42 protein-coding genes and 1 pseudogene are annotated in these 45,419 nt (G+C 40.6%); 24 read left to right on the forward strand and 19 right to left on the reverse strand.

Translation table 11 applies throughout. From position 1 onward, the window contains the following. From VB620_RS18130 to VB620_RS18140, 3 genes and pseudogenes are all read right to left on the reverse strand, one after another. A pseudogene (locus tag VB620_RS18130) lies at positions 1–160 on the reverse strand (photosystem II q(b) protein); the annotation flags it as partial. 172 nt (positions 161–332) lie between these two features. After that, positions 333–683, reverse strand: a complete 351-nt coding sequence (locus tag VB620_RS18135) for a histidine triad nucleotide-binding protein (protein ID WP_323197550.1) — start codon at positions 681–683, stop codon at positions 333–335. A 79-nt stretch (positions 684–762) separates the two neighbouring features. Beyond that, on the reverse strand, positions 763–1,368 hold the full coding sequence (locus tag VB620_RS18140; protein ID WP_323197551.1) for a Uma2 family endonuclease: 606 nt from the start codon (positions 1,366–1,368) through the stop codon (positions 763–765). Between the two features lie 234 nt (positions 1,369–1,602). Between VB620_RS18140 and VB620_RS18145 the strand changes: the two genes are divergently transcribed. From VB620_RS18145 to VB620_RS18155, 3 genes are all read left to right on the forward strand, one after another. Further along, a complete protein-coding gene (locus tag VB620_RS18145; protein WP_323197552.1) occupies positions 1,603–3,132 on the forward strand; it encodes a YifB family Mg chelatase-like AAA ATPase in 1,530 nt (509 codons plus the stop codon). A 90-nt stretch (positions 3,133–3,222) separates the two neighbouring features. Next, positions 3,223–4,518, forward strand: a complete 1,296-nt coding sequence (purB, locus tag VB620_RS18150) for an adenylosuccinate lyase (protein ID WP_323197553.1) — start codon at positions 3,223–3,225, stop codon at positions 4,516–4,518. 244 nt (positions 4,519–4,762) lie between these two features. After that, entirely contained in the window at positions 4,763–6,127 is a 1,365-nt protein-coding gene (locus VB620_RS18155) for an NAD(P)/FAD-dependent oxidoreductase (protein ID WP_323197554.1), read from the forward strand. A gap of 73 nt (positions 6,128–6,200) precedes the next feature. On the opposite strand, the gene hemH is transcribed toward VB620_RS18155, so the two are convergent. From hemH to VB620_RS18170, 3 genes are all read right to left on the reverse strand, one after another. Next, positions 6,201–7,367, reverse strand: a complete 1,167-nt coding sequence (gene hemH / locus VB620_RS18160) for a ferrochelatase (protein WP_323197555.1) — start codon at positions 7,365–7,367, stop codon at positions 6,201–6,203. 344 nt (positions 7,368–7,711) lie between these two features. Then, positions 7,712–8,623, reverse strand: a complete 912-nt coding sequence (locus VB620_RS18165; RefSeq protein WP_323197556.1) for an alpha/beta fold hydrolase — start codon at positions 8,621–8,623, stop codon at positions 7,712–7,714. Positions 8,624–8,738: 115 nt separating this feature from the next. Beyond that, a complete protein-coding gene (locus VB620_RS18170; protein WP_323197557.1) occupies positions 8,739–9,233 on the reverse strand; it encodes a HugZ family pyridoxamine 5'-phosphate oxidase in 495 nt (164 codons plus the stop codon). Between the two features lie 379 nt (positions 9,234–9,612). On the opposite strand from VB620_RS18170, the gene VB620_RS18175 reads away from it, so the two are divergent. Beyond that, positions 9,613–11,094: a CIA30 family protein gene (locus tag VB620_RS18175; protein ID WP_323197558.1), complete on the forward strand. Its 1,482-nt coding sequence runs from the start codon at positions 9,613–9,615 to the stop codon at positions 11,092–11,094. A gap of 6 nt (positions 11,095–11,100) precedes the next feature. Then, a complete protein-coding gene (locus VB620_RS18180) occupies positions 11,101–11,631 on the forward strand; it encodes a hypothetical protein (RefSeq protein ID WP_323197559.1) in 531 nt (176 codons plus the stop codon). 230 nt (positions 11,632–11,861) lie between these two features. Here VB620_RS18180 and petE read toward each other — a convergent pair whose 3' ends face one another. From petE to VB620_RS18220, 8 genes are all read right to left on the reverse strand, one after another. Then, positions 11,862–12,281: a plastocyanin gene (petE, locus tag VB620_RS18185; protein WP_323197560.1), complete on the reverse strand. Its 420-nt coding sequence runs from the start codon at positions 12,279–12,281 to the stop codon at positions 11,862–11,864. Positions 12,282–12,615: 334 nt separating this feature from the next. Then, the gene (psbV, locus tag VB620_RS18190; RefSeq protein ID WP_323197561.1) at positions 12,616–13,107 is read right to left on the reverse strand and encodes a photosystem II cytochrome c-550; all 492 of its coding nucleotides are present in this window, start codon (positions 13,105–13,107) and stop codon (positions 12,616–12,618) included. 797 nt (positions 13,108–13,904) lie between these two features. Then, on the reverse strand, positions 13,905–14,855 hold the full coding sequence (gene accD / locus VB620_RS18195) for an acetyl-CoA carboxylase, carboxyltransferase subunit beta (protein ID WP_323197562.1): 951 nt from the start codon (positions 14,853–14,855) through the stop codon (positions 13,905–13,907). Positions 14,856–15,526: 671 nt separating this feature from the next. Beyond that, the gene (locus VB620_RS18200) at positions 15,527–16,336 is read right to left on the reverse strand and encodes a prepilin peptidase (RefSeq protein ID WP_323197563.1); all 810 of its coding nucleotides are present in this window, start codon (positions 16,334–16,336) and stop codon (positions 15,527–15,529) included. A 174-nt stretch (positions 16,337–16,510) separates the two neighbouring features. Then, on the reverse strand, positions 16,511–16,771 hold the full coding sequence (locus VB620_RS18205) for a hypothetical protein (protein WP_323197564.1): 261 nt from the start codon (positions 16,769–16,771) through the stop codon (positions 16,511–16,513). Positions 16,772–16,857: 86 nt separating this feature from the next. After that, complete coding sequence (leuB, locus tag VB620_RS18210) at positions 16,858–17,946, reverse strand: 3-isopropylmalate dehydrogenase (RefSeq protein ID WP_323197565.1); 1,089 nt, start codon at positions 17,944–17,946, stop codon at positions 16,858–16,860. Positions 17,947–18,176: 230 nt separating this feature from the next. Next, positions 18,177–19,136 carry an aldo/keto reductase gene (locus VB620_RS18215; RefSeq protein ID WP_323197589.1) on the reverse strand — a complete coding sequence of 320 codons (960 nt, stop codon included), beginning with the start codon at positions 19,134–19,136 and terminating at the stop codon, positions 18,177–18,179. Then, positions 19,136–19,309 carry a hypothetical protein gene (locus VB620_RS18220; protein WP_323197566.1) on the reverse strand — a complete coding sequence of 58 codons (174 nt, stop codon included), beginning with the start codon at positions 19,307–19,309 and terminating at the stop codon, positions 19,136–19,138. Before VB620_RS18220 ends, VB620_RS18215 begins: the two co-directional genes overlap by 1 nt. Positions 19,310–19,933: 624 nt before the next feature. Here VB620_RS18220 and VB620_RS18225 point away from each other — a divergent pair. After that, the gene (locus tag VB620_RS18225; protein WP_323197567.1) at positions 19,934–20,200 is read left to right on the forward strand and encodes a hypothetical protein; all 267 of its coding nucleotides are present in this window, start codon (positions 19,934–19,936) and stop codon (positions 20,198–20,200) included. Here the strand turns inward: VB620_RS18225 and ggt are convergent. The 4 genes from ggt to VB620_RS18245 form a co-directional block, all read right to left on the reverse strand. Then, a complete protein-coding gene (ggt, locus tag VB620_RS18230) occupies positions 20,197–21,927 on the reverse strand; it encodes a gamma-glutamyltransferase (RefSeq protein WP_323197568.1) in 1,731 nt (576 codons plus the stop codon). The two genes, VB620_RS18225 and ggt, sit on opposite strands and share 4 nt — an antisense overlap. 34 nt (positions 21,928–21,961) lie before the next feature. Then, positions 21,962–22,864: a glycine betaine ABC transporter substrate-binding protein gene (locus tag VB620_RS18235; RefSeq protein WP_323197569.1), complete on the reverse strand. Its 903-nt coding sequence runs from the start codon at positions 22,862–22,864 to the stop codon at positions 21,962–21,964. A gap of 61 nt (positions 22,865–22,925) precedes the next feature. Then, entirely contained in the window at positions 22,926–23,558 is a 633-nt protein-coding gene (locus VB620_RS18240; RefSeq protein ID WP_323197570.1) for an ABC transporter permease, read from the reverse strand. Next, entirely contained in the window at positions 23,555–24,313 is a 759-nt protein-coding gene (locus tag VB620_RS18245) for an ATP-binding cassette domain-containing protein (RefSeq protein ID WP_323197571.1), read from the reverse strand. The genes VB620_RS18240 and VB620_RS18245 overlap by 4 nt, the downstream gene beginning before the upstream one ends. Positions 24,314–24,652: 339 nt before the next feature. Between VB620_RS18245 and VB620_RS18250 the strand changes: the two genes are divergently transcribed. From VB620_RS18250 to bioD, 13 genes are all read left to right on the forward strand, one after another. Further along, a complete protein-coding gene (locus VB620_RS18250; RefSeq protein WP_323197572.1) occupies positions 24,653–25,447 on the forward strand; it encodes an alpha/beta fold hydrolase in 795 nt (264 codons plus the stop codon). Between the two features lie 290 nt (positions 25,448–25,737). Beyond that, positions 25,738–26,103: a four helix bundle protein gene (locus VB620_RS18255; RefSeq protein WP_323197573.1), complete on the forward strand. Its 366-nt coding sequence runs from the start codon at positions 25,738–25,740 to the stop codon at positions 26,101–26,103. After that, the gene (locus tag VB620_RS18260) at positions 26,096–26,563 is read left to right on the forward strand and encodes a M67 family metallopeptidase (protein ID WP_323197590.1); all 468 of its coding nucleotides are present in this window, start codon (positions 26,096–26,098) and stop codon (positions 26,561–26,563) included. Before VB620_RS18255 ends, VB620_RS18260 begins: the two co-directional genes overlap by 8 nt. A 52-nt stretch (positions 26,564–26,615) precedes the next feature. Continuing rightward, entirely contained in the window at positions 26,616–27,788 is a 1,173-nt protein-coding gene (gene moeB / locus VB620_RS18265) for a molybdopterin-synthase adenylyltransferase MoeB (RefSeq protein WP_323197574.1), read from the forward strand. A 242-nt stretch (positions 27,789–28,030) separates the two neighbouring features. Beyond that, positions 28,031–29,338: a glutamate-5-semialdehyde dehydrogenase gene (locus VB620_RS18270; RefSeq protein ID WP_323197575.1), complete on the forward strand. Its 1,308-nt coding sequence runs from the start codon at positions 28,031–28,033 to the stop codon at positions 29,336–29,338. A 104-nt stretch (positions 29,339–29,442) separates the two neighbouring features. Beyond that, a complete protein-coding gene (locus VB620_RS18275; protein ID WP_323197576.1) occupies positions 29,443–30,339 on the forward strand; it encodes a bestrophin family protein in 897 nt (298 codons plus the stop codon). 131 nt (positions 30,340–30,470) lie between these two features. Beyond that, entirely contained in the window at positions 30,471–31,559 is a 1,089-nt protein-coding gene (gene aroC, locus VB620_RS18280) for a chorismate synthase (protein WP_323197577.1), read from the forward strand. Between the two features lie 88 nt (positions 31,560–31,647). Next, a complete protein-coding gene (locus VB620_RS18285) occupies positions 31,648–32,403 on the forward strand; it encodes an FkbM family methyltransferase (protein ID WP_323197578.1) in 756 nt (251 codons plus the stop codon). Between the two features lie 72 nt (positions 32,404–32,475). Continuing rightward, the gene (locus VB620_RS18290) at positions 32,476–32,730 is read left to right on the forward strand and encodes a SemiSWEET transporter (RefSeq protein ID WP_323197579.1); all 255 of its coding nucleotides are present in this window, start codon (positions 32,476–32,478) and stop codon (positions 32,728–32,730) included. An 81-nt stretch (positions 32,731–32,811) separates the two neighbouring features. Then, entirely contained in the window at positions 32,812–34,461 is a 1,650-nt protein-coding gene (locus VB620_RS18295) for a B12-binding domain-containing radical SAM protein (protein ID WP_407674263.1), read from the forward strand. Next, a complete protein-coding gene (locus tag VB620_RS18300) occupies positions 34,445–34,633 on the forward strand; it encodes a CPXCG motif-containing cysteine-rich protein (protein ID WP_323197580.1) in 189 nt (62 codons plus the stop codon). Before VB620_RS18295 ends, VB620_RS18300 begins: the two co-directional genes overlap by 17 nt. A gap of 19 nt (positions 34,634–34,652) precedes the next feature. Further along, positions 34,653–35,102, forward strand: a complete 450-nt coding sequence (locus tag VB620_RS18305; protein ID WP_323197581.1) for an SRPBCC family protein — start codon at positions 34,653–34,655, stop codon at positions 35,100–35,102. 173 nt (positions 35,103–35,275) lie between these two features. Continuing rightward, positions 35,276–35,953, forward strand: a complete 678-nt coding sequence (bioD, locus tag VB620_RS18310) for a dethiobiotin synthase (RefSeq protein WP_323197582.1) — start codon at positions 35,276–35,278, stop codon at positions 35,951–35,953. Positions 35,954–36,106: 153 nt separating this feature from the next. On the opposite strand, the gene VB620_RS18315 is transcribed toward bioD, so the two are convergent. Continuing rightward, the gene (locus VB620_RS18315; RefSeq protein WP_323197583.1) at positions 36,107–37,501 is read right to left on the reverse strand and encodes a hypothetical protein; all 1,395 of its coding nucleotides are present in this window, start codon (positions 37,499–37,501) and stop codon (positions 36,107–36,109) included. 182 nt (positions 37,502–37,683) lie between these two features. On the opposite strand from VB620_RS18315, the gene VB620_RS18320 reads away from it, so the two are divergent. From VB620_RS18320 to VB620_RS18340, 5 genes are all read left to right on the forward strand, one after another. Further along, positions 37,684–38,100 carry a hypothetical protein gene (locus VB620_RS18320; RefSeq protein ID WP_323197584.1) on the forward strand — a complete coding sequence of 139 codons (417 nt, stop codon included), beginning with the start codon at positions 37,684–37,686 and terminating at the stop codon, positions 38,098–38,100. Positions 38,101–38,103: 3 nt separating this feature from the next. Next, on the forward strand, positions 38,104–39,615 hold the full coding sequence (locus tag VB620_RS18325) for a tubulin-like doman-containing protein (protein WP_323197585.1): 1,512 nt from the start codon (positions 38,104–38,106) through the stop codon (positions 39,613–39,615). 14 nt (positions 39,616–39,629) lie between these two features. Beyond that, the gene (locus VB620_RS18330; protein ID WP_323197586.1) at positions 39,630–42,908 is read left to right on the forward strand and encodes a hypothetical protein; all 3,279 of its coding nucleotides are present in this window, start codon (positions 39,630–39,632) and stop codon (positions 42,906–42,908) included. Positions 42,909–43,013: 105 nt separating this feature from the next. Further along, a complete protein-coding gene (locus VB620_RS18335) occupies positions 43,014–43,901 on the forward strand; it encodes a hypothetical protein (protein ID WP_323197587.1) in 888 nt (295 codons plus the stop codon). 27 nt (positions 43,902–43,928) lie between these two features. Continuing rightward, entirely contained in the window at positions 43,929–45,347 is a 1,419-nt protein-coding gene (locus VB620_RS18340) for a hypothetical protein (protein WP_323197588.1), read from the forward strand. Positions 45,348–45,419: the final 72 nt, after the last annotated feature.

Raw genomic sequence — 45,419 nt, forward strand, 5'->3', positions numbered from 1 at the left:
CGATGAATGCGATGATGAAGCAAGTGGTAGCAGCTAGTAGGGTGGGGATCATGAGAACGCCGAACCAACCGATGTAAATCCGGTTGTTGGTGCTGGTGATCCACTCGCAGAAGCGATCCCATACGTTAGCGCTTTGGCGCTGTTGTAAGGTTGTGGTCATATTTTTATAATTGCTTTCGTGTTTACGAATTAAGTAGGTAAACTTGCCTACTTGAATACTACCTTAGAGGATAAGTTGTGTTTTGTAAAGCAATTTTAATAATTTTTTACTTATAAATGTAATTAGTTTTGCTAATGAATCGCATCTTCAGACACGATTCATTGAGGTTTGATTAACCTGGGGGCCAGTCCATCTGCCGTCCTCCCAGAATATGTAAATGTAAATGGTGGACAGTTTGACCGCCATCAGCACCGTTATTGATGACAACGCGATAACCGTTGTTTAATCCAGCTGCTGCGGCTACTTGTTTGACAGTTAATAGCAGATGTCCTAAAAGGGCTTGGTCTTGAGATTCTGCATCAGCTAATTTAACTATGGGTTTTTTGGGAATGACGAGGATATGAACTGGGGCTTGGGGGTTAACATCTGTGAATGCTAAGGCTAAGTCATCCTCATAAACTATGTTTGCGGGGATTTCTCGGCGGATAATTTTGCTGAAAATCGTCTCTGTGGTTTCACTCATGCAGATTTACCTAAGTCATCTGTTAGAGATTTTAGGCGATCGCCTGGTGTTTTTTCTTCATGGGCGTGCGATCGCTGTTTTATCGCGGCCTAACATCATCGAGACGTAGTTGAAGTGAGGGCAAAAGAGGAGATTTAATAAATTGACCTAAACGATATTTTTGCTGACTATAATCTTCATCAATAAGTTGACAAACTGTAAATGTGGGTTGCTTCGGTTTACCAATAAAAATAACTCCACCCAATCCCCGATAATCAACAATCCAATATTCAGGAATTCCTAACAAAGCGTATTCTTCAACCTTACGAGCATAATCTGTTTCCCAATTGGTGCTAACAACTTCAACTACTAATTTAATTGATTGCCCTAAAGTAATGACTGGTTCATTTTGCCAAAAAGGTTCATGGTTAAGCACAGTTTCATCTAATACCACAATATCCGGACGGCGGGCTGTGGCGATTTCTGCAAAAGGACGAATAAGACAGGTCCGAGGAATAAACCAGGGAAGTTGGGCAGTAGTGATGGCAATACCCAGTTGAGTTGCTAGTTTACCTCCAACGGTTTCATGGGGTCCAGTTGGTTCCATGTCAATCAATTCTCCGTCTGCCAGTTCATAGCGGGGATTGTTACCATATTGGATCAGAAATTCTTCAAAGGTTAATGGTTTTGTTAATGCTTGAACCATAAGTCACCTACATCTTTAGCTACTATTATTTTAACTTGATCAGGACTTACGCAAAAACTCTTTGAAATCCTTATTCCTCTGCGTCTCTGTGGTTAGTTATTCCGTAATTTCTGCGTAAGTCCTATTGACGTTTTCTTTGTTTTCTGGTTATTAATAATCCTCTTGAGTGTTTTCACCCATGCAGTTGTACCCAATCATCTGGTAAAGATTTTAAAGGGTTAGTGGTAAAAATAAATGCTGGCTAGAGTCTGGAGTGCATCTATTGTAGGCATCGATGCCGTGAAAGTCGGTGTTGAAGTCGATATTTCAGGGGGTTTACCAGGAATTGTGGTGTTGGGACTACCAGATTCGGCGGTACAAGAATCTAAGGAGAGAGTTAAAGCCACGTTAAAAAATGCTGGTTTTGCTTTCCCGATGCGAAAAATTGTAATTAACCTGACTCCCGCAGATTTACGCAAGGAAGGGCCATGTTTCGATTTACCGATTAGTATAGGAATTTTGGCGGCTTCTGAGCAAGTTAGCCCTGATTTGTTGGGAGATTACCTGTTTCTTGGTGAAGTTTCTCTGGATGGGAGTTTACGTCCTGTGGCTGGGGTGCTTCCCATTGCGGCTACAGCCCAAAAAATGGGAATTGCAGGTTTAGTAGTTCCAGCCGATAATGCTCAAGAGGCTTCAGTTGTAGAAGGATTGGCGGTTTACGGCTGTAAAAATATCGCTGATGTGGTGGATTTGTTGAATAATCCAGGGCGTTATAAACCTGTAGAGCCAGATATTGCCCAACCGTTACCCAAAACAGCTTATCCTGGTGCAGATTTAAAAGATGTCAAAGGTCAGGCTCATGCGCGTCGGGCTTTGGAAATTGCGGCTGCTGGGGGACACAATTTAATTTTTGTGGGGCCGCCTGGGAGTGGGAAAACGATGTTAGCTAGACGTTTACCGGGTATTTTACCTTCTTTGGAGTTTGCGGAAGCTTTAGAAGTAACTCGGATTTACTCGGTGGCTGGGTTGTTGAAAAATCGCGGTTCCTTAGTACGCGATCGCCCGTTCCGCAGTCCCCACCATTCCGCCTCTGGCCCCTCTCTCGTTGGCGGTGGTAGCTTTCCTCGTCCTGGAGAAATTTCTTTATCTCACCAAGGTATTTTATTTTTGGATGAATTAACAGAGTTTAAACGCGATGTTTTAGAATTTCTCCGCCAACCTTTAGAAGATGGCTATGTGACGATTTCCCGCACTAGACAATCTGTGATGTTTCCGGCGCAATTTACTTTAGTCGCCAGTACAAATCCCTGTCCTTGCGGTTACTATGGCGATACGATTCAACCATGCACTTGTTCACCGAGACAACGGGAGAATTATTGGGCGAAACTTTCTGGTCCTTTAATGGATCGCATTGATTTACAAGTGGCGGTGAATCGCTTAAAACCAGAGGAAATTACCCAACAACCCACGGGAGAAGCTTCTACTTCAGTTTTAGAGAGAGTGAAAAAAGCCCGCGATCGCGCCGTTAACCGTTTCCAAGGAGAACCAAATCTGCGTTGTAATGCTCAAATCCAAAGTCATCATCTGCAAAAATGGTGCAAGTTAGATGATGCTAGCCGCAGTTTATTAGAAGCAGCAATTAGAAAATTAGGGTTATCTGCAAGGGCGAGCGATCGCATTCTCAAAGTAGCACGGACTATTGCAGATTTGGCAGGAGAAGATGAATTAAAAGCTAATCATATCGCCGAAGCAATTCAGTATCGGACTATCGATAGGATGCAATAAAATAGCAAGCTGAGAATTTTTTAGCTGGCTGATAGTTATGGTTGGGTTAATTAAACTGTAGAATATGACAGTTGTATTCTGCCGCGAACGTTGATTGAGCGTTATACTCTGCCCGAAATGGGCAACCTGTGGACTGAGACTTACAAATTACAAACCTGGCTTCAGGTAGAGATTGCAGTTTGTGAAGCCCAAGCTGAACTGGGTTATATTCCTTCTCAGGCAGTTGAAGAAATTAAAGCTAAGGCGAATTTTGACCCGAAGCGAGTTTTAGAAATTGAGGCGGAAGTCCGTCATGATATGATTGCCTTCTTAACCAATGTCAATGAATATGTGGGTGATGCTGGACGTTACATTCATCTGGGCTTAACTAGTTCTGATGTCCTAGACACAGCTTTAGGACTACAATTAGTTGCTAGTTTAGATGTCTTGTCTCCACACCTGGAAAATCTGATTCAGGCGATTCGCCAGAAGGCGCGAGAACACCGTAATACAGTGATGATTGGTCGTTCTCATGGTATCCACGCCGAACCAATGACTTTTGGTTTCAAGTTAGCCGGATGGTTAGCGGAAGTGTTGCGCCATCAAGAACGGCTAAAAATTCTCCGGGAAACCATCGCTGTGGGTAAAATCTCCGGTGCGGTGGGAACCTATGCCAATATTGAACCACGAGTGGAAGCGATCGCCTGTGAGAAACTGGGACTGAAAGCTGATACAGCCTCAACTCAAGTGATTTCGCGCGATCGCCATGCCGACTACGTGCAACAATTAGCCTTAATCGCAGCATCCATTGAACGCTTTGCTGTGGAAATTCGCAATTTACAAAAAACAGATGTTTTAGAAGTTGAAGAATTTTTCGCCAAAGGTCAAAAAGGTTCCTCAGCCATGCCTCACAAGCGTAACCCCATCCGTTCGGAACGGTTAACGGGAATGGCTCGCCTAGTCAGAAGTCATGCGGGTGCAGCCCTAGAAAACGTCGCTTTGTGGCATGAACGGGATATTTCCCATAGTTCTGTAGAACGGGTAATTTTCCCAGATGCTTGCATCTTGACACATTTTATGCTGGTAGAAATCACCGAATTAGTGAAAAATCTCCTGGTGTACCCGGAAAATATGGCACGGAACCTAAATTGCTACGGCGGTGTAGTGTTTAGCCAAAAAGTCCTCCTCGCTTTGATAGATAAAGGACTGAACCGAGAAGAAGCTTATGCTATTGTCCAAAAAAGCGCCCATGCTGCTTGGAATCAGCCAGAAGGCAACTTCCACGACTTAATTAGTCAAGACCCCGGTGTTACCCAAAAGTTGTCACCAGCAGAAATTGCCACCTGTTTTGACCCACAGCAACACCTCCGCCATTTAGAGCAGGTTTACCAACGACTAGATATTTAGAAAAGGGAAGATTCATTCGTTTATATCCCCCGGATCAATGACGGGGGCTTTACGCCTATTAAGACTGATAAATGTGGTGGGATAAGCAGTTTGGTACGGTCAGCCTCTTCTGTCTCTAGTTAGTAACTTTGACTACTTTCATTATTTGTTCAAGTGTTCTGAATAAACCGCAACATATACCATGTTTTTGTTACATTTCTGTTAAGAATAGTTACAACTCTCTTAACACAAGGAAATAGTTCTTATGCCAGCTTCACTTGAGAATAATGCAGGACGACATAAAGTTGTAATCATTGGTGGTGGCTTTGGTGGACTGTATACAGCAAAGACTCTTGCTAAAGCGAATGTAGATATTACTCTGATTGATAAACGTAACTTTCACCTATTTCAGCCACTTTTATATCAAGTTGCTACTGGTACGCTGTCACCTGCTGATATTTCCTCACCATTGCGATCTGTACTCAGGAAAAGCAAGAATACACGAGTATTGTTGGGAGAAGTAAATAATATTGACCCCAAAACACAAGAAGTCGTTTTGGATGATAAGGTAATTCCTTACGATACATTAGTTGTCGCCACTGGTGCTAACCATTCCTATTTTGGTAAGGATGAATGGAAAGAATATGCTCCTGGTTTGAAAACGGTGGAAGATGCGATAGAAATACGTCGCCGGATATTTTCGGCATTTGAAGCCGCAGAAAAAGAAAATGATCCGGAAAAACGCCGAGCTTTGTTAACTTTTGTGATTGTGGGGGCTGGTCCCACAGGTGTAGAATTAGCAGGTGCGATCGCAGAGTTAGCATACAAAACTCTCCACGAAGATTTCCGCAATATCAGCACCTCAGAAACGAGAATTTTAATATTGCAAGGGCGCGATCGCATTCTCCCATACATTTCGCCAGACTTATCGGAAGCAGCAGCAGAAGCTTTGAAATCCTTGGGTGTGGAGGTTCACACTAAAGCCAGAGTCACAAATATTGACAATAACATCGTTACTTTCAAAGAAAACGGTGAATTTGAAGACATTGCCTCAAAAACTATATTATGGGCAGCAGGTGTAAAAGCTTCAACAATGGGTCAAGTTCTACAACACACTACAGATGTAGAATGTGACCACGCCGGACGTGTGATGGTAGAACCGGACTTGACTATCAAGGGTTATAAAAACATTTTCGTAGTGGGAGATTTAGCCAACTTTTCCCATCAAAATGATAAACCCTTACCTGGTGTTGCACCTGTAGCCAAGCAACAAGGAGAGTATGTCGCCAAACTGATTCAAAGACGGCTTCACGGTCGGAATTTGCAACCATTTAAGTACAACGACGTGGGTAGTTTGGCGATGATTGGTCAAAATTTAGCTGTTGTAGATTTAGGCTTAATCAAACTCAAAGGTTTCATTGCTTGGGTATTTTGGTTAGTAATTCACATCTACTTCTTAATCGAGTTTGATACTAAATTAGTAGTAGTAATTCAGTGGGCGTGGAATTATATTACTCGTAACCGTCGTTCTCGATTGATTACAGGTCGAGAAGCTTTTGTAGAAGCACAAAGTGTTAACAATACGAGTGCTTACCAGACCCCTGAAAAGAAGCAGCCAGTGAATCTCTAGGATGTTTAATAGTCGTGATGCACAAAACCCCCGTGATTAATACGGGGGATCTCAAGAAATCACTGATGTGAATTTACTGCAAAAGCCCAATGAAATGTAACAAACCATGACCAGTAACTAGCTCAATAATTAAAGCAATAAAGCCCAGCATAGCAATCCGACCATTCCAGACTTCGGCGCTAGTAGTCATACCCCATTCCCAGTTTTCTTGGGGATACATTTTCACTCTTTTTTTCATTTGTGCAGCTTGGGAAAGCTGGAAATCTGGTTTTTCCAGAGCATCAATTACCAGGTCTGCTAGTGCTTGAATAAAGATTGGGTGAGTATTGGGAGCAGCAGCGCGGCGGAAGTTGTGAATTCCTGACTCTTCGGCGATTTCCCGATATTCAATGTCAATTTCTTGTAGAGTCTCAATGTGTTCTGAAACAAAACTAATCGGTACAACCACTAAATCGTTTACACCTTTTGCGCCTAGTTCTTGCAGCGCATCTTCAGTATACGGTTGCAGCCACTCTACTGGACCCACACGACTTTGGTAAGCCAAGGTGTAAAGATTAGGTCGGTTGAGAGTCTGCATAATTAAAGCAGTACATTCTTCAATTTCTTGTTCATAGGGGTCTCCGGCTTCCTCCACATAGCTTTTAGGAACGCCATGAGCGCTGAAAAAGATGTGCGCTGCATCGGGATTGGGAAGTTGGTCGAGTTCCTGGGCGATGAGTTCTGCCATGACTTGGAGATAACTTGGTTGTTTGTACCAAGAAGGAATCACAGTATAGTTAGTGGGCTGAAGTTCTGGCTGTTCTCGCCACAGTTTATCTAACAGCCGAAAACTAGAACCACTAGTACTAATGGAAAATTGTGGGTAAAGTGGTAAAATTACCAGGTGTTCGATTTGATCGGCAGCGATTTGGGCGATCGCCTCTTCTGTGTAAGGATGCCAATAACGCATTCCTACATAGATATTCACTTCTTTTCCCAAACCACCTAAATGTTCTTTCAGGGCTTCTCCTTGAGCCTCAGTAATTCTTCTGAGTGGGGAACCGCCGCCAATTTGTTTATAGTTGGCTTGAGATGTTGTAGTTCGCCGGGAAGCAATAAACCAAGCTAGAGGTTTTTGCAGCCAACGAAACGGTAGGCGAATGATTTCCGGGTCAGAAAATAGGTTATACAAAAAAGGCCCGACATCCTCTAGCTTATCAGGTCCACCGAGATTGAGTAATAAAACGCCTACACGACTCATAGCAGTTATTTTCCCCCAATCTTTTCAGATTCTTTACTAATGTTAACAATATATGTTAGTTTACAACTTTCCCACCCCTAAATGAGGATGAGAATTTCTAGTTACTCTTGGTTGATTTGACTCAGATTCTATCGGTAATGTGGTTATGTTCACAAACAGCGTAGATCAGGCTACGACAATCACCCGTAAATTACCGGGAAATTAGGAGAAATAATTCTGAGGTATATCTATTGTACGGCAAAAACACATTCTCCAAGTCTTAAGTTCTACCTCATGATCTGTCCATCCCCACGGTATAGACGGATAAGTAATTCCACTGTCGGTAGTTAAATATTCTGCACTGTTTATTCACATAATGTTACATTAGGTGCGTTTATATATCGTTGCAGTAGACCAATAATCACAGATGGGGTTTCCAGATGGGGTAATATGCCTGTATCTGCGATCGCATAAAAATCTCCAATCGCGCCTGGATTCAAACTCGCTAAACGTCGCCCCAGCTTAATATTAGTAAATTGTGCCTTCTCACCCCAACAAATTACCGTAGGAGTTTGCAGCTGCTGTATGTACAAACTCAAATCAAAATACAGGTCTCCCCGCAAAAATGCCAAAGCCGAAAATTTAGCATCAGGCTTTTGTGCAGAACTTAAATAAGCCGCCACAATCTCTGAAGACACTCTTTCTGGCTTCCCAAACAGAAAATTTTCCAAAAAATTTCTCACAGCAATTTCATTTTTAGCCCCCAAAGCATAAATGACATCATCCAATAAAGGCGAATTAATAATTGGCAATGGTATCCTGCGTCCAGCGCCTTGACCAAAATCATCAAACCCAGAAGGACAGACTAAAAACAAACTGTGAAATAAATCAGGATGGGAAATAGCCAGACGGATAGCTAAACCACCCGTCAAAGAAGAAGCCACCACCGTCACGGGCTGACCACAAGTTTGGGTGATAAACTCAGCAATAGTAGTCAGATAATCCCCAACTTGATAATCTCTGACCGGATGAGCAGACTCTCCCCAACCAATTAAATCTGGTGCTAAAACTCGGTGCGTAGCTGCAAAAGCCGGGTAAACCTGAGACCATTCATAAGCAGAAGCCCCACCGCCAAAGTTATGCAAAAACAGCAGGGGTGGTAAATCTTCTCTATCAGCATTTAACCAAGGTGCAGTGGTTTGGGTATAGTAAACCATTGTCCCTAAAGATGTATGAATAACTTTAGATCCAAAGCCGGGGGGTTGAAACTGAAGCATAAATTTACTGACTTAATTTATTAGGACTTAGGCAAAAATTACGGAATAATTAACCACAGAGACGCAGAGGACACAGAGAAATCAGGATTTGAGCGAGCTTTTGCGTAAGTTCTGTTTATTTATTTCCGGTTATATGAACCAGTTTATCTAGTTGCTCGCCACTAATCTCATAAGCTGTCCCGAAACCAATGATAAAACGGCCTGTACTGGGAGTTAACCGGAAAATCCGAAAGTCAGGTAAACCCCGAAAAACTTCAATCAGTTCGCCAAAACGTTCTTTAAATTGGGTAACAATTTGATTCCAATTCTCAGTTTCCCGCTCTATCAAAGTTGCTGTACAATCAAAACTCAAACGGCGACGGGCAAAAATTTGGTCAGTTTTCGATTCATCCTCGATAAATAAAACACTGACAAGAGGATTAACATGAAGATTTTGGGTATGAATCGCTAGACCACTGACGTAAATATAGATATTTTTAGCACCATCCATCACAAAGGGAGTGTAACTAGCATTGGGCAGACCTGCTGCATTAATTGTGCTAATAATTACGCTTTCCACGGTTTGGGGAAAATTTTCATACTCAGTTTGAGCTTGTTCAATTTGGCTCATGTTAGTTTGATTAGGAACATTTCTTGAGTATCGTAACGCGATCGAGATGGAGGATGGAAGGCGTTTTGCAATTGGGTAGGTTTTAGGAAATAACGTTCGCGTAGCGTGCGCGTAGCGCATACCACAGAGGCGCAGAGTACACAGAGTAACCAAAGAAGAGGATATAAGTGTTAATTTCTTAGGACTTACGCATAATCTACGTTTTCTTGGCGTTCTTGGCGGCTTGGCGGTTAGATAAATCAAGATTTTTGGCAATTGTTGCGTAAGTCCTGTTTCTATCTTACCCCTGCGCCCTGCACGAGTACCCCCTGCCTCTTAATTGCTGCTAATGCTTCCGTTATCATATATGTAACTAGAAAAATATGATGAGGACGCGATTGTGGCTGACAAAAATCGTTCTCGATGGGACTTGGGTCGGTTTCTGGAAACTTTAACCTATTTTGAGGTGTGTCCTTTGCTTAACTGGGTACAGCAGTTAATTCAAGGTCGTCCCAAGGATGAGCAAAATCTACCCAATGGAGGCAGAAATGTGGGTGTAGTATTGGTGGCGGGTGCAACCGGTGGTGTGGGTAAACGAGTTGTGCGGAAATTACAAGCACAGGCTGTTCCAGTCCGCGCTTTAGTCAGAGATATTGAGAAAGCACGGTCAATTCTTGGTGATGATGTTGACTTGGTAGTTGGGGATATTACTAAACCGGAAACTTTAAATTCTCTGGTTATGGCTAATATCCAAGCTGTAATTTGTTGCACAGCAGTCAGAGTTCAACCTGTAGAAGGAGATACACCGGATAGGGCTAAATATAACCAAGGTGTAAAATTTTATATGCCGGAAGTGGTGGGAGATACTCCCGAAAATGTGGAATATCAAGGTGTAAAAAACTTGGTAGAAGCTGCGGCGAAATATTTACCTCCAGCTAATGAAAAAATTATCTTCGATTTTACTCATCCCTCGGCTGAATTAAAAAATGTTTGGGGTGCGGTGGATGATGTGGTTATGGGTGGTGTGAGTGCCAGTAACCTGCAATTATTAGAAAATTCAGTTGTGTTTGCTGGTAATGTTTCTACGGCTAATTCTGGTGGGTTTGCTTCTATTAGAACTAAAAACTTGGAACCTGCTGTAAATTTATCGGGTTATGAAGGTGTAGAAATTCGCGTGAAAGGTGACGGTCAGCGTTACAAACTATTTTTACGGACAGAAACGAAGTGGGATGGCGTGGGTTACAGTTATTCTTTTGACACTATTGATAATACTTGGATAAATCTTCGCGTTCCTTTTCAAGATTTAGTGCCGGTATTTCGTGCTAAGGTCGTGCGAGATTCTGCGCCTATTGATGCTGGTCAAGTTGCTTCTTTTCAACTGATGTTAAGTAAGTTTGAATATGATGGGGCTTTAAATCCTCAGTTTTCACCAGGTAATTTTGCTTTAGAAATAGAATCAATTAAGGCTTATGGTGGTGAGACTTGTCCGCAGTTTGTTCTTGTGAGTTCGGCGGGGGTAACTCGTCCGGGAAGACCAGGGATTAATTTAGATGAGGAACCGCCAGCAGTGAGATTAAATGACCAGTTAGGCGGAATTTTAACTTGGAAGTTGAAGGGGGAAGATAGTTTACGCGCTAGTGGGATTCCTTATACGATTATTCGACCTTGTGCTTTAACTGAGGAAACTGGCGGTAAGGAGTTAATTTTTGAGCAAGGTGATAATATTAGGGGCAAAATTAGCCGTGATGATGTGGCTGAAATTTGTGTGCGATCGCTACAACAATCAAATGCTAGTAAAATCACTTTAGAAGTGAAAGCAGAGGAAAAGATAGCTAATTATATCAATTGGCAGCAGCTTTTTCATGACTTACAGCCAGATTGAGGAGGTGTGGGGAGTGTGGGGAGTGTGGGAGGTGTGGGAGGTGTGGGGAGTGTGGGGAGTGTGGGAGGTGTGGGAGGTGTGGGGAGTGTGGGAGGTGTGGGGGGAAAGATTTTTAATACCCAGTACCCAATACCCAATACCCAATACCCAATACCCAGTCCCCAGTCCCCAGTCCCCAGTCAAACAGTTAATTTTATGTTTCGCAGATTAATGTTAGCCGGATTTCTACTACTTATTCTGGGGATGGGTTTATTCTCTCAGCCGGCTTCATCACAGCAAATAGAGTCTCGTTTTAATAATTTAAAAGCAGATTTTAATCGTGTAGAGTCGCGCTTAAGTCGAGTAGAGTCTCAGTTGAATCAAATTAATAAATTTCCATCAACAACAACATCACTCACCACACCACAGGGAAATTATTCTGAGGGTAACTTATCCCAACGGGAGCAAATGTTTGATCAATTAGCTACGTTAGTGGTGGAATTAAAGCAACAAGTTAAGGAGTTAGATCAGAGGGTTTCTCAACTAGAGTCAAAATAGGCGATCGCATCACATCTGAATAGAGGCTTTAAAAATCAATTAACGATCAAGTCCTGACTAATAATAACAATTAGCGGTAACAAGTTTATTGTTCGATCGCCAAAAAGGTTCAACATTCTCGACGGGAATAAGACTCATTACCGCTATGCATCCCATTTTATGGGTATGGATTGCTAGTTTTCGCTAATTATGCAGAAAAACTTCAAAAAGCAACTTGTATAGCGCTTTTTCTAACCTTCGACAATCAATTTACCAACCATACCAGCACCACGGTGAGGTTCGCAATAGAAGGTATATTCACCAGCAGGTGCGTCTGCGGGAATTGTGGTGGTTTGGGTTTGGCCAGGACTCATTAGCAATTGCTTGTGAGACAGACTTTTTGCCAAATCAGCACTTTTAGCAGGGTTTAGCGCTGCGTCAAACACAACGTTATGGGGGGGAACTTTGTTGTTCACCCACTCAATTGTATCTCCTGGTTTGACTGTCAATTTTGAAGGTTCAAAAGCCAGCATTCCTTTATCACTACCCAGTTTTATCTGGACGGTATCAGCTGAAGCGCTGGGTGTGAAAATGACAAAGCTGCTAACAACTAAAAGAACTGTCAACACCGATAGAGTCAAACGTCGCCAGCTTGCAGCAAACAATTTCATGGCATTCTCCTAACTATAGTTTTTATTTCCCTCCCCCATTTTAAATAAAATCAACGCTAAAGTATGACAATCTGTCATAGATAAAACTTTTTTTTTACAATTGGGGCTAAATCATTAGTAAATCTTGTGGAATCTCTGACTTAATTTTGGGGATGAAAAACGGCTATACTCCTTGCTGATAGTTGATTTTAGAGTCCTGAGTGCTGAGTAATATAGGGTTGAAAGATCAGAAATAGGGAATTGACTAGAATTTTTTCAGTGAACAATCCCCAGTTACTATTTTCCAGCCACTTATCTATACTCAGTACCCAGACATTAGTTATCTATTAAGAGTTTAGTAATAAATTTTACCGCCTCCCCACTTATCACCCACTACTTTTGGTTGTAAAAGAATATGACCAGCGATCGCAGTTAAGTCATCTTCTGTGAGATTTCTCATTTCTGTGAAAATATCTGCACTCTTAATGCTGGGGTGTAATTCGGAAATTTCCTCTTCACCATCATAGGTAGTAGGATTTTCCATATAATCCACCAATCCTTCAATATTATCCCGTTTTGGTGTTGCTAGTGCCAGGGCTTCTGGTTCTAGTCCCACGTTTTGGTTAGTCTTGGTAACACCACCAGCGTGACATTGAGCGCAAGCATATTGAAATAACCGTTTACCTTCTTTTACTTGCTTCAGGCTGAGTACAACTTGATCGCCTTGAGCATTTAATGGCACTGTTCTGATAGCTTCGTCCAGTTCTACTGCTGTCGCACCACCGACAGCTAACTGAAACGTTAGCAAAATGGTAGCAACAACAACGCCAATTAGTTTTCTAAACATATTTCCCCTTCCAGATTTTGATGCTCAACACAGCTAATAAAGCAATGCTCAATCTCCATCTCTAATGACATTTATTGTGTTTGCCATTAGCTAAAGCCCGAAATAGCCCTTGATGTGACTTTTTGGGGATTTTTCCGACAATATGCGGTAAATAATTGCCTTTACATTTGTTAACGCCAAATCAGCCCTTTGGCGCTTATGGGCAATTTCCAGTTAGTTACACAAAGAAAACAGTGTTTCTACAGGAATACTGTAGTCTGTTGCTATCTCTGCAATCAGTAGGTTTGTAAAACCCATAATAGTGATTGACTGACAGATAGAGATTGAGTCACTCTAATACCAATATCATGTTCAGTGTGCAATTTGTCGCCGAAAACATGGTTATATTTGGGGTTTCATGAAAGGCCAATAAGTCAATATCAACTTCATATTTTTTAATATAGAAATTTGCCACTAAATAGCACTATCCCTATTAGGGATTAAAGCAAATTTGACTCATCATTTCGTTCCTGCAAGCGAAAAAACAGGATTACCCGCCGAGCTACTGAGTTTGATGGTGATGGGGGGATGTGAAGACTTTGGTGATAGGAAATTTTAGCAACTAATAATAGCGAGGGCGATCGCAATTACCAGCCCGAAAAATTGCACCCAGCGTTTTTTGTTCACAACCAGATACCAGCTCTTTCATCTAGGGTATCAAGGGAATGAGGATTGGGGACTTGGTATTGGAAACTAAAAATCTTCCCCCCTGCTCCCTGCACCCTGCCCCCCTGCTTCTTCCCCCCCCACTCTCCCTACTATTCAGCAGCTGTGGAAGTCAAACTCATGGTTTCCCATAGCACCATAGGATGTGTCGTTGGTGTGGGTTGGTGTAGAGCAATTAACTGGCTTAAGGTGTTCTTTAATTGCGTGCGGGAGACAATATCATCGACAAAACCATGCTTTAACAAATCTTCTGCGGTTTGAAAATCGTCTGGTAGTTTTTCCCGCAGGGTTTGCTCAATCACTCGCCGACCTGCAAAACCAATGGTTGCTTTGGGTTCTGCAATGATGATATCTCCCAACATGGCAAAACTAGCGGTAACGCCGCCGGTAGTGGGGTTAGCCAATATAGGAATGTATAGTAGTTTGGCTTGGCGATGGCGTTCTAAGGCTGCGGAGATTTTAGCCATTTGCATTAAGGAAAGCATTCCTTCTTGCATTCTCGCGCCACCAGAAGTACAAACAACAATTACAGGGTAACGTCGCTGTGTGGCTTGTTCAATAAGTCGGGTAAGTTTTTCGCCGACGACTGAACCCATACTACCGCCCATGAAGCGGAAATCCATTACTCCCAGGGCTATAGGTAAACCGTTGATTTGACCCAAGCCAGTTTTAACTGCGTCTATTAAACCCAGTTTATCTTCCATGTCTCGTAGGCGATCGCTATAGGGTTTGCGATCGCGGAATTCTAGGGGATCTGTGGGGCGTAGATGCTCATCTAGAGGTTTCCAGGTATTGATATCTATCAATTGACGGATACGCTCATCACTATCCACCCGATTATGATGTCCACATTCAACGCAGACCATTTGGTTAGCTTTGAGGTCCTTTGTATAGGTCAGTACGCCACATTTAGGACATTTATGCCACAACCCATCAGCAATTTCTCGTTCTTGGGGTTCTAAGTTGGTAGAGCCAGATTTTTTTCGATTTGCAAACCAATCTAACAGAGACTTTAAACCACGTGATTCTTCGTTGTTTGCCATTTTTATCTTTTTTTAAGTGGGTATGAGGTGGAAAACATATCAAGCCACTATGGGATGTCTAGCTGAAAAAGTTTTAAGTCTAGAGCAATTTTAGTTGTGACTCTTGTGACTTACGCTTTCAAAGTCTCCAGATTTGCTCTTGTACAAATGCAAATAACACCCCATCTTAGCTTTTGATTCCTGACTACATCTCAAATTAAGCTTATTAGCAATTCAGACTTGATGAAAACATCTTTGGTTGCCAGCTTAACGAAAATGCTGATCCGAACACAAGTCTCCTGCTAGCCTGAATGTTTTATAGGACTTACGTAATAAGTTTTTAAACCCGCCTGACTTTCTGTTTTTTGTCTGGTTTGCGGTGCTTTTTTTCATAAATTTGCGTAAGTCCTGTTGTAAATTTATTGTCATTGTCAAGTAAATGGAAACATCAACCCCTGAATTAAGATGTCATTTACTTAACCCCAGATGAACCACTAGTCCCCAATAAATTATCTAAATACCTTGGGAAGTCTGGTAGTCCCCTATTTTTAACGGGGTAAAAAGATTAAGAGGGTGATAGCAGTCACAAGCTGATATTACCAAAAGCTAAAAGGAGTGTGAGGTAATGACAGCTACAAACGGGAGTGTGGGAGGTGTGGGAGGTGTGGGGAGTGTCTAATATCTAATCACGGTTATAAAAATAAGCCCAGGTAGCTGGATAAAATGATTTCACCGCTAAAGACGGTGATCACTGCGCCTAAAGCCAGAAAAGGTCCAAAGGGGATTTTTTGTCCCTGTCTTTTTTTTGAGCGCAACATCGTACCACCACCAATGATCACACCTACTATACAGGCGATAAAACTGGCTAAAAGTAAATATTTCCAGCCTAACCAAGCTCCCATCATGGCGGCTAGTTTAGCATCACCTGCGCCCATTGCAGTTTTACCCAAGGCGATGGAACCTAAAAGGGCGATCGCATCAAACAACCATAATCCTAATACCACTGCAATTATCGCCATCATCAGGTGGTTAATTAATCCCACCCAACCTCCAGCCAAAAAACCAATAGCCATTTGAAAGCAAAGCCCTACAACTAACCCTGATTTAGTCAGGACGTTAGGTAGGGTCATGGTATCTAAGTCAATGAGAGATAAGGCTAATAGCCAACTACAAAAAGCCCAGTAGCTTATTGTCAGAATTGAAACTTGAAATTCCCAAAATATAATCAAAAAAATCATCCCCGTTATCCCCTCTACCACAGGATAACGGATAGAAATTTTAGTTTTACAATAACGGCATTTGCCTTTTAACCATACCCATCCCAGCACCGGGACATTATCATTAGCTTTCAGCTGGTTGAAACAACGGGGACAGCGCGAAGGCGGCCACAGAACAGATAACCTAGCCGGTATCCGATAAACTACAACATTAATAAAGCTGCCAATAGATGCACCCAGCGCGAAGACAATGATACTCGCCGGGACGACCATCAAAATGTCCATATATTCCTTTGTCACTTTGCATACACTACTCTAGCCTCTAGTTGCTGTTTTTCCACAGAATGTAAAGACTTGTTGAGAGTGTGTCTGTCTGGTATCAAAAGTTAACCAATGACTAATGACCAATGATTTACCCTGAGCGACTTGTACTGAGCGCAGTCGAAGTAAGTCGAAGGGCTAATACATATGTGATTCTATTTGACTTAATGGCACAAAACATTCTTGCGGTAAGAGTACTGGTTGGTGAGTAAAAATCACTTTACCCCGATGAGTTAGATGATTAATTGCTACTCCTGAAGCTTGTCCAGCTATTTCAGGATGTACCTCACAATGGATGTAGTAAATCTGCCCTGCTGCTCTGATTAAAGCTGGATCAATCAAAGGAGTCTGGTTTTTGGGGGCGGTAAATTTGGTTTGTTCTTGTCGTAATGCGTACACTATCGACTATATAATTGCTAGGTTTGTTTTCAGTGTATCCGATACATTCGGAAAAGGTTGCCAAATTGCCAGATTTAGCGGGAGAACTATGATTTTTCCAGAGATGTAATTAATGATTTTCCCATAGCTCGGCAACCTAAAAGATTCATGCCAGGTGACATAATATCACCGGTGCGATCGCCTTGAGCCAAAACTTGCAATACAGCTTGTTCGATTTTATCGGCGGCTTGTGGTTGGTCTAAGCCATAGCGTAGCATCATGGCGGCACTCAATACCTGAGCCAGAGGATTAGCTTTATCCTGTCCGGCGATATCTGGGGCGGAACCGTGAACGGGTTCAAATACACCGGGACCAGAAGCACCTAAACTCGCTGAGGGTAACATCCCAATACTCCCTGTGAGCATAGCAGCAGCATCTGAGAGAATATCACCAAATAAATTACCAGTGACAATAGTATCAAACTGCTTAGGAGCGCGTACCAGTTGCATGGCGGCGTTATCCACGTAGAGGTGAGATAATTCCACATCCGGATATTCTGCACTAAGTTGAGTCATGCGATCGCGCCATAACTGCGATACTTCTAAGACATTGGCTTTATCCACAGAACAAAGTCTTCCCCCACGTTTGCGGGCGGCTTCAAAGGCGACGCGCCCAATGCGGTCAATTTCTGACTCGGTGTAAACCATCGTATTCACACCGCGTTTTTCTCCGCCATCAGTGTTAAAAATACCCTTGGGTTGACCAAAATAAATCCCCCCTGTGAGTTCCCGCACAACCATAATATCTACCCCTTCCACTACTTCTCGTTTCAAAGTGGAAGCGTCGATTAATTGGGGCAAAATTTGGGCTGGGCGGAGATTGGCAAATAGTCCTAATCCGGCACGTAATCCTAACAAACCGGCTTCGGGGCGTGATTTAGATGGTAGGGAATCCCACTTATAACCACCAATTGCAGCCAGTAGGATCGAGTCACTGTTGCGACAAGTATCTAGGGTAGCAGCTGGGAGGGGTTCCCCTGTCGCGTCAATTGCTGCGCCGCCAATCAGGGCTTCTGCAAATTCAAATTGCAGATCAAATTGTTTACCGATAACTTTCAGCACGTCTACCGCTACGGCCATAATTTCGGGGCCAATGCCATCGCCGGAGAGTAGGGTAATGCGGTAGTTTTGGGACATAGTTAACTATAGGGTAAATGCTTATTGATTCAATATCATACTAAATGAATGCCGCAATCCTAAATTAGGAGTTAGCTGAATATTATGATGAATGAACCACGAAGTACACAAAGGAAGAAGGGAAGAAGGAAAGGAATGCAGAGCAGTCTCACAAGGAAATGATATTACGCAAATAAAACTCTCATTCCTCTGTGTACTCTGTGTCCTCTGTGGTTGATTTTAAAATCTTTTTACCAATTCCACATGACGGGATTTTCATCGAGATGGTCGGTAACAATGCGCCCAATAGTGTCGATTTCTGCGAGTTCTTCTGGGGAAAGTTGAATTTCCGCAGCTTTGGCGTTGTCTTGTGCTTGTTGGGGATAACGCGCCCCGGCGATCGCATTGGCTTGGGGTTGGGCTATTAACCAAGCTAGTGCTAACTGTGCCAGGGTACAATTATGACTGGCGGCTATGGGTCGGAGTTTTTCTAAGGCTTGTTGGGCGCGTTCAAAGTTTTCACCTTGAAACAATTTATTTTTAGCGCGGTTATCTTCTGGGTCAAATTGATGATCTGAGGCAAATTTCCCGGTTAATAATCCTTGGGCTAGGGGTGAATAAGCCAAGATGGAAATATTATTTTCTACACAATAGGGCATGACATCTTTTTCTACCTGTCGCCAAAATAAGGAATAAGCCGGTTGTAAACTATCAATACGTCCATACTGTGCGGCTTCTGATAATTGGGCGCGGTTAAAGTTAGACACACCAATGGCGCGGATTTTTCCCTGTTCTTTAAGTTTATTTAAGGCTTCCATAGTCTCGGCAATGGGGACTATTTCGGAGTTGAATGCTCCGGAAGGCCAATGTATTTGATAAAGGTCTATGTAGTCAGTTTTGAGATTTTTTAATGAGCGATCGCAAGCTTCAATCACTAAATCATACTTCAGATGGTTGGCGAAAACTTTTGAGGCGTACTCGACGCGATCGCGCACATCAGATAAAGCGGCGGCGATCACTTCCTCAGAATGTCCTTGACCATACACTTCAGCCGTGTCAATGGTAGTTATTCCACCTTCAACGGCGGCGCGGATGGTTTTAATGGAATCAGTATCCTCAATTCCCGTCCACATAGCTTTACCAGCTTGCCAAGTTCCCATGAGGATGGGTGTAATGTGGATATCGGATGTTCCTAATCTGCGTTTTTCCATCATGGTTCCCTGGTGAATATCTCCAAACGTGCCATCATAATATAACGGTTTTGGCCAGTAATTAAATCTGTGCAATGGCAGATCATATATAAATTCAGCATAACTGCAACTACACTCTCAGAATTGGCGATCGCTTTCCAATTTCTATGACTACAAATGGGGTTTTGTGTCATCTATTTGCGCTGGAATGATTTTTTTATCTCAGTTTTATCCTTGAAAATAAGGAAATTTAGCCTCAGTTTTAAATAGTGAATATTTCCCCAAGACAGTAATATTTTGGTGATAAATTTTAGAGATTTTCTCTAAATTGAGATTATCTCTATTTTTGTTGATAGAAAAAATATTTTCTCGGTTTCTAGATGTGAATTAGTAATTTTTAGGTAACGCGCGATCGCTATAAAGGGAATTGTGGTTGATAAGTCGTAGCCATTTTTATATTCTGTGGAAACGCTGAAAATGCAGGTAATATCAGTTATCTACCCCCGTGTAGCTATGATCACAAATTGCTAAGACTGCAATATTTGCCTAAATCGTAGTTATTGCTACATACACTGATAAAAACCACAGTTACTATGGGAAAAATCTTACCATCCCGGTAAGTTCAAGGATAAATATCTATTTGTCCTCATGTTCTAGACAAAGCTTTGATTACGACAGCTGCGTAATTAAGTAATTTTGCTGCCCTAGTTTGTACATAAAATCATGAATACTGTGGGGATCAATTATCCCACAAGACTGAGGCAGATGTTAACAGATTCTGCCACTATGCAACTAAGAAAAACGTAAAGGAGTTTGCCATGCAACGTCAAATGTGCTGGTTATCTAAGTCTGGCGGCGATGGAGAGAAAATTTTGCATCTGCAAGCCTCACCGAATCAACCGTGGCGACCCTACACAGCTTTTCCTCAATTTGCAGTTCCTGATTATCAAATTCCTGGTGGTTCTAAAGGTTGGGCAACTTATCAAAAACTGCTGAAAGCGGGTTGGACTTTAGTACATAGCGCCCGTGCAAATGAGTTTACCAGCAGCTATGCAGAATCAATTTCCAAGGGAGTAGAGAATTAGAACCCACTGGGAAAACCCTGACCACGGGGGTCGGCGGCTGCTTCTAAATCTCCTTCTGGGGTAACAGCGATCGCATTAGCATTACCCCAAGAGTTAATTTCGTTGATTTTGTGTCCGCGACTGCGTAAGTCTTGCAGGGTGAGTGTATCTAATCCCCAACGTTCCACAAGTAACTGATCGGGTAACCACTGGTGATGTATGCGTGGGACTGAAACTGCTGCACCTACATCCATTTTGTATTCCAACACGTTCAAGATAATTTGTAGTACCTGAGTGATGATGGTGCTACCACCAGGAGTTCCTACCGCCATCCGGAGGCGGCCATTTTCGGTGATAATTGTGGGAGTCATGCTAGATAAGGGAGTTTTGCGGGGTGCGATCTCATTAGCGGCGTTACCCACTAAACCAAAAGCATTGGGTACTCCGGGCGCTGCTGCAAAATCATCCATTTCGTTGTTGAGGACAATTCCTGTCCCCTCTGTGACTACACCTGCACCAAAACCCAAATTAATCGTAAAAGTCAGACTGACGGCGTTGTGTTCCTGATCCACCACAGTTAAATGGCTGGTTTCTGGGGATTCTTTGGTAACTGGGGAATTGAGATTTCCTGGTTTAACCTCACTCGCAGATTTCGCCCTTTCCATATCAATTTCTTGACGGCGTTTTTGGGCGTAGTCTGGGCTAATCAGTTTTTCTACCGGGACTTTGATAAAATCGGGATCACCTAAATATTCTGAGCGGTCAGCATAGGCAATTTTCATGGCTTCCGCCATTAAATGTATAGTATCAGGGTGATGCCATCCTAAAGATCGCAAATCAGTCTCACCGAGGATATTTAACATCTGCAATAAATGCACTCCTCCCGATGAAGGTGGTGGCATTGAACAGATTTTAGCTTGACGGAAATTCCCACAAACGGGAGTCCGCCAAATTGGTTTGTAGGCTTTGAGGTCTTCTAGGGTAATTAAACCGCCATTTTTTGCCATGTCAGAGGCGATCGCCCAGGCAATCTTGCCAGTATAAAAACTATGGGGACTACGGGCAATAGCTGTTAAAGTCCGCGCCAAATCACGCTGTATTAGCCTTTCTCCCGGCTGATAAAAATCCCCATTCCGAGTAAAAATCTCCCGCATTCCGGGGTTATTTAGCATGGTCTGGCGACGTGGATTGTTAACTGTCAAATAACGAGAAGATAGTCCACGTCTGAGTATAAAACCATCTTTAGCCAGGGCGATCGCAGGTTTAACCACTTCAGACCAAGGTAACTTACCATAACGACGATGGACTTCATACATTCCGGCTACCGTTCCTGGTGTCGCCACAGCTAAATAACCAGTTACACTTGCATTGGGACGCACGTTACCATCTGCATCCAAATACATATCTTTTGTCGCTTTCAGAGGAGCGCGTTCCCGAAAATCCAAAGCTTTGATTTCGCCAGTTTTCCCAGAATGCATTAATAAAAAACCACCACCCCCAATTCCGGCGGAAAAGGGTTCAACTACAGAAATAGCAAAAGTTGTGGCTACAGCAGCATCAATGGCGTTACCACCTTGGCGCAACATGGAAATTCCCGCATCACTGGCTAGAGGATGGGCTGAAACCACCATTCCCTTTTGACTGCGTAGGGGTGATGTAATAGTGGCGATCGCCTCTTGGCTGTAAATGATTAAGCTACAAGAAAAAATAGCAATGGTAATCCGTCGAGATACCGCCAAAATACGCATTTTCTTGATTTTTTGAATTTAACAAATTTAGGAATTACGATGATAATCCTTGAGATTGACGAAACTCCCGCACCACAGTTTGAATATCCCGTGATTCACCTTCCACTAAATTATTTAACTTTCGCATTTCATCGGCGGTAATTTTGCCACTCAATTGGTTTATGGCTGTTTTTAATTGCGGATATTTAGCCAAAGTTTCTTTACGGACAATGGGCGTAGCTTCATAGGGAGGAAAATATTTTTTATCATCCTCAAGTACCACTAAACCAAGGCGGGAGATTTGCCCATCTGTGGAATTACCTGCTACTATATCTACCTGTTTTTCAATTAACGCCTGATATATTAAACCCAAGTCCATAGTTTTGGGAGATTGAGCAAAATTTAAACCGTAGGTTTTAGCTAATCCGGGAAGACCATCTTCTCTTTCCACAAATTCGTAGCCAAATCCACCACGCCATTCAGGTGTATATTGAGCAGATTCTGAGAGAGTTTGAATATTGTAGCGTTCAGCATCTTCACCACGAATAATCATGGCAAAGGTATTTTCAAACCCTAAACTGGGCATAACTTCTAGATTAAATTGATCTGAATAAGCCTCTTTTAACTTTTCGTGAACTACTTTGGGATCATTAATTGGTTCTTGTTTTAAAATAGCAGTAAAAGCTGTGCCTGTGTACTCAATATAAGCATCAACTTGTCCCGCCAGGATAGCATTATGACAAACAAAAGAACCACCTAAACGGGGACGACGAGTAACGGTTAAATCCGTGGTGTCTTCAATTTGCTGGGCTAAAAGTTCGCCTAAAATATCCTGTTCTGTAAAATCTTTAGAAGCAACTACAATATTACCAGCAGCACCAGAAGAATTGACATTACAACTAGCGATCGCCACTGTCATCACACAAACTAAAATAGATAATATCCAAAATTTCTTCATAACTTGCTAATAAATAAAACAGTATCTAGATATATTATCTGTAGTTACTAGAAACCACAATTTAACCTTGGACTTTTAACTTGTTTTCCAGCCAACCAATACCAAAATCAGCGACTAATGCAATGATCGCCGCCGGCACTGCACCAGCTAAAATTAACTGATTATTGATGACTGAAATTCCCCGAAAAATAAACACGCCCAAACCACCAGCACCAATAGCAGCCGCAATTGTGGCAATACCGATGGCAATAACTGTTGCTACCCGCACACCTGCCAAAATTACCCCCATCGCCAAGGGAATCTCTACTTGTAATAATAATTGTCTATCTGTCATTCCCATACCTCTCCCGGCTTCCCGAATGGCGGGATCTACCCCTGTGATTCCAGTGTAAGTATTCCGAATAATGGGGAGAAAAGAGTATAAAGTTAAAGCCACAATAGCGGGGGTAATACCGATGCCCCCAATTATCGGTACTGGAATTAATAACCCAAATAATGCTAAACTGGGAATAGTTTGAAGAATATTGGCAATACCCAGAATCGGTTGGCGCAGGTGAGTTTGGCGGGTAATTAAAATACCTAATGGAATACCAACGAGTGTCGCAATGGCGATCGCCACACTCACCATAAATAAGTGTTCTAAGCCATGTTGCAGGATTCCCGGCGCATATTTGATCAAGAAAAATTCTTTCATAAATTCCCTTGTAGTGCTTGCAGACATTGGAGAAAAGCGAGGCTTTCTGGATGTTGAGATCGCTTAAATTCATCCTTAGTCCCCAATGCTACTAATTCTCCTCCACACATTAACCCAATTCGGTCAGCCAAAACAAAAGCTTCCTGAATATCATGGGTAACAAACACCACTGTCTTACCTAATTCCCGTTGTAACCGATGAAACTCTTGTTGCAATTCTAAACGTGTAATCGGATCGAGTGCGCCAAAAGGTTCATCCATCAATAATACTGGTGGGTCGGCCGCTAACGCCCTAGCGACACCTACCCGTTGTTTTTGTCCCCCGGAAAGTTCATGGGGATAACGTCCCGCAAATTGTCCAGGATCTAAACCCACCATCTCTAATAATTCACAAACCCGAATTTTAATTTGTTTAGATTGCCAACCCAACAAAGCCGGCACTAAACCCACATTGCGTTCTACAGTAAAATGGGGAAATAAACCAATTTCTTGAATTACATAACCAATATTGCGCCGCAGTTTAATGACATCCCAATCTGTGGTAGCTATGCCATTAAATAATACTTCACCATTTGTAGGTGTGAACAGGCCATTGATTAACTTCATTGTCGTAGTTTTACCACTACCACTACGTCCCAGTAATACTAAAGCCTCCCCCTGGCTAATAGAGAAATTGAGATGAGATACTAAAGGGCGGTGATTGCGACTAAAAGTGACATCGCGGAATTCCACTGCAATGGTTTTTTTTTGTTGCATAATCAAGTTAATTTGTTCAGGTATAGCAACCGCCAAAGAGGTTAGACTATAACCGGATAGACTATAAAACTTAGATAATAAAAAGGTTTTAACTAATTCCCCAGCGATGAAATGAGCAGTTCACCAGGCTCACTGTAACACTTGTCAAAGTCCCCCCAATTATAATCAGCCTATAAATCACAGAACTTACGCAAAAGCTCGCTCAAATTCTGATTTCTCTGTGTCCTCTGCGTCTCTGTGGTTAATTATTCCGTAATTGTTGCGTAAGTCCTAAATCAGCGAAGTACACGTATTAAATAGTATAAATCTTATGGGGTTACTACGACTTAAATACTTTCCATGCCACAAGTTCAGATTAACGGAATTAATTTTTTCTATGACATCAAAGGACAGGGAGAACCTTTACTATTAATTGCGGGTTTCTTATGCGATCACTCCTATTGGTCGTTAATCATGCCATCCCTCACCAGGGAATATCAAGTTATTCGTGTGGATAATCGGGGAATGGGGCGCAGTTCTGCCCCTGATCATCCTTATACTATTCAACAGATGGCAAATGATGTCACTGCATTACTTGATCACATTGGTATCCATCAGGTAAATGTAGTCGGTCATTCAATGGGCGGTCAAATTGCCCAAGAACTAGTGTTGTCAGACCCTAGAAGGGTAAAAAGTCTAATTTTGCTTTCTACTCTGGCTAAGGGTGACGGAAGATTCAATAGTGTGATCGAGACATGGGGCGATCTCTTCTGTACTATAGACTTGAAGCTTTATGAAAAAGTTGTATTCCCCTGGATATTTAGTGATCAGTTGTATGATGTCCCCGGCATGGTAGAACAACTGATTGAGTGGGCGATCAATTATCCTTTTCCCCCAGCTAAACATACTCTTTATCATCACAGTAGAGCGATCATCGGTAGTAATACAGAAGACCGACTGCAAAATATTCATTGTCCGACGCTGATTTTAGTTTCCAGACAAGACATTCTCACCCCAGTTAAGTTTTCTGAAGAATTAGCTAGAGGTATTCCCCACGCCGAATTGGAAATAATTGACGGGGGTGGTCATAATTTGTTGATTGAATCCTCTGAGTCCGTAATTTCTCTGATGCGGAAATTTTTAAGCGGCTTGTAACTGTTGTCCCTGTCTCCTCTGAGTTCTATCTACTAAGAAAAAGTTCTTTATAACCAGGACTTACGCAGCAATTGCCAAAAATCTTGATTTAGCGTTCGCGTAGCGCATACCGCCAAGCCGCCCGCGCGCAGTGATGCCCACAAGGGCTGTAGAACGCCAAGAAAACGTAGATTATGTGTAAGTCCTAATAACTTAATTTCATCCAAATGTGAGTATTTGAGAGAATAGTGGCATATTATGATAGATAAGCATTGGTCACCCTATCAATCCTCAAGGATACCAATATCAACATGACAGACTTTAGAGAACTGCAAGAATGGGAAAAAGCTCATGAACTCACAGTTGCAGTTTATGAAATTACTAACACCTTTCCAGAAGAGGAATTACAGGGGCTAACACAGCAAATTCGTTTAGCTTGTGCGGCTATCCCAATTAAGATAGCGCAGGGGTGCGATCGTGATGACTATGAAATGCAACTGGATTTTCTGGAAATGGCGCGGGATGCAGTGATTGAGGTGGAATATTATCTGCTACTATGCTGTGAGTTGAATATGCTGGAATCTTCTGATTACGATCGCCTGATCAGTAATGTGGTGGAAGTGAAGGAACTACTAGCATCTTACATTGACAAGCAAAGTCACAATTTTGATGAATAGTCGGGTGATCAACTTCCTTCCCGAACATTTACAAATTATCTGTACCCATGCTGAAAGCACCTACCCAGAAGAATGCTGTGGACTAGTCCTGGGTTATCTGGGTGGGGAGGGTAAAACTGTCATGGAAATCATCTCTACAGAGAATAGCTGGAATAGTCAAGCAGAGAATTTTGCCGATGAAAATACACAACAGACTACCAGGAGACGATATGCGATCGCCCCCGAAGTCATGTTACAGGCACAAAAAACAGCACGCGACCGCGCCTGGAATATTATCGGTATTTACCACTCACACCCCGACAATTCCGCTACACCATCAGAATGCGATCGCCTATATGCTTGGGCCGAATACTCGTATATAATAGTATGCGTTCAAAACGGCAAAACTGCTACAGTCAAAAGTTGGAGTCTTGATGATGATCAGCAATTCCAACCAGAGTCAATTAAAAACATAATCTAAAAATATCATTTTTCGATAGGATTAATATTCCGCGCTCATCTACCTAATTCCTATGCTCAATCCCAATCTGGATCAAATCCAGTTGACCAAAGACGATTATGAACGCTACTCCCGACATCTGATTTTGCCAGAAATTGGACTAGAAGGACAAAAGCGTTTAAAAGCTGCTAGTGTCCTGTGTATTGGTACTGGTGGACTCGGTTCCCCATTACTGTTATACCTTGCAGCCGCAGGTATCGGCCGCATTGGTATTGTAGATTTTGATATCGTCGATACTTCCAACCTCCAACGCCAAATCATTCACGGGACATCCTGGGTAGGTAAACCCAAAATTGAATCCGCCAAAAACCGCATCCACGAAATTAACCCCCATTGTCAAGTTGATTTATACGAAACTCGCCTGAGTGCTGAAAACGCCCTAGAGATCATTAAACCCTATGATATCGTCGTGGATGGAACAGATAATTTCCCCACACGCTATCTCGTAAATGACGCTTGCGTACTGCTGGATAAACCCAACGTCTACGGTTCCATTTTTCGCTTTGAAGGCCAAGCCACAGTCTTTAACTACGAAGGTGGGCCGAACTATCGTGACCTCTACCCAGAACCACCACCACCAGGAATGGTTCCCTCCTGTGCAGAAGGTGGCGTACTCGGTATTTTGCCAGGAATGATTGGCATTATTCAAGCCACAGAAACAGTAAAAATCATCACCGGAAAGGGTCAAACCCTCAGTGGGCGATTACTGTTGTATGATGCCTTACAAATGAAATTCCGGGAATTAAAACTGCGTCCTAATCCCATTCGTCCAGTTATTGAAAAACTGATAGACTACGAACAATTCTGCGGTATTCCGCAAGCTAAGGCAGAGGAGGCTAAACAGCAGATGGAAATTTCAGAAATGACCGTCAAAGAATTGAAGGAATTATTGGATAGTGGTGCAAAGGATTTTGTACTATTGGATGTCCGGAATCCTCATGAATACGAAATCGCTAAAATTCCTGGTTCTGTGTTGATACCCCTACCAGATATTGAAAACGGCGACGGTGTAGCCCAGGTGAAAGAAATTCTCAATGGTCATCGTTTAATTGCTCATTGTAAAATGGGCGGACGGTCTGCAAAAGCTTTGGGTATCCTCAAGGAAGCAGGTATTGAGGGGACTAATGTCAAAGGCGGAATTAACGCCTGGAGTCAAGAAGTTGATTCTTCAGTTCCACAATATTAAAACTCTGTAGCCAGAGTAACGCAGAGATTACACATCTATTCTCTGCGCCTCTGCCCCTAGTGGGTGTACTAAAATATCCCAGGGCTACTTTCACCGAAAAGATACTGGGATTAGCTGGTAAATCTCGATCTCCAAGGCTTAGGTGTGACTGACTCGCCAGAAAATCCTCAACAATAGGTGAGATTTCCAATCATTCGTCTTCCTTGGCTTGATAGGATGGGGAAAAAGCCGCGTTTTTTGATATGACTATTATTCAAGATGCTTCTCCATTAATTGCGATCGCCCAACAAACTCGTACCTCTGCAAGTAAGTTAGCACTTCTGCCGACGGAAGCAAAAAATCAAGCCTTAGAAGCCATCGCCCAAGCTTTAGAATCAGCAAAAGACGAGATAGTACAAGCAAATATCGCTGATTGTCAAGCTGCATCTCCGGCGGGGATTGCTAAACCATTATATAAACGTTTGCAGTTAGATGAACATAAATTGAGAGATGCGATCGCCGGGGTGCGAGATGTCGCTAAACTAGCTGATCCAGTGGGAAGTGTGCAAATTCACCGCGAATTAGATAGCGGTTTAGTTCTCAAGCGGATAACTTGTCCTTTGGGTGTGTTAGGAATTATTTTTGAAGCCCGTCCAGAAGCCGCAATTCAAATTGTTTCATTGGCAATTAAATCAGGTAATGGTGTAATTCTCAAAGGCGGAAAAGAAGCGATGGGTTCTTGTGAAGCCATTGTTAAAGCCATTAAACAAGGATTATCTCACACGGCTGTGGACTCAAATGCTGTGCAGTTATTAACTACGAGAGAAGAAACTTTAGAACTATTAAATTTAGATAAATATGTAGATTTAATTATTCCTAGAGGTTCTAACTCCTTCGTACAGTTTGTTCAGGATCATACTCGTATTCCGGTATTAGGACACGCCGAAGGAATTTGTCATTTATATATAGATCAAAGTGCTGATATTGCCAAAGCAATTACAGTGACAGTTGATGCTAAAATTCAATATGCGGCTGCTTGTAATGCCATTGAAACTTTATTAGTTCACAAATCCATAGCCCCAGAGTTTTTACCGAAAGTTGCCGAAGCTTTGCAAAAAGTTGATGTAGAATTAAAAGGCGATCAACGCAGTTTAGAAATATTACCAAATATTGCCCCAGCCACAGATACAGACTGGGAAACAGAATACAGCGATTTGATTTTGGCGATTAAAATTGTAGACTCAATAGATGAGGCGATCGCTCATATTAATGAATATGGTTCCGGTCATACTGAAGCCATCATCACAGAAGATTCAGCAGCAGTTGAAACCTTCTTTGGAATTGTCAAAGCCGCCGGAGTATTTCATAATTGTTCTACCCGCTTTGCTGATGGTTTCCGTTATGGTTTCGGTGCAGAAGTGGGAATCAGTACCCAAAAAATGCCGCCTCGTGGTCCAGTAGGTTTGGAAGGTTTAGTTACTTACAAATATCAAATGACTGGTAATGGTCATATTGTGGCTAGTTACACCGGGGTAAACGCAAAATCTTTTACTCATCAGGATTTAGGATAAAAAGCCTATTTCTATAAATTCAAGCACCACAGAGATCCAACAAAAATTGTGTACATCTGTGGTCAATTACTTTTCTAATTGGAAAAATGAATATAAATATTTAGATGATTTTGGAAAAACGAAATTGGTTACAAGTGGCTTTACAAATTAAAGGTTCTGTCGTTCCTGCAATATTTCCCCGACTAATTTTATGTAGTGGTTTGGGTTTGATTATATCTGTAATTCACCACTACGGCTATAACTTACCACAGCAAATTTTTAGTAGTGTAATTACTAACGTCGCCTACAATCTGGTTTTAGGTTTATTAATGGTATTTCGTACCAATACAGCCTACAGCAGATATTGGGAAGGTCGGCAAATCTGGGGAACAATTGTAATTAATAGTTTAAACTTAGGGAGAAAAATTCGGCTATTCATTATAGACAAAGAATCTAGTGATTTAGATCAAAAAGCAGCAGCCATAAAAATGTTAAGTGCTTTTGCGATCGCTACTAAATTAAAACTACGCCGTTTACCTGTAAATCATGAATTAGCAGACTTACTCACACCATCCCAATATTTAGAACTCCAAGACACAAATAGCCCCCCATTAAAAATTGCCTTATGGATTGGTGATTATCTCAAACAACAGCAAAACCAAGATCACATCACAATTTTAGAATTAATTTCTATGAACACCGCCTTAGATAAAATGGTAGAAGGATTTATTGGGTGCGAACGAATTTTAACCACACCAGTTCCCTTAGCTTATACAATTTATTTAAAACGAGTTTTATTAATCTATTGTCTAATTTTACCCTTACAACTGGTCTATAGTTTAGATTGGTGGACAGCCCCCATAGTCGCTATAATCAGTTTTATTTTACTAGGTGTTGAAGAAATCGCCCATCAAATAGAAAACCCCTTTGGACTAGAACCCAACGACTTACCAGTAGATCAAATTTGCAGCAAATTAACCACAAACCTAGAAGACCTAATGACTGCAAACTTAAAACCTTAACAAACCCTCTCTCCTCCCTTGGCGTACTTGGCGACTTGGCGGTTCGTTCTCAAAATTCCCCCAACCAATAATTTTCTAAAGCAATAACTTTCGGTACAATACAAAAGCCTCAAATTTTTTTCCTCAATATCATGGGTAACACTTTCGGACATTTATTTCGCATCACGACATTTGGTGAGTCCCACGGTGGCGGTGTGGGGGTGATTATTGATGGCTGTCCGCCACAACTAGAAATTTCAGCCGCAGAAATTCAACTAGAATTAGACAGAAGACGGCCAGGACAAAGCAAAATTACCACACCCCGCAAAGAAGCCGATACTTGCGAAATCCTGTCTGGAGTATTTGAGGGTAAAACCTTGGGAACGCCTATAGCTATTATGGTGCGGAACAAAGATACCCGTCCCCAAGACTACGACGAGATGGCGCAAACCTATCGCCCATCCCACGCCGATGCAACCTATGATGCTAAATATGGGATTCGGAATTGGCAAGGTGGCGGCAGATCCTCAGCCCGTGAGACAATTGGGAGAGTCGCCGCAGGTGCGATCGCTAAAAAAATTCTCCGTCAAGTTGCTAATATTGAAGTTATTGGTTACGTCAAACGCATTCAAAATTTAGAAGGGGTCGTTGATCCTGACACCGTTACTTTAGAACAAGTAGAAAGCAACATTGTACGCTGTCCAGATGCCGAATGCAGCGATCGCATGATTGAATTAATCGAAAAAATTGGCAGAGAAGGTAATTCCATCGGCGGTGTAGTGGAATGTGTCGCCCGCAATGTCCCCAAAGGTTTAGGGGAACCAGTATTTGATAAATTAGAAGCCGATATTGCAAAAGGTGTCATGTCTCTCCCCGCCAGCAAAGGCTTTGAAATTGGTTCAGGTTTTGCCGGAACACTGTTAACTGGAATTGAACATAACGACGAATTTTATATTGATGAAAATGGAGAAGTTCGCACCGTTACCAACCGTTCTGGTGGTATTCAAGGGGGAATTTCTAATGGCGAAAATATCATTTTAAGAGTAGCATTTAAACCCACCGCCACTATTAGAAAAGAGCAAAAAACAGTTAACAAAGGCGGAGAGGAAACAGTTTTAGCAGCCAAAGGACGGCATGATCCTTGTGTCTTACCCCGTGCAGTACCAATGGTTGAGGCGATGATAGCATTAGTTTTATGTGATCATTTATTACGCCATCATGGGCAGTGTCAGCTATTGTAATTTAAGGATGTCTAAAGTAGGAAGTTAGCAGCAATATTTTTTACTTTAAGCATATAGTAATTACCGTCTATTAAACACAGATAAATTTATGCTCAAAAAACAAATTAAAAAATTTTTGCAAGCGTCTGGATATACTCTGTATCAGACCAAGAAAATGCCTTTTGGCTGTGATTTAAAGGCAGATATTGCCAGAATATCCCCTGATTTGACTCTGAAGACAATTTTTGATGTGGGGGCGAATAAAGGACAAACTACCCTGAATTATCGGCGGAAATTTCCTGAAGCTCATATTTTTGCTTTTGAACCAGTTAATCAAACTTTTGCAGTTTTAAAAACTAATGTTGGTGCTGACTCTCATGTTTCTTGCTTCAATTTAGCTTTGGGAGAAGAAAATAAGCAGGAAAAAATGTTAGTCGCAGGTACATCTGGTTCTAATTCAATTTCCTCTGGGAGTCAGGTTAATTCTCAGCCAAATCAATCTCTAGAAACAGTGAATATCATGACTTTAGATCAGTTTATGGTGGAAAATGACCATAAAATTGATCAAATTGATTTGCTGAAAATAGACACCGAAGGCTATGAATGTCAAGTTTTAAGAGGCGCAGAAGCAACTTTACGATCTGGGAAGATTTTATATATTTCCATTGAAGTTACTTTTCGCCCGCAAGATAACCATCACACTCAGTTTTCTACAATCAGTGAGATACTAGCAGACTATAATTTCAATTTTGTCGGATTATACGATGTAAATCCTTTTTGGGGCGGCGGAAATGCTGTTGATTATTGTAATGCTTTATTTAAATGCTGGGAAAAAGGTAAAAATTTAAAGCTTTGGGAACAGTAAGAAAAATGGGGTAAAGCTGAGTGTTAGAGTTTTTTAATTTCAATCTGCGAACCAAATTATATCTCCTTAAATATGGAATTAGTCACAATCATAGGATTATGTGCAGCGACTTTAACAACTAGTGCTTTTTTACCCCAAATGTGGAGAACATGGCGAACTAAATCAGCTACGGATGTATCCTATTTGATGCTGATTTCATTTATGAGTGGTCTATTTTTATGGTTAGTCTATGGAATTTATTTGAAGTCTTTACCAATTATTGTTGCTAATAGTTTTACTTTGTTTTTCAACTTGATAATTCTATGGCTTAAAATTAAATATAGATAACTATTTTTTTATGAAATACCTGTTGGAAGCAATTATCCAACTTCTCAATTACGAATTACGAATTACGAATTACGAATTAATATGACTCTATTTGCCTCTGAACGCCTGTTATTTACGCCTACAACCCCTGATAATGATGCGATTCCTTTAATTTTCGCTTTTCCCAATGAGTACACCGTGGGTATTACTAGTCTGGGCTATCAGGTAGTGTGGGCGACTCTGGCTAGGCGGGAAGATGTGGAAGTTAGTCGCTTGTTTACTGATATTCAAGAACAATTACCTAGACACCCGGAAATTGTGGGGTTTTCGATTTCTTGGGAACTGGATTATGGGAATATTTTAAATTTACTGGAATCTCTACAAATTCCTATCAGGTCGGCTGTTCGTGATGATTCTCATCCTCTGGTATTTGGTGGTGGTCCGGTTCTGACTGCTAACCCGGAACCTTTTGCAGATTTTTTTGATGTGATTTTATTGGGTGATGGTGAACATCTGTTACCGAATTTTATTGAGACTTACAAGGAAGTGAGAAATGCTTCTAGAGAAATTCAACTGAAAGCTTTGGCGCAAGTCCCCGGAATTTATGTTCCCAGTTTATATGCGGTGGAATATCACGCTAAAGATGGGGAGGTGAAGTCAATTAAACCGATTTTTCCGGAGGTTCCCGCAGTGGTGGAGAAGCAAACTTACCGGGGAAATACTTTATCTACTTCTACTGTGGTGACGGAAAAGGCGGCATGGGAAAATATTTATATGGTGGAAGTGGTGCGGAGTTGTCCGGAAATGTGCCGCTTTTGTATGGCGAGTTATCTGACTTTACCTTTTAGAACTGCTAGTTTGGAGGGTTCGTTAATTCCGGCTATTGATAAGGGTTTAGCTGTTACTAATCGGTTGGGTTTATTGGGTGCTTCGGTGACTCAGCATCCAGAGTTTGAGGCTTTGTTAGATTATATTAGTCAGCCAAAATATGATGATGTGCGTTTGAGTATTGCTTCGGTGCGAACTAATACGGTAACTGTGCAGTTGGCTGAAACTCTGGCGAAACGAGACACGCGATCGCTTACTATTGCTGTAGAGAGTGGTTCGGCAAAACTCCGCCAAATTGTCAACAAAAAGCTGGATAATGATCAAATCATCCAAGCTGCTATCAATGCTAAGGCTGGCGGATTAAAGGCTTTAAAACTCTATGGTATGGCTGGTATTCCCGGTGAAGAACCAGAAGATTTAGAGGAAACTGTGGCGATGATGCGGAGTATTAAAAAAGCCGCGCCAGGTTTACGGTTAACTTTTGGCTGTAGTACATTTGTTCCCAAGGCGCACACGCCTTTTCAATGGTTTGGGGTAAATCGTCAAGCCCAAAAGCGGTTACAGATGTTGCAAAAACAGCTAAAACCCCAGGGAATAGAGTTTCGCCCGGAAAGTTATAATTGGTCGATTATACAAGCTTTGTTATCCAGGGGCGATCGCCGACTTTCTCAACTTCTGGAATTAACCCGTGAATTTGGCGACTCTTTGGGTAGTTACAAACGGGCTTTTAAACAACTCAAAGGGCAAATACCAGATTTAGAGTTTTACGTCCACAGTAACTGGTCAACAGAGCAAATGTTACCTTGGCATCACTTGCAAGGTCCTCTGCCACAGTCTACACTACTAAAGCACTTAGCAGAAGCTACCACTCATTTTCGTTTATCACCCCCAGAACTACAGCCATTAAATGCAAACTACTGCTGAGTATTACTGCGCTTATTGTGGCGAACCTAACTTGACTTTTATTGATTTAAGTGCAGGTTCACAGCAATCTTATGTTGAAGATTGTCAAGTTTGCTGCAATCCGAATATTTTATATGTATCGGTTGATGAAGAAACTTTAGAAATTGAGATTAATACTGATTGCGAAAGCTAGATTTTAGGTTGTTTTTTCCATGCTGCACTTTCAACATTCCTCAGTTATTAATGCGCCACTGGAAGTAGTGTGGAAATTCCACGAAAGACCAGATATTTTACAACTTCTCAACCCACCTTGGCAACCAGTGCAAGTCGTCCGGCGAGAAGGTGGGTTAGCGGTGGGGGCTACTACTGAATTTCGCCTGTTTTTGGGGCCATTACCTTTAACTTGGTTAGCGCGTCACACTGAATATGAGCAAAATCGCCTATTTATTGATGAACAGATATCGGGGCCTTTTGAGTCTTGGGTACATCGACATGAGTTTACGGCAGAACGTGGTAAAACTAAACTAACTGATGATATTTCTTTTTCTATGCCTGGAGGGGTGTCTGTGGAATTGATCAGTGGTTGGCTGATAAAAGCCCAGTTAGAAGCTATGTTTCGCTATCGCCACCATGTGACAAAACGCGAGTGTGAATCTCGGTAGGTGGGGAGTGGGAAAAAGCAATGGAACGGAACGTCCGCGTAGCGTGCGCGAAGCGCATACCACAAAGGACACAAAGAGCGCTAAGGAAGAAGAAAGGAAAGGCAAGACTCGTCATTGTTGAGTTGAGAGACTACTAGGTTACGCTAAAAGAAATTATATAGGAGTCCTAGAGATTGTTAAATACATTACTGATTACTGGTACTGATACTGAGGCTGGTAAAACTGTTTTAACAACAGCCTTGGCTGCCTATTGGCAGAAGCATTACCCCCATCGGAGTTGGGGAATTATGAAGCCGATTCAATCGGGGATAGGCGATCGCCAATTCTATCAAAAGTTATTTTCTTTACAACAATCTGCTGAGGAAATTACGCCTTTGTATTTTGATGCACCCCTCGCCCCTCCCATCGCCGCCGCTAAGGAAAATCGTAGTGTCGATTTGGGGGTAGTTTGGCAAGCTTTTTCTAAGTTGCGATCGCAGCGTGATTTCGTTCTAGTAGAAGCTTTGGGTGGTTTAGGTTCACCGATTACTGATGAGTTAACAGTGGCAGATTTAGCCAGCGATTGGCGTTTACCTACAGTATTAGTAGTTCCAGTCCGATTAGGTGCGATCGCTCATGCAGTGGCAAATGTGGCATTGGCTAGGCAATCCAAAGTGAATCTCAAAGGTATTGTGCTTAACTGTGTACAACCCCGCACAGAGGCGGAAATAGCCGACTTGACACCATCGGATTTAATTCAATCTCTGACTCATACCCCAGTTTTGGGTTGTTTACCTTATTTAGATAACTTAGAAGATTTAGATAAACTCGCTCAAGTAGCATCAAATCTCGATTGGGAAAGATTAAGCTGATGTAGTGTTTGCGATCAAGATCCACTAAACCCGGATTTCTTTGTAAGAAATCCAGGCTACCCGAATCTGTACAGGCGTTTAAATTCCCCGTCCGTTCCATGAAGCTTTATTCTATGCATCTTCATTAAGAATTGGTATTAGTGTAGCATTTGTTTAGTTTTTCTGAATCCCGTAACAAAAACGACCAATTAACAAATTATTGTCTCTAGTATTATTTGATTCTCCCTTTCTCAAGGTTTCTGTTCTATTTTTAAGTCCAATTAAGAATTCTTCCAAATTATGAGTTTTTGACCCATCTTGCTCACTGCTTCTTGATTGCCAGTCCCACTGTCTCCACCAACTAGGCGATTTTAACCTCTCAGCAAACATATCAAATTTAAACTTATAAACACCAGGTTCTGGAAACTTATTAGGTTCAATTAATGCCGAAAATGTTAACTTATTTTCTTTATCAAGAATTTGCCAATTTTGTAATTGGATAGCACTATTAATATCTGAAGCAGCAACGGGGTTGAATTTTTTATCAAATTGGTCAAATTTCTCAACTTCGACTTTTGAAGTAATAGATTTTGTATCAGTGTCAAAAAACAAACTATATTGAGATGGCAAAAAAGGCACACTATAATTAATAGTAACATTGTCCTGCTGCCGATTATCTATCTGCAAAAGTTCAGAACCATTACCCTTGGTAACAGAAACCCCAGCTTTGACAAGAGAAATAGGTCGAGTCACTCCTTTAGGTAGACTAGTTAGTGAGTTGTCTAAACTTGAGATATTTTGAATTACATTTTCAGAATGAAAAATTATCAAATTACTATTAGCCATTAACTGCTGTGAATCATATTTTTGTAATTGCTCAAAGTAATATTGAATATCGTTGTATGGGCCTATAACCAGAACATAAAATGGACGGAATTTATCTGATTGCTTTCCAGTATTGTACGCAAAAGTTTTTAGGTTATTTGACTCTTGTAAATATACAGTTCCATTAAACTCGCTTTTAATAGCCCAAATCCCCACCGCATAATTTTTTCTATCTTCATTAAAATAAACCTCTTGTATTTTTTTAGTTAGCTTAGTAACATCACCGCTATTTTGTTCTAAATCTGTAATAATAACCGTCATTTTATCTTCATTTTTGTCTGGAGCTATAATCGCAGCATCAATGGGACTAGAGACAGCTTTAAATTTCGCATTACTCCCATCATAAAAAATAGGACTTCCGCCATAACTATAATATTCACCGCCTGTAATTTTTTGGTTAGGATTACCATTACGATAGTATTCAACTGGTAATTTACCAGTTAACTCAAATAGGTTTCTGATAGCCTTTAAAGCTTTAACATAATTAGTTTCTCCATCTTTAACATACCCCAACATTGAGCCACTACCATCTACATAAATTGCTACTTTGAGCTTGTCTGACTTAGCAACATTATTCTTAATATCAGGAATTTCACAGGTTAACTTATCCTTAAGCGCTACTGGGGTGCAAGATGTCAAAAAAGTTATTACACCTGCAATAAAGAACCATCTAAATTGAATCATTTTTCTTTCCTTAAAAACTAAACTGGTGAATTTATCATTACTGGTTAAGTAATTATACGGTATGTTTTATTTCCATAGGGTAGGAAGATGATCGTCTAAGTAGGTAGGCACAACAAGGAGGACCAATGAAGCCGTGGGAGATAATTAGGATCATCATTTTTAGCATTATCGGTGCTGCACTAATGTTTTTGGGGCAGCGGCTCGTATACGAAAATCAAATCATACCTATTCAAAAAGTCCCCCTTGATACTTGGCTCGGCACTGACTATACCACAGCAGCACTGATCATGTTTGCGGTTTGTATGCTCTCCACCATTATTTGGTGCTTTTTATCAGCTATAAATAAATTTACAGATGGGCGTGGTGCTGGTTTATGGACTTTGACTTGGTGGTTGTTAGGACTGCTACCAATGGCCAGTATTGGCTTTACAGTATTTTTCATTAACAGAAGCGATGAAGCCCAGCTTTCCCTAATGGGATTTTTCCTCTTAGATGCTATGTGGCTGTATTGGTTAACTACAGCTACCAGTTCTCCTGAAGCCGTCAAGTATATTCCACCAGGAGCTTTTTTTGTACGTCATAAGCTGATGGGAGATTAAAAAATGTCACTTTATATAATTGGGATTGGTGGTACAGGAGCTAAGTGTATAGAAGCTATTATTCAATTAGCAGCTATAGGTTTATTCAGCGAAGAAACTCTACATATATTATTTGTTGATGCTGACGAGACTAACGGAAATTTAGATCGGGCGCTCAAAAGCTTAGACATTTATCAAAAATGTCAAAACTTAAAAATAGGGGATAAGCATCCCTGGATGAAAACCAAAATTGATTCCTTTGGTTTATGGTCGCCTTTTGCTAACACCAGTGTCAATAAAAATCTTGGCTCATTCTTTGAATACAACAACCTTAAACAGGATGAACCAGCATTAGGTAATTTATTTGATGTTCTATATACTTCAGATGAGCGTGACGCTAACTTAGATGTAGGGTTTCGTGGTAGACCAGCCATTGGTGCAGCCGTCATGAGTCAAGTAAAACTAAATGCTTTAGATATGTCTGACTCATGGGGCAGACTAATGAATCAAATTCAAACAGATACAGGAGCAGGAACACGCCCAAAAGTGTTTCTCTGTGGGTCAATTTTTGGAGGTACAGGAGCTTCAGGATTACCAACCATTGGGCGTTTAATTCACAATAAGTTAGAAACTCTGAAGATCAGACAAAAAGTGGATATTGGTTGCTTATTTGTCCTGCCTTATTTTGGCTTTACCCCTACTTTGGGAGAAGATGCAGAAAAAGTTTATGCCCGTTCTGAGCAGTTTTTACTCAACACAGAAGCCGCACTACGTTATTACGGCAGTCAGGCACAAGATACCTTTAATACAGTCTATCTACTCGGCAATCAAAACTTATCCCCAGTTAAAGTATTTAGTGTTGGTAAAAACACTCAACGCAACGACCCTCATTTTATTGAAATGTATGCCGCATTAGCTGCGCGACAATTTTTATTAAAAACACCTCCCGGAGAAGGAACTGTTGTTTTAATTAATCGGGAAAGTTTAAAAAATCTGATCTGGAAAGATATCCCCGACCAAAGAGAAGTATTAACAGAATTAGTTAATGCCACTCGCTTTGCTTTTGTTTGGTTATCTAATATTGTCCCAGAATTAATAAGAGCCAAAGAAATTGGCGAAAACAAATTCAGAATAGGTGCTCCTTGGTTCGTCAAATTCTTTCCAGTTGAGCGGGGTATCTTTGGCAGAAATCGAGATAATAATGCAGACTTTAATGACCCAGAGCAAAAGGATGCCATCGAACTAATTACCTCTTGGTGTCAAGATTATTTACGCTGGATGTCGCAGATTCATCAATGTCGAGATGAAAAAATACAATTATTTAATACTCAACATTTTGGCAATCTTAAAGGTGTGATTAATCCTGAAAATTTATCAAATTTAATTGTTGGACAGGGCGATAGTCGAGAACAAAATCAAAAATCTAAAGATACCGTTCAAAAACTAAAAGAACGGTTGAATCCTGAAGTTATTAGTCTACCAAAGCAAGGCATAGCGGGGCTGGCTAAAGCTTTATATCTTGTTTGCCGATTATAGAAGGAAATATTATCATGACTAGCGCATATACCAGCAATTTATCTGCATTATTGCTACCAAAACTCAAAGACGAATGTGATGTGAAAGCAGGGAATCCTGGTAATTGGGATTCTCAGCCACCAAAAGCTTTTAATGATGTTGCCTCCAGCTTAGATTACAAAGCACCAGGAGAGGTTAAAAGCGTTAGTTCTGTTCCTACAATTTGGGCGCGTCCTTTGTCGATGGAGATGGCATTACATAATGATGCTTATCCCATTCGGGAACAAATGATTATTCAGTGGCAAGGAATGTTAGCCGCTTTAGCATTAGCAGAAGTGCGCGGTTTTTCCATTAAAGCTCAACTTTTAGAACTGGGGACAAAAAAAGATTCTCATGTCTTTGCTCATTCTCTTTATGAACTTTTACCAGATGATGGTAATAGACTCTACACCTTCAATAATGGTAAACATCCTTGGGAAGACTTATATATTTTTACTTGGAATAATCAACCTGTAGGAATGAGTTCTCCTAGTACCTTAGTTGCGCCGTCTGAACAAGGAAAATGGGAAGGTTTACCTTGGTGGAATGCTAACACATTACAGTTCCAGCCGCTACACAATTATCTCAACGACACCGAAAAATCTCAATTAGTGTTTTGGTTAGATAATCTCCGCCAAGAAATTAGAAGATATAACGGTGATAGTCAAGCTATAAACAGAATTGTTGGTTTAGTTAATAACTTTATTAGCAGCTTAGGTGTCACCGCTACAACTAACTTTAGACTCAGTGATAATCCTGCATATTTTGAAGTAGAACTAAATCGAGGGGCTTTAGCTGCTCTCAATTTACCTATTAAGGCAGAGTCTAGAGAATCTAACGTTAGGATTGTTCCCAGTTTAGTTAAACAGAATGTTCTCCCACTGCTGATAATTGATGCATCAATTGCTACTGCTTGGAATGAACCACAGCAAAACATTTGCGTTTATGAGGGTAAAAATTTAGCAGCTTTTCGACCTGAAGATATAGAAACATGGAATAAGAGTAGAAAAGTAATTTGTCTGGAATCGAAAGATTTATTTTTACCAGAATTGAAATTTATAGACCAAGAGGGAATTTTACCAGGGGCTTTACTTCCAGAAGGAACTCAAACCCTAGTATTTAACAATAGAAATATTACTCCTCTGATTCCTCTTAATCCAATTTTGTTGAACTACTTCACACCAGAAGATTTAACTAAAAAGCTGAAATTACAACTGGTTAATAACGGTGCTGGAGGTTCACAAGTTCGTGTAACTTTAACCTTACCTCTATATGGTGTTAAAGGTGAAAAAGCCCCGCAAAACTTCTACTTAGTTAAAGACTATTATCTAGACGAAGAAAATATAATTTATCAAGTGCCTGTTTTAGAGGTATGGCCTGACTTCCGTGCTGAAGGTTGGAAGGAATATTACGGCTTTTACTACGATGCTGAATATGGAGAAGAAACATTCCAAATTAGTTTCCCCACAGCTAAAAATACTCATACCTTCAAGGAAGGACAAGGCTCTTATCAGGTAGTTAGTTTAGAAGAATTTCCTGCTTTGATTGAGTGTAAAGATACTTATACAAACACCATTGGCTTGATTCTGCTACCTACTCCAGAAAAAGTTACTTTGACAGGAGAATGGGTGGTTGGTATAGATTTTGGTACTTCCTTTACTAATGTTTATGTCAACAAAAATGATAGAGTTGTAGAACGTCTGGAGTTAGAAAACCTACATAAAAAAATTACAGATGTTTCTATTGACACTCGCTTTCCTGTTTTGTTTGAATTTTTTATTCCCGAAAGTTTTATTCCCATTGATAAACCTTTCCCTATGTCCACTGTATTAACAACTAGGGGTGCAAAAAAGGCTAAAGATGAGCAAGTAATCCCTATTTTTGATGGTCGTCTTTACGTTCCTAATCTTCAACATTTTGCCCCTCAAGAAACATGGATTAAAACTAATTTAAAGTGGACAACTACTAACCTTAATGATAACCAGCTATTTCTTAAACATCTAGCACTACATATTGCTGCAATCGCAGCTAAAAATGGGGTAAAAAAGATTCAGTGGTCTTTATCATTTCCTTCAGCTTTTTCCCCCAAAGAACAACAGAACTATGCCATTACTTGGCAAAGATTAACGAAGGAATTAGCAGCAAAAACAGGAATTATCCAGAACAGTCCTGCTAAAGATGATTCTACTTATTTTCGCACTGAAAGTTTAGCAGTTGCCCAGTATTTTGCAGAGCAAGAAGGATATGATCTGGTAAATACCACTTGTATTGATATGGGTGGTGGGACATCAGATATTTCTATTTGGCAAGATGATCAGTTACTGCATCAATGTTCAGTTTTATTAGCAGGTAGTCATCTCTTCTCTCAATTCATTGAGATGAATCCTAATTTCCTCAAAAAGTTGGATACTAATACCAAAGATACGAAGGACTGGACAAAACTAAAGGGCTATGCTTTCAATGCGAAACTCGATGTTTGGATGCGTCTTGAAGCTACCAATTGGTTAGAAATAAAACGGGATAAATTTGAGGAAGATAAGGACTTCCAAGGACTAATTAGCCTGATGGCAATTGGTGTATGTGGGTTGTACTTCTATGTTGGTCAGATTCTCTCAGTTCTACATCAAGAGGGTAAATACTCTCTTGATGAAATTACTCCAGTTTATATTGGTGGAAATGCTTCTCGGTTGTTGAATTGGCTGGCTGAAGGTGGTGAGTTTGACCGCAATTCAGAAATTAATGGTTTACTCAGTCGCATGATGAGTATTGCATCTGGTTTCCCTGATACAGAAGAACTTACAAGCCTTAGTCAAAATCCTAAAGATGAAGCCGCTTGTGGTCTAGTTTTGAAAGACAGGAAATTACAAGGATTAGGTAAGAAGGAAAAAGATCCTATAATTGCTGGTGAAGATTGTACAATCAGTGGGGAGAAATTTGGTTGGCAAGAACGCTTAGAGTTTAAAGGTAAAAGCATTAGTAAATACGAAATTCCTGAATTAACTCAGTTAAAATTATTTCTTAATGCTTTCCATGCTAGTTTGGATGAGTTAGGAATTGATGGGATTAAACCTTTAAAAGGCTATGAATTAAAGGAATATCCAGATGATCCTGATCCAGATTACAATCAAAAGTTATGGCGAGCTACAGAAAGAGAATTGAGAAATTCTTTAAACGCCATTAAAGGTAATGTTGAAGATATCCGAGAAGAACCTCCTTTCATTATCGCATTAAAGGCATTGCTTAGAGTTTTAGGTAAGGAGTGGTCAAGCCAGTAAAACAACTTTTTTGTTAATTGTTCAAAAGAAGCATAAATGGGCGATTTTATTCGCCCCAATCATCTCCTAAATCAACTGTAGAGAAAGATATCTTGGAGGTTAGTAATGGTACAGCTAAAATGTCCAGTATGTGGACAGGAATATATTGAAGGTGCGGTTGAATTTTGCTCAAAATGCCATTGGCTACTTACTCCCTACTCACAAGACTTGGTAGAAAATTCAGAGGTGCAACAAAGGGAAGAACAAAGATTACAGTCAGCAAAAAAAGTCTGGGAAAGCTATAAACACGACTATTCGGAATTAAAAAAGCGGAATTCATCCCTTCAACAGCAGTTAAAAGTAGTCACTAAACAAAATCAACCGCCATTAAAGTATTTATCGGTAGAAAAATCTTTACAAGAAATATCCTCTAACACCCAGCATTTATCTAATATTCAGTGTTTACCAGATATACTTTCGACTTTGCAACAGATAAATGAAAAATTACCTTTGAATGTTCCTGCTCATCTTGCCGATTCAAATCAAGAAGATACTCAACCCACTATTGATTCAGAGACAAAATTAGAAGTTAGTGAAATAGATAATGATTTATTAATAGGTGACGATATTAGCAGCATAAATGATACTCCAGAAGCAACTGATTTGGTACAAAATTACAATCAACAAAGTGATTTTCCTGAGAAAATAGAAGTTTCAGAAACAGAAAGTAGTAAATTACAGCGTATGACTGGGAGTCAAACACCGGCATTTTTTGAGCGCAATCATAGAAGTAGAGGAGAATATTGGATTATTGATAATAAATACTTAGTTCTTAAACCAAAACAAAAAATTAATAAAAATAGCTATGAAACCGTAGTAACATTATTTGAATGTCGAGGCTATGATCAAAATTCATCTGACAAAATGATGCTGATAAAACCTGCTAAAGTATCTTTAATAGATGGTGAAGAAAAATGGCAGTTACAAGAAACAGGTATTATAGGTTTTTCCTGATTATTCTGATTATTATAGGTTGATCAAATGAAATATAAAATTTATGGTTTTATTCCAGTTTTAATATTAGGTATGAATTTACTGCTGGGATGTCAAGTGCTTGCTACAGGTAGTAATAATCTTGCTCAAAATGAAAAGCTTCCAGGAAATATAAATCAACAATTATTTGATAAGGGTCAGGCTATTAATCAATCTGTGGAAGAATTAAAAGAGTCAATTAAGGTTTTTAATGATGAGCTTAAGTTGGTTAGTAAAGAAGATAAAAATATAAATAAAGCCAACTCTAAAAATATCCGACAAAAGATTGATAAGCTGGAAAAACAACTTGATTCATTACCCCAAAATGAGAAAATAACCAATATACAAAATAACATAACTTTGATAATCACAGAGATTGATAAAGTTATTTTACCATTAGAAAAGGGATTAACATCAGAGGGAGTATCTCAAGTACAAAAAAGCTTGGGATTTTTTACTAAAAGAAAAATATCAGAAAATTTTTATGGTCAATTTGGAGAGACAACACAGAAAGAAATAGAAGAATTTGCCAGTAAACAAAGTCAGGAATTAGATATAGAAATTAAACTCCTTCAGCAGAGTATCAATCAGCAATCAGTGCTTAATAATAGCATTGTACGTCCTAATAAGTTTAAACCTGCTGCTAACACTAACGCTAATAATTCGGATTCAGAACTTCAACTTGCAGACATTAAGAGCAGTCTAAATAAGTTACGACTCACTCTTACTATTGGAGGATTAATTTTATTGATTGGCTTAATATTTTGTATTTACAGAATTATTACTCTTGTTGAGGAGCAGCGTAGAATTATTGGCTTAGTTAAGAATAATCAAAAAACTATTGATATTAATAATATTCAAATAGAACAAAATGAGTTTTATAAAATTTTAAAGAGCTTTGACGAACGGTTAAAGCAACTAGAACAGAATATTAAAAATCAGGATGCAGCAAGATTTTCATCTACATATAGTAATGTTACAAATATACAACCAAATACGAAAGAAACAATATACCCACAAAATCCAGTAATCAGTTATTCATCTTCACCAGCTAGTATATCTAACTCAGATAACCAGTTAGTGTCTACATATAATCTTAACTCTCGTTCTTTATCTGGCAAAGCAACAACTGTTTCTGAAAGTGAATACACCGCAGAACAACGTCATCTTGGTCGCAGTATTGCACCTATTCTTGAATTAAATAATCGGGGTAATTATTGGATTATTAAGCAAGATAATGACGAGTATCTTGTGCCTAAAGGCAGTATTAAAATTAATGAACATAACTATTATACTATCTCTACCTTTTTTGAATGCTTAGGATACAGTGCAGTTTCTCAAAATAACTTTACTCTTGTTAAGCCAGCAAAGGTATCTTCCAAAGGGGAACAGTGGCAATTAATAGAAATCGGTCAATTACAATTTTAGTCTGAAAATTAAATCAGATGCCAAATGATAGTGTAAAAAAGGTAGATTATTCAGGATGGGAATGCTTAATTT

Origin of the sequence: Nodularia harveyana UHCC-0300, assembly GCF_034931085.1 — a bacterium.
GTDB lineage: Bacteria > Cyanobacteriota > Cyanobacteriia > Cyanobacteriales > Nostocaceae > Nodularia > Nodularia harveyana.

Excerpts from the sequence above, each read along its gene's own strand:
- VB620_RS18135 (WP_323197550.1), bottom strand. The coding sequence starts at position 683 with ATGAGTGAAACCACAGAGACGATTTTCAGCAAAATTATCCGCCGAGAA.
- VB620_RS18140 (WP_323197551.1), bottom strand. The coding sequence starts at position 1,368 with ATGGTTCAAGCATTAACAAAACCATTAACCTTTGAAGAATTTCTGATC.
- VB620_RS18145 (WP_323197552.1), top strand. The coding sequence starts at position 1,603 with ATGCTGGCTAGAGTCTGGAGTGCATCTATTGTAGGCATCGATGCCGTG.
- VB620_RS18155 (WP_323197554.1), top strand. The coding sequence starts at position 4,763 with ATGCCAGCTTCACTTGAGAATAATGCAGGACGACATAAAGTTGTAATC.
- hemH (WP_323197555.1), bottom strand. The coding sequence starts at position 7,367 with ATGAGTCGTGTAGGCGTTTTATTACTCAATCTCGGTGGACCTGATAAG.
- VB620_RS18165 (WP_323197556.1), bottom strand. The coding sequence starts at position 8,623 with ATGCTTCAGTTTCAACCCCCCGGCTTTGGATCTAAAGTTATTCATACA.
- VB620_RS18170 (WP_323197557.1), bottom strand. The coding sequence starts at position 9,233 with ATGAGCCAAATTGAACAAGCTCAAACTGAGTATGAAAATTTTCCCCAA.
- petE (WP_323197560.1), bottom strand. The coding sequence starts at position 12,281 with ATGAAATTGTTTGCTGCAAGCTGGCGACGTTTGACTCTATCGGTGTTG.
- psbV (WP_323197561.1), bottom strand. The coding sequence starts at position 13,107 with ATGTTTAGAAAACTAATTGGCGTTGTTGTTGCTACCATTTTGCTAACG.
- accD (WP_323197562.1), bottom strand. The coding sequence starts at position 14,855 with ATGGCAAACAACGAAGAATCACGTGGTTTAAAGTCTCTGTTAGATTGG.
- VB620_RS18200 (WP_323197563.1), bottom strand. The coding sequence starts at position 16,336 with ATGGACATTTTGATGGTCGTCCCGGCGAGTATCATTGTCTTCGCGCTG.
- leuB (WP_323197565.1), bottom strand. The coding sequence starts at position 17,946 with ATGTCCCAAAACTACCGCATTACCCTACTCTCCGGCGATGGCATTGGC.
- VB620_RS18215 (WP_323197589.1), bottom strand. The coding sequence starts at position 19,136 with ATGGAAAAACGCAGATTAGGAACATCCGATATCCACATTACACCCATC.
- VB620_RS18220 (WP_323197566.1), bottom strand. The coding sequence starts at position 19,309 with ATGACACAAAACCCCATTTGTAGTCATAGAAATTGGAAAGCGATCGCC.
- VB620_RS18225 (WP_323197567.1), top strand. The coding sequence starts at position 19,934 with ATGCAACGTCAAATGTGCTGGTTATCTAAGTCTGGCGGCGATGGAGAG.
- ggt (WP_323197568.1), bottom strand. The coding sequence starts at position 21,927 with ATGCGTATTTTGGCGGTATCTCGACGGATTACCATTGCTATTTTTTCT.
- VB620_RS18235 (WP_323197569.1), bottom strand. The coding sequence starts at position 22,864 with ATGAAGAAATTTTGGATATTATCTATTTTAGTTTGTGTGATGACAGTG.
- VB620_RS18240 (WP_323197570.1), bottom strand. The coding sequence starts at position 23,558 with ATGAAAGAATTTTTCTTGATCAAATATGCGCCGGGAATCCTGCAACAT.
- VB620_RS18245 (WP_323197571.1), bottom strand. The coding sequence starts at position 24,313 with ATGCAACAAAAAAAAACCATTGCAGTGGAATTCCGCGATGTCACTTTT.
- VB620_RS18250 (WP_323197572.1), top strand. The coding sequence starts at position 24,653 with ATGCCACAAGTTCAGATTAACGGAATTAATTTTTTCTATGACATCAAA.
- VB620_RS18255 (WP_323197573.1), top strand. The coding sequence starts at position 25,738 with ATGACAGACTTTAGAGAACTGCAAGAATGGGAAAAAGCTCATGAACTC.
- VB620_RS18260 (WP_323197590.1), top strand. The coding sequence starts at position 26,096 with ATGAATAGTCGGGTGATCAACTTCCTTCCCGAACATTTACAAATTATC.
- moeB (WP_323197574.1), top strand. The coding sequence starts at position 26,616 with ATGCTCAATCCCAATCTGGATCAAATCCAGTTGACCAAAGACGATTAT.
- VB620_RS18270 (WP_323197575.1), top strand. The coding sequence starts at position 28,031 with ATGACTATTATTCAAGATGCTTCTCCATTAATTGCGATCGCCCAACAA.
- VB620_RS18275 (WP_323197576.1), top strand. The coding sequence starts at position 29,443 with ATGATTTTGGAAAAACGAAATTGGTTACAAGTGGCTTTACAAATTAAA.
- aroC (WP_323197577.1), top strand. The coding sequence starts at position 30,471 with ATGGGTAACACTTTCGGACATTTATTTCGCATCACGACATTTGGTGAG.
- VB620_RS18285 (WP_323197578.1), top strand. The coding sequence starts at position 31,648 with ATGCTCAAAAAACAAATTAAAAAATTTTTGCAAGCGTCTGGATATACT.
- VB620_RS18290 (WP_323197579.1), top strand. The coding sequence starts at position 32,476 with ATGGAATTAGTCACAATCATAGGATTATGTGCAGCGACTTTAACAACT.
- VB620_RS18295 (WP_407674263.1), top strand. The coding sequence starts at position 32,812 with ATGACTCTATTTGCCTCTGAACGCCTGTTATTTACGCCTACAACCCCT.
- VB620_RS18300 (WP_323197580.1), top strand. The coding sequence starts at position 34,445 with ATGCAAACTACTGCTGAGTATTACTGCGCTTATTGTGGCGAACCTAAC.
- VB620_RS18305 (WP_323197581.1), top strand. The coding sequence starts at position 34,653 with ATGCTGCACTTTCAACATTCCTCAGTTATTAATGCGCCACTGGAAGTA.
- VB620_RS18315 (WP_323197583.1), bottom strand. The coding sequence starts at position 37,501 with ATGATTCAATTTAGATGGTTCTTTATTGCAGGTGTAATAACTTTTTTG.
- VB620_RS18320 (WP_323197584.1), top strand. The coding sequence starts at position 37,684 with ATGTTTTTGGGGCAGCGGCTCGTATACGAAAATCAAATCATACCTATT.
- VB620_RS18325 (WP_323197585.1), top strand. The coding sequence starts at position 38,104 with ATGTCACTTTATATAATTGGGATTGGTGGTACAGGAGCTAAGTGTATA.
- VB620_RS18330 (WP_323197586.1), top strand. The coding sequence starts at position 39,630 with ATGACTAGCGCATATACCAGCAATTTATCTGCATTATTGCTACCAAAA.
- VB620_RS18335 (WP_323197587.1), top strand. The coding sequence starts at position 43,014 with ATGGTACAGCTAAAATGTCCAGTATGTGGACAGGAATATATTGAAGGT.
- VB620_RS18340 (WP_323197588.1), top strand. The coding sequence starts at position 43,929 with ATGAAATATAAAATTTATGGTTTTATTCCAGTTTTAATATTAGGTATG.